A 57,671-nucleotide genomic window follows, 5' to 3' on the forward strand; every position below is an offset into this window, starting at 1 on the left:
AGTTATCCATGGCAAGCACCAATAACCCATGACTCTCTACTTCGTATAGAGAAAGAATTGCAAGCGCTCGAGCTTCGTTAACTTAAGGAAAATCACAATGAACATAAAACGCTGGCTTATCGCCTTTGTACTTATTCTCATCGTCATTACCAGTTTAGGATTTGTTAAATTTACGCAAATCCAAGCTGCTATTGCCTTTGGAGAATCCTTCCCTGAACCCTCGGCATCGGTTAAAAGTACCTATGTCTCTACAACTGAACACCTTAAAACGGTAAAAGTAGTTGGCCAACTTCATGCAAAACAGACCGTAACTGTCAGCAATGAATATGCAGGACTTATTACATACGTTGGCTTTCAACCTGGTGACTTAGTAAAAGCCAATCAAGTATTGCTGCGCCTCGACAGCAGCATTGATGAAGCAAATCTACAAGCAGCTAAAGCGCGAGTAAAACTTGCCAAGTCAACCTATCAACGTGTTGCAAAGTTACTTGAACAAAAACGCATTAGTCCCGATGAAGTAGACAAAGCGGAAGCTGAGGTTGCTATCAATGAAGCTGATGTAAAACGACTCACCACCCTTATCGAAAAAAAGACCATCCGAGCACCGTTTACTGGCTATACCGGTATGGAGCAATATCAAGTTGGTCAGTTGCTTGATGCCAACAATGCCGTGACGTTTTTAGTAGGCACTAACGACAAAATTTGGGTTGATTTCAACATGCCGCAAACGTTACCACAACCAAAGTTGGGTGAAGAGGTAATGGTCGCGGTATCACACTCGCAAGTGCAGCAACCAGCACGAGTGTTAGCGAAAACCCCAAGTGTTGACGTCGCCTCCCGCCAACAACGCTATCGCGCAGAGCTTAATAATTATCACGAAGCACTAAGCCACAACCAAATGGTAATGGTAAACGTGCCAGTAGCAAAAGTAAGCGCAGCGGTAGTACCGACCAATGCTATTACTCGAAACCATTTTGGTGAGTTTGTTTATATCTTAGAAAAAGATGACGCACAAAACTGGCGAGCAAAACCTGTCAAAGTCACACTTGGCGATAAGATCCATGACCAGCAGCTGGTATTAACAGGTTTGAGCGGCGGTGAGTTTATTGCTGCTGAAGGTGCATTTAAACTACAGGAGAACTTACTGGTTTACACCGACCAAGTTGCTGCGATTGATGGCAATAATGGAGAGCAGTAATGAGTGCTTTACATGAAAATAAACCATCCATTATGGATATATTTGTCAATCGCCCCGTGCTTGCGGTTGTATTTTCACTCCTTATTGTTCTGGCAGGATTAAACGCTGCTAGAGATATTTCTGTACAGCAGTACCCCAAAATAGAAAGTGCGTCGTTAGTAATAAATACCGTCTACACTGGTGCCTCAGCTGAGGTAGTTAAAGGTTATGTGACAGAACCGATTGAACGCGTTGCTTCAACGGTTCCTGGTGTGGACTATGTTGATTCAGTAACAATGGCAGGTCTCAGTCGAGTTACGGCATGGTTAGAGTTAAACCATAGCACTCCTGATGCTCTTGCTGAACTCACAACACGGTTAAACCAAATAAAGTTTGAATTGCCAAGTGGTGCGGAAGACCCTGCAATTCATACCGTGCGTGCCGATAGTCCCTATGCTGTATTCTATCTAGATGTAGAGTCTCAAGGACTATCGCGTAACAATGTGAGCGATTATTTGATCAGAAATGTTGTGCCTTCAATGTCAGATATTCCTGGTGTGCAAAAAATCACCCTCGAAGGTGGCCGAAATCCAGCGATGCGTATTTGGCTTGATCCTGAAAAGCTAGCCATTTATGGGCTTAGCGCCAGTGATGTATTTGGTGCACTACGCGCCAATAATACCATTGCAACCATTGGATATAGTGAAAACAACAGACAACGTATTGATGTCATGGCGAATACGTCTTTGCGCTCAATCACGGACTTTAATAACCTCATTGTCAAAGAGGTTGATGGTGCACAATTAAAACTAGGAGATCTGGCCACCGTAGAGCTAGGTGAAGCTGACAGCCTAGTGACTGCACGGCTTGATGATCATGATACGGTCTTTTTAGCCTTATGGGCACTACCTGGCGCCAATGAAATTGACATTGGTGATGCACTTTATAAAAAGATTGATGAGATAAACCCTATCTTACCTGACGGCATGAACCTTAGAATTGGTTACGATGGCACCCTGTACATGCGAGATTCTATCAAAGAAATCTTTACCACACTGGCTGAGACGGTGTTACTTGTTGGTATTGTGGTATTGGCGATGATGGGGTCATTCAGAACCGCGATGGTGCCACTCATCACTATCCCTATCTCTATTTTAGGTGCCATAGCGGTGATCTCTGCAATGGGCTTTTCCCTTAACCTACTTACCATTTTGGCCATTGTACTTTCGGTAGGCCTAGTGGTAGATGATGCCATTGTGGTGGTGGAAAATGTTGCCCGTCATATGCGCGAGGGCAAACCTAGATTTCAAGCCGCGCTTATTAGCTCACGTCAATTACTTGTGCCTGTTATTGCGATGACACTGACCCTAGCAGCAGTATACGCACCCATTGGATTTTTAACGGGATTAACTGGCTTTTTATTTAGAGAATTTGCTTTCACGCTGGCGATTGCTGTGATCATTTCAGGTTTAGTTGCCATCACCTTATCTCCAATTATGGCGGCATACGTAAACCCAGAGGGAGGTAAAGAAGGCAAGTTAACACAAAAGGTCAATAGTTACTTCGATAAGCTCCAAAAGTTCTACTTTAATGCGCTAGACACGCTATTTAAATGGCGTCCACAAATCTTCTTCATCGCTATTATATTTTCTTTGTTGTCGGTACCATTTTATATGTTATCGCAAAAAGAACTTGCGCCTATCGAAGATCAAAGCAGTATCCAGGTTGTGGTGGAAGCCCCACCTGAGTCCTCTCTTGCTTATACCTCAAATAAAATGAACGATACCGCTGCGGTAATGAATGCAACCGAAGGTGCTGAATTTACTTGGCAGGTTATTACCGCTTCTGCTGGTTTTGGTGGTGTGACATTAGCGCCCTTTAGTGAGCGAGAAAACTCAGTTCACAATATGCTCTTTGACTTGTACGGCCGCTTAAGTAGCGTCACAGGGTTAACCCTGTTCCCTATTTTACCTGCGTCTTTACCAACTGCTGGGCAATTTGATGTTGAAGTGGTTTTCCGTTCTAGTGATGACCCTATCACCATGAAAGCGTATGCGGATGAAATTATTCAACGAGCGACTGCGACAGGCAGTTTTATGTTCATGAATACCGATCTAAAAATCGATTTGCCACAAGCAGAACTTGAGATTGATAGGGAGTTAGTCGCAGACCTCGGGCTAAGTTTATCTTCAGTGAATGAGCAACTTAGCGTGTATATGTCTAATAACTTTGCCAACTACTTTAATAAGGATGGTAAAGCTTATCGCGTGATCCCAATTGTGGGTGATAAAGATAGATACAACCCTGAGAATATTTTAAATATGCAAGTAAGCACAGATACAGGTGTTCTAGTTCCCGTTTCTGCATTTGCTACATTGCGCACATTTACCAGCCCTCGAGTACTTGGCTCCTTTAACCAACAAGGCGCGTTTAGGATTTTAGCAGGTACACTACCTCACGTGACTAAAGAACAAGCGCTAACCCTAGTTGAAGAGATTGCGCAAGAAATACTACCAAGCCACTACTCTATTGATTACGCTGGTGAGTCCAGACAGTTAAGAAAAGAAGGTAACACTATGGTTGGCGTCTTGCTATTTGCGATGGTGATTGTGTTCTTCTTATTAACTATTCAGTTCAATAGCTTTAGAGATCCACTTGTTGTGTTACTAGGGTGTGCGCCACTGGCATTGGCAGGCGCCCTTATGCTGCCGTTTTTATCACTGACGACAGTGAATATTTATAGTCAAATTGGGTTGATCACCTTGATTGGTCTAATTGCTAAAAATGGTATCTTAATCGTTGAATTTGCCAACCATTTACAACTTGAAGGTAAGTCTAAGTACGATGCTGTAAAAGGCGCAGCAGCCACAAGACTAAGACCAATCTTAATGACAACGGGCGCGACTGTACTTGGTCACTTCCCTCTTGTATTGGTAACTGGTGCTGGTGCTGAAGCCCGTAACAGTATTGGTATCATTTTGGTTGCTGGCATGCTCATTGGTACTTTCTTTACACTTATCGTACTGCCCTTACTTTATGAGAAACTAGCAAGTGATCATCGTAGTGAGGCACAAGAGACTGAGGCATACCCACAAGAACAAGCGGTAGCTCAAGCTTAGTACAATCAAGAGAGGAACAATAAACGGGCTAATTTAATTTATTGTTCCACTCTGATAAGCCACTATGAGCACATGCTTAGCCTGGCTTTCGGTAAAACACGGTACCTAGTACTTAAATTAAGTTTGCTCGGTGTCGTGTTTTATTTCACCCATAGCATCACGCTCAGTGACAATATATGTTTTCAAGTAACAACTTGTTCTAGAAGGAAAGTAAAGCAAACGGTCTATTGCTACAAAAAAGTTACACAAAAATAATCTTTAACATTCAATTATTTACACAATCAAAGGATAGGCAGTTAAAATGATTGTAGACAACATAGAAAATGTGGATCTCTGTATTGTAGGCGCAGGGCTTGCAGGATTAAATGCACTGTATGCAGCTAAGCAGTACTTACCAAAAAACGCGACTGTGGCACTCGTAGATAAGCGAGAATCTATTGGCGGTATGTGGAATGACACCTACGATTATGTAAGGTTACATCAGCCCTACAAACAATTTACGATAGGTAATATGAAGTGGAGTTTAGATCGACACGAGTCCTATTTAGCTGACAGACATGAGATCTTAGCCCACTTTAAGCGCTGTGTAAGCGAAGTAGAACGGCATTTGACTGTTATTCCCTTAATGCAGCATAGCTACCTTAGTCATGACTCACAAGATGATGGCATCGTACAAGTTCGCTTAGCCTCAAAAGAAACAACACGACAAATCCATACCAAAAAATTAATAAAAAGTGTTGGATTTGGCATTGAGCCAAGCCAAGTATTAGCCTTTTCTAGTGACAAAGTACATTCAATTACGCCTGAACAAATACCACAAAATCAACAGCACATTATAGATAGTAATAAACCAATCTATATTGTTGGTGGTGGTAAGACGGCAATGGATACTGCCCATTATTTATTACAAGCAAACCCACAGTTACCCATTCACCTTATTATCGGTAAAGGAACCTACTTCCTAAATAGAGACATCATGTTTCCGCCGGGTTTGGATAAATATTGGAAAGGGACAACTAGCCTAGATATGATGACGCAGTGTGCAACCCTCTTCAACGGCGATAATGAGGCAGAAGTCACCCAATTTGTAAAATCCAAATATGCTCTCTCACCGCACAAAGATGCCCAGCAATTTCTACTTGGTTTATTGTCTCAAAGTGAGCTAGATATTGTTACTCAAGGCTGTAAAACGATAGTAAGAGACTACTTAGATGACATAAAAGACAATGGTGACGAAACGCAATTGTGTTTTAGAAGTGGCGAAACACAGCCTATTGAATCTGGCGCTTGGATCATTAATTGTACTGGGTATCTCCTCAACTCTGACGTGCAGTCGGAGCAATACCACTCTCAATGCGGCAATGTTATCTCAATTAACAACAGTGATAACCCTCTGCTTTTTAGCTCTGGTTACTTTCTTCCACATGTTTTCTTTCAAGACAAGATTAAAGACACGCCACTATTGAGCATAGATCATGTTGCCTTGAAAAAGGCTAACGCAGAAGCCTTCCCATTTGTTGCCATGACTCAATTGCTCTATAACTTTTATACTCTGATGGACAAACTTCCATTAAAAGTCATTGACCAATTCCATGCAAACTTTGATAAGTGGTACCCTCTACACCGTCAACTATTTGGGTTTACAAAGTTTATGATCAATAAAAAGAAAAACAAAAAGCACTTTGAAAGCAGCCTATTGAGGGTCAAAGAAAAGTATAATCTTTAATCAAATACTTACTAGCACAGTAATTTGATTGGTGAGTTAAAAGAAAAGTATTAGCCAATTTGCACAATGACTGGTGCTATTTAAGGCAACAAAACCTTGTCGATAACAACGCGATTAATCTTGCTATCGACAAGGCCGACATCTCATCACTGTAGATTACCTAGCTCAAAACAATTAAACCGCTTGTCCACACGCCCAGCCACAGCTCCACGCATATTGAAAATTATATCCTCCGAGCCAACCAGTAACATCGGTGACTTCGCCGATAAAGTACAGACCCTTTTGTTTTTTAGCTTCGAAGGTTTTGGAGCTGAGTTCGTCAGTATCGACACCACCAAGTGTGACTTCTGCTGTGCGATAGCCTTCGGTGCCATTTGGTTTGATTTTCCAGCTGGTTAGGGTTCTAGTTAAGGTTTCAATTTCTGTATGGCTGAGTTGGTTTGCATTTTTGTCCACAATGCTGCCATCGCTGATCAGCGCTTCTATAAAGCGCTTCGGTAAGATGGTCGAGAGCAGATTTTTTAAGTGCTTTTGACCTTGTTCACTACGCCACTCATGAAGCAGTGCTTGGACGTCTAAATCAGGAAATAGGTTAATACTCACAAACTCCCCGGCACGCCAAAATGAGCTGATCTGCAAAATTGCTGGGCCAGATAGTCCTCTGTGAGTAAAGAGAATATTCTCTCTAAACTGAACACCGCTTTCACTGGTCACTACGCTATCAATACTGATCCCAGAGAGACCATCAAAACGTGCTTTATCGTGATCGTGAAGTGTAAAAGGTACGAGAGCAGCCATAGTGGGCAACACAGCTAGACCAAATTGTTCCGCTATTTTATAGCCGATAGGAGTTGCACCCAGTTTTGGCATTGTTAAGCCACCTGCTGCGACCACCACCGACTCACAATTAAAGGTTTGTGTTGTGGTTTTGACTACATAGCGGCCGTCGGCTTGATGCTCAACCGCAATGACTTCTTGACGTAAATGGAGTGAAACGCCCGCCCAATCACACTCAGTAAGCAGGATATCAACGATGTCTTGTGCGCTATTATCGCAAAACAACTGCCCAAGTGTTTTATGATGATATGCAAGACCATGACGGTCTACCAACTCAATAAAGTCATGTTGGGTATAGCGACTCAGACATGATTTTACAAAGTGTGGGTTTTTACACAGATAATTGGCTGGAGAGGCATTCTCATTAGTAAAATTACACCGGCCACCGCCACTTATCAAAATCTTGCGGCCTGGCTTCTTACCCATATCAACCACAGCAACTTGTCGCCCTCGATATCCAGCCTGCGCAGCGCACATTAACCCCGCAGCACCAGCACCGATCACAACTACATCTGTTTGTTGCATAACTTCACTCAACCCTATTTTTAAAACCTTGCAGCTTATACCTACTCTTTTAATTAATACCTTTCTAGCAGTCAGTTGTAGCGCCAAAACAACTCCCCTAACTGGAGCAGATATTAAGTCAACATGGTATCACTACTTCCTGCTAACACTTAACGCACAAAGTAAACGTTTAACCAAAAACAAATTATACCGAGATCCACACAACAAGCACAGTATGGATGAGCACCACTTGGTTGCAATTTGTTCAATGTTAATAATGTACCTAAAAAAGTCCATGTCGCAGTGCTGTGATTACGAATAAGAGACTTAATATTGCCAAAAAAACCATACTTTAAAACTAAAAATAATCAATTTCAGTCCCTTCATAAGGCACATTTAGTTAAAACAACCCTTCCGTTTACACTCATTTACAATGTAACTGAAATTTATTCACACTCACATAAAAATGAAAAATAAGCACTAAAAACAACACGCTAAGAATTTTTTATAGCCATTTATCCATCTATATATAACTAAATAATTAGTGCAAATAACAAAACAGCGCTTTCTTTTTTTTAGATAGGCGTTTAATTTCACTGAACATCAGCTTTTTGTTAACAGCTGAACAACAAGTTAGAAACTAGGGAAACATTATGACAATCAATAAAAACTTTAAGCGCGCAACACTTAGCGTTGCTGTCGCTGCGCTATTTAGCGCATCAGCAGCTACCGCAGCACCAGCTATTCAAAACGATACAGCACTTGCAGCTACCGCACAGAAGCTCTCATCTCAGAACACACTTGGCACTCAATTTATTATTAAATATAAAGATGCTAGTTCACAAATGATGGGACTTGCAGCGGAGGATCTGCAACCAACAAAAATGCAACAACGTGCAGAAAGCTTTGTAAAAGGTTTTAAAAGTAACAAAGCGAGTGCCAAAGCTCACTATGTCCGTCCTATGGCATTGAGTAACCACCATGTAATGCGTGCAGACAAAAAGCTATCAGCTAAAGAAGCACAGGTATTTATGAGTGAAGTTATGGCGTCTGGCAACGTTGAATATATTGAAATCGATCAGATGTTGAAACCATTTGCAACACCTAACGACCCTCGTTATAGCGACCAATGGCATTATTTTGAAGCTGCTGCGGGGATCAATGCTCCAGCGGCTTGGGATAAAGCGACAGGACAAGGGGTTGTAGTCGCGGTGCTTGATACAGGTTACCGACCGCACCTTGACTTAGACGCAAATATTTTGCCGGGCTATGACATGATCTCAGACACGTTTGTTGCGAATGATGGCGGTGCTCGTGACAACGATGCTCGCGATCCAGGTGATGCAGTAACACGTGGTGAATGTGGTACCGATTCTACAGGTCAGCCAGTTCCTCGTGCCGATCAAGACTCAAGCTGGCACGGCACGCACGTAGCGGGGACTGTTGCTGCAGTATCAAATAACGGCGAAGGTGTTGCCGGTGTTGCTTACGACGCAAAGGTAGTACCTGTTCGTGTGCTTGGTAAATGTGGTGGTTTAACCTCAGACATCGCTGACGGTATTATTTGGGCTTCTGGCGGTTCAGTGTCTGGAATTCCAGCAAATGCAAACCCAGCTGACGTGATTAACATGAGTCTAGGTGGTGGTGGCGCTTGTAGTGCAACAACACAAAACGCAATCAACCAAGCCCGTAATAATGGTACTGTGATTGTCATTGCAGCAGGTAACGACAACGATAATTCAGCTAACTATAACCCTGGTAACTGTAACGGCGTGGTAAACGTAGCGTCAGTCGGCCGAGATGGTGGTCGTGCTTACTACTCTAACTATGGTACAAACATTGATGTCGCAGCACCTGGTGGTGCGCAAAGTTTTGCCAACGACCCTGAAGGTATCTTATCTACGCATAACTCAGGCTCTGGTGCACCTTCTGCAGACAGCTATCATTACTCACAAGGTACCTCAATGGCTGCGCCGCACGTAGCAGGTGTTGCCGCACTGATCAAACAAGCAAAGCCTTCTGCGACTCCAGATGAAGTAGAAGCAATCTTGAAAAATACCACGCGTAACTTTGCTGGTAGCTGCTCAAACTGTGGAACCGGTGTTGTGGATGCAGCAGCAGCAGTTAACGAAGCACTAGGTGGCGATGTAACACCACCAACAAGCAATGTGCTTGAAGATGGTGTAGCAAAAACAGGATTGAGCGGAAGCGCAAGCAGTAGCCAATACTTCACTTTCGAGGTACCAGCAGACAAAACTAATGTGACTTTCACAATGAGCGGTGGCACAGGTGATGCAGATCTCTATGTGAAGTTAGGAAGTCAGCCAACTACAGCAAGTTATGATTGTCGCCCTTATGAAAGTGGCAATGCAGAAACCTGTAGTTTTGATGCCCCACAGGCTGGAACTTATCATGTAATGATCAACGGCTATCAAGCCTATTCAGGTGTTAGCTTAGTCGCGACTACCTCAGGTTCAAGCACAGGCACTCCGCAAGCCGGTGGTGGTACTATCGAAGATGTATCAGCATCAAGCGGCCAATGGGTACACTACACAATTGAAGTACCAGAAGGCATGAGCGATTTTACTGTAAAAACGTTTGGCGGTTCAGGCGATGCTGACTTGTTTGTTAAGTTTGGCGCTCGCCCAACCACGACAAGCTATGACTGCCGTCCATATGAAAGTGGAAATACTGAAACGTGTGTTATCACCAACCCACAAGCTGGTACGTGGCACTTAAGCATTAATGCTTATCGTACCTTCTCAGGTTTAACACTAGACGCACAGTACAAACCATAAAGAAACATTCAGTAGGCTCAAGATGAGCCTTCTTCCCCCATGCAAAGGCCGTACTCGGCCTTTTTTAATGAGTAACCCGGACTGCGGATAATTAATACCAATTTGCTTAATTAAGTGGTCTATTTTGAGGCGAGAAAATCTTGTCGATAACTAGGCAAAAATTTTGCTATTTAGTTGCTCTAAATGAGAAATTTTTAACGCTGTTAGCGTCAGATTTACTCCTTCAAATTGAGCAAGTATTAAGTCAAATTGGTATAATACCTTTCTAGCAGCCAGTTTTAGCGCTAACTGCGTTGAATTCACTTCCAATCGCCAGTTATTGATACACAGACTTGCCTTGTATCAAGAGATCACTTCTGGCTAGACAAGGTGAAGAATCAAGCTCTGCTTTAACAACAATGAGTTAGCACAATCTACCTGTTACAATCCTAAGGTACTGCGAATTTCCTGCATCTTTTCTTTTAAGCTTTGTTGGATTTGCTGTACTTGCTCATGAGAGCTATTAACTTGGCCTTTCATGTTATCCATAGCCTTACCGAAAGTGTCTAATAAATCAGATTGTTGGTTAGCAAGATCCATCGCATGCGCCGCCACTTGATTGGCACTTTGCGCACTGTGCGCCACACCTTCTGAATTTCGCTTTAATTCTTGAGCATGGTTAGTTTGTTGCTGCGCCTCATCGGCTAGTGCTGAAATTTGGGTAGAAACTTTATTCGAGTTATCGCTAAGGACGTTGAGTTGCTGATGAATATCCGTTAATGAAGCTTGTGTTTGTTGAGCAAGCTTGCGCACTTCATCCGCAACTACCGCAAATCCACGTCCATGCTCTCCTGCACGAGCAGATTCAATAGCAGCATTAAGCGCTAGCAAGTTGGTTTGTTCTGCAATTGAGCTAATCATATCAATGACTTTACTGACATCAGACACGCCAGTTAGCAACTCATTCAAACTCTCTAAGCCTTGTTCAACGCGCTTTTGTGTAGTCGATGACGCACTCAGCATCGATTCAGCATAAGCCACGCTTTGTGTCATCGCCTCAAATGTATTATTTGCGTTATCAGCAACTTGTGCATTAATGTGATTGGCCTCTGCACCTAATTGCCTCACTGAATCGAGTTGCGCTTGGTTTTGCTCCACTTGCTCAAAAGTCCCTCCTGCTTGAGTCGATATTTTCGCCAAGTTGGTATTCATTTCTTCCATAAAAGTATTAATAACGCCAAGCATTGCTGAACGTTCATCAGCCTCTGCTCGCTGTCTATCGATTAATTGGTTGAAGTAGCTCGCTATTTCGCCAATTTCAGTATCTTGATTCTTACTTTTAATATTACTGAGTTCATTACTCTCTATCAGTTGCGCAAAGCCATCTCGTAGTTGCCTTAATGGTGTAAGGACTTGTTTAAATTGAACAAGGTATACAGTACCTGCCAGTATCACGAGTAAACCAATTGCACCACCAAATAGCATAAATACGTTGGCTTTTACCGCAGCCTGATCAGCAATCAGCTGTGCTTCAGCTTGTAAGATATTTTCTGAGATTGATTTAATATCGCCACGTAATGCCAACATACCTGCTTGACGCTCTTTAGATTGCTGTAGCGTGTTGTTAAGATCTCGGCCATAACGTTTTGGCCAACTTACAAGCTCAGCTTTAATTTCAAGTGCTAGGTCTTCGGCTTCGGCCCCCAAAAATAACTCGTCTTCATCTACCTCACTCATCACGCCTAAATTTTCAAGTTGCTCAATTTGCTGTGCAATATCTGTTAGTCGACGTAAACTTGCCATTAAACTCTGCTCTGTTTGCGGCTCATAAGACATCACTAACTGATAGGTATATAGACTGAGATTGGAGACTTCACTAAAGTAATCAGAGGCAAGTTCAAAGTAGGCCGATTTTAGATCGCTTTCTTGCGCTTTAATCGCATATTTTACCAGGCTGGATGCCGAGCCTGACATCTGCCTTAAGGCGTTATCTAATAGTGCTAGCTCGTTGCCGGATAGCTTGCCAAGTGCCCGGTACTTTTCAGAGATGTCTTGCTGTAATTGCTGTAACTTTTGTCTTATCTGCGCACTTAGCGCTTCAGGTAGGTTATTGACATCTTGTTGGAGTGTATTGATTTGCGCATCAGCCTTACTTAAATATTGGCTATCACCCGCACTCAAGTAATCCTCTATCGTCCCTTCAAGCTCAATAATCACGGTGTTTTTAACCTGATTATATGCCGCACCTTGAACATCAAGTTCGGTTAGTACTTTGCTTGCCCACAATAGGCTAGCGCCAAGTAAAATACTCGCAGTCGTCAACAGTATTGCTAGCAACCGAGTAAAAGTAGATACGCGCATATAATCACAACCCCTCTATAAACATGCCCTGCAAGAGTATTAAGGATTTATGACAACTTAATTAAATCTGGAACCATTTTGTATACAAATACGCAAAACCATACTTTTTACGTATATCCATCCAGACACCTACCGATTAAAAAACAAACTATTTTATGATTATTTCATTGCTGCGTTAACATAAACGTCAAAGCGATTTTTTTTAGTCTTAATCTGCATACTTGGTGTTTTATTATCTAAAAAGCCAGCATAATCAGGCCGTTTAACTACAACTCGCTTGCTTGCTAATTGCAACGCAAATGGTAGTAACGCATCAGCATCAAGATCGTTACCGACCAAGTCTTGAAACACTCGCATTTCTTTTTTTACCTGTGCCGACTTGTCACGATGTGGAAACATAGGATCAAGATATACTACATCAGGGCGCCAATCAGCCTGTTCCAATAGCGCATGGCTAGAGCCAAACTCTAACCTCATACTCGCTTGCACCCACTCGCCAATTTCGCCATCCTGATAGGCACGTTGCAATCCATCATATAATAGCGCCGCAACTATGGGGTTTCGTTCATGTAGTACTACCTTACAACCCATTGAAGCCAGTACAAAGGCATCACGCCCAAGCCCCGCTGTTGCGTCTAGTACAGTTGGGACTACACCTTTATTCAACCCTACAGCTTTAGCAATAGCCTGCCCTTTGCCACCACCAAATTTACGCCTATGTGCAACAGCGCCGGTAACAAAATCAACGCGGATAGCACCAAGCTTGGGCTCATCTTTTTTTACCAGCTGTAAGCCTAATTCATCATAATGCAGTTGAAACGTTGACTCATCCAGACCAAGAGTTGGAAGGTCAAATAGCTTTGTAAGCGTATCTAGGTAGGGTCTGTTCTCTTCGAATGGGGTATGAATATACAAGCTTAACTCCCAAGGGTTATCAACCCGAGCAGTATACGCTTTTCCCACAATACTGTCTTTGAATATCCCACAAGCGTTCAAAACAATTCAATATCTACCTGCGATGCAACCTCCCCTTCATCCCAGGGTTTCGCAATTTTATTTAGGCTTTCAATAAGCTGTTGGCGCATTTCAGTAACTTCACCCAACTTATACTTGATAATGGTGAGTTCATCGCTTAGGTAGGTAAAGTGTTTATAAAGCTCTTGTAAGCGCTCGCGTTCCTGTGGCTGTAAAGCGGCGAGCTGTTCGCTTTGAATCAATGATTGAAACTCAGCCACTTTACCACTGTAGTGATTACCCACGCCGCTAAGGTGATCGCTCAACTCGGCAAATACTTGACCAATATGCTCGACTTTCGTGAGCGCATCTTCACTCACCTCCATATCTTTTATTTTGGCATCTGTCGCTTCCAAAATATGAGGAAAGAGATCTTTGTAACGGCCATACACCCCAGCGTCATCGACCGGCATATTTTTGATTAACAGAGAAACTTTTGGATAATTTATAATTGTTCGACGGCCAAAATCGACAAACCGACTGCCATTTTTATGCTTTTCAAACAGCTCTTGTTCTATTGGCTGGATCACTCCTTCGCTGGAGTAAAACGTAGCGCTTTGGCGATACCAAAAAGCGACTGCAACATCCAGTTCCATGGGAATAAAAAACTCTAAGAAATAGCTGCTTAGAGTGCTCAAGTCATGGGCATGATAAGACTGGCCAACATAACGCATAATGCGCCCCATGTCGCCTGAGTCTGTCATGGCAATTTCAGCAGTTGTTTGAGCTCGTTGCACATCCTGCTTTAATTTTGAAGACGTTTTTCTGTAGTCATCAAGGACATTAATACGGGCGAGTAATTCTTCTGCATTAAAAGGCTTGACGATATAGTCCGCAGCCCCTGCATTATAACCACGCATCCGCTCCGATATATCTGTTCTCGAAGATAAAAACATTACTGGAATATCTGCAGTTTCGCTTTGCTTTTTGAGCTGCTCACAGACTTCAAATCCTGACATTCCAGGCATTTCAACGTCTAACAAAATAATGTCCGGGCGGTATTTATTTGCCAGTCGTAAGCCTTCCTCACCATTTTTAGCATGTAAAATTTTGCAGGTACGTGATAATGCTTCATCCACGATGTGGTGGACCAATTTATCATCGTCAATGGCAAGAACCAGTTTAGTCATGTGGCTTTCCCTATTAATTCATATCTTTATAGAATAGTCAGAGATAGTGAATTTGCTAGCCAAATGTCTTACTTTGATTGCAAAAAAACGCCTTCAAATGAAGGCGCCTAGAATGGAAATATTGTTACGCTGCAATACCACTGTGACGCAGCAGTGCATCGACAGTAGGTGCCCGACCTCGAAAACGAGTAAACAACACCATAGGGGATTCAGAACCCCCTTTTTCCAATATGTGCTGCATAAACTCACGGCCAGTGCTGGGGTTAAAAATACCTTCTTCTTCGAATTTAGAAAACGCATCCGCAGAGAGTACTTCAGCCCACTTGTATGAATAGTAACCTGCGCTATAACCACCAGCGAAAATATGGCTAAAGCTATGCTGGAAGCGGTTAAAGTCTGGCGCTTTTACCACTGCCGTTCGCGCACGCACAGCATCAAGAGTAGCTTGGATCTGACATCGCTTGTTTGGCTCGAAGTCTGCGTGAATATGAAAGTCAAACAATGAGAACTCTAATTGACGTAACATCTGCATAGCAGACTGAAAGTTTTTAGCTGCCAATAACTTATCAAGCATCTCTTTTGGTAATGGCTCACCCGTATCATAATGACCTGAAATAAAGTTTAGCGCCTCTTCCTCATAACACCAGTTTTCTAAAAACTGACTAGGTAACTCAACCGCATCCCATGCCACACCATTAATACCTGCTACTGGTGCCGTATCTATCTGGGTTAGCATGTGGTGAATACCATGACCAAACTCATGGAATAAAGTCGTGACTTCGTTGTGGGTAAATAGTGCAGGTTTATCACCCACCGCTTTATTAAAGTTACATACCAAATAAGCAACAGGGATCTGTAATTCACCGTTTGCACGTCGCTTACGACCCATGCAGTCATCCATCCACGCTCCACCACGCTTATGCTCTCTGGCATAGAGATCTAGGTAAAACTGACCACGTAGTTGATCTTGGGCATCGTATATTTCAAAAAAACGTACGTCCGGATGATAAACATCAACGCCTTCAACTTCCGTTACGTGAATACCAAACAGTCGGTTAACCGTCTCGAATAGCCCTGAAAGCACTTTTGCTTCAGGGAAGTACGGTCGTAATGCTTCATCAGAAATGGCGTACTTCGCTTGTTTTAACTTTTCGCTATAGTACGCATAATCCCATGGCTGTAATTCACTAATGCCATACTCTTGGTGAACGAAATGGCGTAATTCGGCAACATCTTGCTCTGCCTGAGGTTTTGATTTGACGGCCAAGTCATTCAAAAATTCAAATACTTGAGCTGGACTATCTGCCATTTTTGTCGCCAGTGACTTTTCTGCAAAGTTAGCAAAGCCAAGCAATTGAGCAAGTTCATGTCGAAGCGTTAACGCCTCGTGCATAATCGCTGAGTTATCAAACTCGCCAGCATTTGGCCCTTGATCCGAGGCGCGTGTTACAAACGCACGATAAGCTTCTTCACGAAGCGCTTGGTTATCTGCATATGTCATTATTGGCAAATAAGAAGGAATATCTAAGGTGAATACCCAACCTTCCAATCCTTTTGCTTCGCCAGTATGTGCTGCAAGCGCAAGTGCGGACTCAGGCAAACCAGTTAGCAGCGCCTTGTCTGTCACTTGCTTATGCCATGCTTGCGTTGCATCCATGACATTATTTCCAAATTTTGAAGCCAACTCTGACAACCGCGCAACAATTTCACCATAACGTTTTTGTTGTTGTGATCCCAATGCAATACCTGATAACTGGAAATCGCGCAGGGCATTATCTATGGTTGTCTTCTGCGCTGTAGTCAGGCGCTCAAACTCCTCAGACTCTTTTAATGCCGCATAAGCTTTATATAGCCCTTGGTGCTGTCCTGCATAGGTTGAATATTCAGAAATTAAAGGCAAGCATTCATCATAGGCTTTACGTAACGCTTCTGAATTAACCACCGAGTGCATATGTGAAATTGGCGACCACACGCGATTGAGTTTATCGTCAGCCTCTTCTAAAGGTACAACAAAGTTATCCCAAGTGATGTTTTGCTGCGTTAAAATAACATCAATGGTCTCACGGCAATGCGCAATTGCAGCCTTTAATGCTTCAACAATGTGCTCAGGCTTAATTTTCGAAAAAGGGGGCAATCCTTCTAGCCCGATTAATGGGTTACTCATGGGCACGCTCTTTATCTTCTAATCTAATATTAAGGTTGAAATAAGGGTGTTAGGCCGCATTTACAAGTATCTGAACAGATTTTTGCTTAATATCGGTCTACAGTTGTGCACTTTTTCTATTTACTTAATATAAAGTAGTAGGATTTAAGCAAAATAAATAATTGGCGAGGAATTTTTATGGCTCAACATTTTGACTATATCGCAATCGGCGGTGGTAGCGGCGGAATAGCATCTGCAAACAGAGCAGCGATGCGAGGTGCTAAAGTTGCACTAATAGAGGCAAAACATTTAGGCGGCACTTGCGTAAACGTGGGCTGTGTACCAAAAAAAGCGATGTGGCATGGTGCTCAAGTTGCAGAAGCAATTAAGTTATACGCTCCAGATTATGGTTTTGATGTTGAACTAAAGAATTTTGATTGGGCAAAACTTGTCGAAAGCCGAGAAGCCTACATTGGTCGGATCCACCAAGGTTATAACAACTACCTTGCCAAAAATGGCGTTACCGTGATCAATGGCTTTGCTAAATTCGTCGATAACCGCACTATTGAAGTCAACGGCGAGCAATATACTGCTGACCATATCAATATCACCGTAGGCGGCCGCCCAACCATTCCAAATATTCCAGGTGCTGAGCATGGCATCGATTCTAATGGTTTTTTTGAGCTTAAAGAGCAGCCTCGTCGCGTTGCGGTTGTTGGCGCAGGTTATATTGCAGTAGAGCTTGCAGGTGTATTACATAGCTTAGGCACTGAAACACACTTATTTGTTCGTAAGCACGCTCCACTGCGTAACTTTGATCCCATCTTAGTTGAAACATTAACTGAGGTAATGGAAAAAGAAGGGCCTACACTACATACCCACGCAACACCAAAATCTGTCACCAAAGAAGAAGATGGCTCAGTCACCTTACACCTTGAAAATGGTGAATCATATACCGTAGACACACTGATCTGGGCGATTGGTCGTGAGCCCATGACTGATCTTATCAATCTTGCCGCAACAGATGTAGAAACAACACCTAGTGGCCATATTAAAGTTGATGAGTGGCAAAACACCACAGCTAAAGGTATTTATGCCTTAGGCGATATTATGGATGGTGGAATAGAGCTGACTCCTGTTGCCGTAAAAGCGGGAAGAATGCTCGCTGAGCGCCTATTTAATCCTGAATTGCCAAATGCCAAAATGGACTACGACTTAGTCCCTACCGTCGTCTTTAGCCACCCGCCAATTGGTACCATTGGTCTAACCGAGCCAGAAGCCGAAGAGAAATACGGCAAAGACAATATCAAGGTTTATACCTCTACCTTTGCTGCGATGTACACGGCGGTTACTCAGCATCGCCAGCCATGTCGTATGAAACTTGTGTGTGCGGGTAAAGAAGAGAAAATTGTTGGCCTACATGGTATCGGTTTTGCGGTAGATGAAATGATCCAAGGCTTCGCCGTTGCCATGAAAATGGGCGCAACCAAAGCAGACTTTGACTCGGTAGTCGCGATACACCCAACCGGCTCCGAGGAGTTTGTTACTATGAGGTAACCGCATAATTTAATCATTAAGGCTAAATAATCAACGCGAGTTAACCAGTAACTCGCGTTTTTTGTTTAAGCTAGGTCTCTTATTTATTTACCCATTTAGATAGATACACTTAGCATGTCGGTATTCAAGACAGCGAATGCAAACACATAAACAGATTAAGGTTTAAACTCTAGAATATCGCCCGGTTGGCAGTCCAAATAATTGCAAATTTGGGCCAGTGTTTCAAACCTAACGCCTTTGACTTTACCGCGCTTTAACAGCGATAAGTTCGCTTCTGTGATGCCGATTTCTTTTGCTAGCTCTTTGGATGAGACCTTTCTCATGGCCATGACCACATCTAAGTTCACAACAATTTCCATCGCTAAATAAACTCCTTGTTTTCATCACTGATCTCTTGCGCTGCGCGCAGCAGATAAGCAACCGTCGCTAAAATACTAAGCGTAACCAACTCACCAAATTGTAATGACAGGACAAGGGTTGTGTGCTCAAAGTAAGCATCATGCCAGTATGCAAAGATAACGCTCAGTGCACTGACGAAAAATATCGACAACACTTCAGTAATGATGAAATAGATAAAGCAAGACAAACACTCTCGAGTAAAAAAGTGTCCTTGCTCAAAATACTTTAGCAATCGAGTAATGAAATGGACCCCCGCCAATGCAAGGAACAATATTGGAGTCGTAGCTAGAAACAGAGCAACATTATTAACCTTATCAGACTGCCATAACTCATCAAACAGAGCATTGTCATAGTAACTGACACGATGATTGAATACCAACTCGTAGGCCAGAAATATCAGTACTATCGCTGTAGTAGATAGTACTCCCACGCGGATAAATTTACTTCTTCTTTGAATCATATCCAAAGTGATAGACATGTCAGCTCCTCATTTCTCATGCTCAGGGCGTACTATACCACACAGAAAAAAAACATCAAAAAACAACAATGAATTATTGTTTTACAATAATTAAAAATCATGTAATGATAATTTTAGAAAAAATGGAGTAGCCAATATGAAATACAATTTAATAAGAGTAAAAACGACAATTATCAGCTCACTTGTCCTTGCAGGGCTATCCCTAAGTGGTTGTCAAGTTGGTTCATTTACACAAAAAACCATACATACCGTTGCTCAAACGCAAACTCAGTTAATCGCGTTAAAAGATCTATTTAGTGAGCAAACAATGGAAAGTGTATCGCTATCACCTGATGGTGAATGGATTGCATTTCTTCAACCGCACAATGGTGCGAATAATATTCATCTAGTACGCAAAGGGGGGGATCTCTCTGATGCTAAACCAATCACCAACCTAACAGATTCTGTAGATAATTTCGTATGGTCTCACCATACGAATGAGATCATATTTAGCAAAGATCACGAGGGCAATGAAAACAAACAAATCTTCACGCTTCAGTTCAATCCTAATAATCTTAAAAATAGTATAATAATTACAAACCTAACGAACAAAGAAGATGTAAATTACATTCTTGCAAAACAGCTCCACGATAATTCAAACAAGCTGGCTGTATTTGCAAACCTGCTACAAAGTGATACATACAGCCTGTACCAGCTAGACACAAAAACCCACACTATGACGCTGATCGATCCCAATGAGCTGAAGTTTAGCAAGGCGATATTAAATCGCGCCGGAGAAATTATGGTGGGTGTCGTTTTAAACAATGATAGTTCTATGACTTTATACAAAAAAGAAGAGCAATCATGGCAACAGGTTTTGCGCACACAACCTGGTGAACAAGTTGAAGTTATTGGCTATAACGAACCAAAGCATACCGCAGTACTGTCAGGCAGCATCCAAGGGCGAGATAAGCAAGAACTTATTGAGCTTGATCTCGGTACAAATATATTACACACGCTACATCGTGATCCGCTCAATAACTCAGATTTATACCATGTTATTTTACAAGATGATGGGCAACCTCTTATCGCGGCATATTATGATTCGAGGCTAAGAAACTACCCGCTCACTGAAAGTGCAGCATCTATACTATCTCGTATTACTTCACATTTCGGAGCAGACGCAGACATACACGTTGAACAAATAGAAGGTAAAACTGGACATTGGCATATCACCGCAAAGTATGCCAATAAGCCAGACGAACAATTTGTATTTAACCCAAATACTGATCAGCTTATTGGCCTGCTAAATCCAGAACCTTCGTTTGACCCTGAGCAGCTAGGTACAAGACAGTCAATAAACTATACCGCAACAGATGGCACAAAAATCCAAGCATATCTAACATTGCCTAAATATGCTAACACCACACTTCCCACAATTGTATTGCCACATGGCGGCCCTTGGGTTAGAGATAAATGGGAATTTAGCAGTGGTTACTTTGTTCCTATTGCACATTACTTTGCCAACAGAGGTTATGCCGTTCTACAGCCTAATTTCAGGGGCTCAACAGGGTTTGGTAAACATTTTACTAGCGCAGGTAACAAACAGTGGGGCATAGGTTCAATGCAGCAAGATATTACTGATGGCGTGCATTATCTTATTGCTCAAGGCATCACAGATAAAAATCGTGTTGGTATTATGGGAGGGTCGTATGGTGGCTTTGCTGCATTAGCGGGAGCGACGTTTACACCAGATTTATATAAAGCCGTTATTTCATATGTAGGGCCTTCTGATCTTAATGTATTTATGGCGTCATTCCCTGAGGCATATAGACCATATTTAGGCAACTTCTACGCTGCGATTGGTGATCCGGCAATTGAGGCTGATAGAAAGGACATGGCTGCACGCTCTCCCATCAACTTTATCGACAACATTAAAGCGCCAATTATGTTAATTCAAGGAGCAAATGATCCAAGAGTGCCACAGGAACAGTCTGAATTAATTGCTAAAGCATTATTCAACGCTCAATTGCCTGTTGAATACATCTTAGCGAAAAATGAAGGGCATGGTTTTATTCAACACAACAATAAACTGGCTTCTATCATCGCCATGGAACGCTTTTTCGCAAAACATTTAGGTGGAACAAAGTCTGACAGCGATGATCCTGATTTAGTCAACCATCTAGCCACATTGACGGTAGATGTTAGCACCCTCTAAATACCGTGAACTCGGGATAATAACTTGTTTTCTTGCAGTTGTTATCCCTTACTACTGCCTTAAATTTTTTTGTAATAGACCAGCTATTGACGCACAAGTTGCCTGATATTAAAAAACAACTTCTGGCTAGCGTGATATTACACCTGTTGAGCTTATTAGGTAATTTGGTTGATTAACTCACTTATGACCCCGAGTTCAAGTTACATAAGATTAGTGTCTCTTGAAGTAACGCACGGATAACTATATAAAAGCTTACAATCTAAACTGGGGGCTATAATGAACCAGCCCTTTTTATATTATAAGCAATCAAAAATGACACTATTTAATCGTCAGCACCATTTCGTACGCACTCAACTAAAAAAGCCCAAATAAGGATATTTGGGCTTGGGGGGAAGTGACGATGAACGTCAACTAGTATGGATTAGCGCTGGGCGCTATGTCAGATGTTATCGGTTAGACAGCTCGATCAGTGCTTGCGTAATAAGCTCAGGGTGAGTGAGCGGGATCAAGTGCTCTGTAGAGGTTATTGGCAAATATTGCCCTCCGCTTATTTCCGCGACTTCTTGAGACCATTTTCGACCTTCGGCTTCCCACTTAATCAAACCCGCTCTGGCTTCTTCTGTTTCTGCTTTTTCAATATCTAACTGTTCAAACTCACTATCGATCACGGTAATTGGAATACTGCTATCTGGTTGCCAGTTTCTCACTAACTCCAGATCGTCATGATAGTTCATCATTTCATTTACTCGGATAAGTTGAGCCTCAATACTATAACGTGTTTGCATGATTTGATTGAAGTAATCCCAATCCATATGCTGGGCAAACTCACTTTCTTCTAGCAAAGACTCTACATGCGCCTGCTCCTCAGCTATTTTGCCATTCATTTTTTCCTGCCACTTTCCTGCACTCACGTGGTCTATCAAATGCTGACCCCACTCGCGATAAATATCAACAGGGTAACCCTGATACTGTGCAATTGAGTGCGGTAATAAAATGTCCGGATCCATCCACAACATACTGGCAATCTTTTGTTTGAAGTCTTCCGACTGTTGCATAGCAATAAGCGGTACAGAGTTGCTATTAGCAAAACTCACCAAATGCACATTGCTCAAATCAAGCTTCTCAAATAGCACTGGAAGATCCGTTGCAAACTTTTGCATTGACGGTGCGCTGGTGTTACTACTAAGCCCTTGCCCAAGCCTATCAATCACATACACATTAAACTGTGTTGATAAGTAAGGTTGTAGCAGTGCAAACCATGCGCTATCACTATGAAAGTGTAAATTGGCTCCTGACAGCATCACCACGGTTGGCTTGTCTGTTTGCGGTGTTACATTCCGCACATGGTAGTAGTCTTCATTAATAGCAATAAGATCAGAACCTTGTGGAAGCGGATGCTTACTAGCTTTTTCAAAAAACTCCATGATTGATTGAGTTGTGTTTATTGGCGAAAGGTTCCAGCTGTGACCAGCTCCATCAACACTGATAAGCTCCGTTTGAATAGCACGGTTTGGATAATAAGTTAACGTGACGCCTTGCTCTACTTTTTTATCTGTAGAAAGTGCTGAGTCATAGTTCAAGTTACCTATGATCTTGATCGCTTGTGGTGATGAGAGTAGACCAAAATTAGCATGACTTCTGCCGGTGTATGGCAACACTGTATCCGCCTTGCCATGCATAATACGATAATGTGTAGGTGTATCAAAACTACAGCTATCACCTAGCTGATATGACATGGGTGCTCCAACGGTCACGATTGCATTAAAGACCTCAGAGCGATTACATAATAAGTTTTGTACAAAGAGCCCGCCTTGAGAAAAACCAGTGGCATAAATTTCGCCATCAATTAGCTGATATTTGGCTTTAAGTTCAGCAATCATGTCATCTACAAAACCAAGATCATCCACACCTAAGCGATCTGCTTTATTACAACGGCAGCCTTCATTCCACTCTTCATTTTTTGATTTTGGATAAACCACTAAGTAGTCATCACTTTGTTCATGCAGCTTGGTCATCGCAGCCATACCTTGACTGTTCCCTCCAGAGCCGTGAAAAGCAAATAGTAACTTATACGCTTTATTGGTGTTTTCTACTGGCTTCATATAGTAGAAGCGCTCATTTACTTCATGTTGTTCAAAACCACCAACCATCTTTGAATCATTACCATTACTCACTGGCGCTTCATCATTAATGTGATTGCTACCGCCACATCCAACAAGTAATGCAGCTAGCGTAAGGCTTAACACCCGTGGTAAAAAAAGGTTACTTGTCATGTTGGTCATTCCTATTTTATCGTTTTCCTGTACTCTAACTACCACGGGATAAAGCGCGACGATTTAATATGAAATCGTCATGACGAATTCATTACCATAAAATATAAATAATAAAATCAAGGGGATAAAAAGAGATGCGCTATGAGTTTGCAGCAATTCAGTTTGATACTGTTAATCGTACGCTGACAAATAGCACGAATACTATCAGGCTTGAGCCTAAACCTTATTCATTACTACTCACCTTAATTGAAGGCGGTGGTGATGTTGTCTCCCGCGATACATTAATAGAAAAAGTATGGCTGGGGCGTATTGTTACAGAAAGCGCCGTAAATAAAGCGGTCTCTACATTACGTCAACATATCAATAAGTTAGATGGACAAAATGAATATATTGAAACCATTCCAACACTTGGATATCGGCTCGTACCTGCGGTTACGCAGTTACACAAAGATGTAACTCCTACGGTTTCGAGCCGCAAAAATATTACGTTAATAGCGGCTACATTCATATTTAGTATTTGTATAGCGCTATTCGTAGCTTACTTTTTTCAAGCACAACCAAACGTCTCGCCTCTCGTTCCACACAAGTTGACTAGTCAAAATGGTATTGAATTACAATTAAGTGGCGCACCATTATCAAAGAGCTTTAGCTATCTGCATCCAATTTCTCCACCATACTCGGAGCTTTGGCTCAACCGCAATGGCACAAACATTCAGTTATTGAGTGGTAATTTGAGAGCGCAAACACTGAGCCAAGATGCAAAATACATTGCCTATATTGATGATGAACAAAACTGTTCAGTTAAACAACTAGATATAACAGCACAAAAAACACAGACACTATTCCCCTGCCAAGTAATAGAAAATATAAAACTCAGTTGGGGTAGAAACCATCAAGAGCTTATCTATCGTAAGCGCACTAACATACACAGTGGCTATGGACTTTACCGCTTTGACCTCAACACTCGTAGGCATACCCAGCTTACACTCCCTCCAGCAACAGGAAACCTGAAAGGCGACCACCTTTTTAGTTTGTCTCAAGCAAAGGACAAACTTAGTGTTGCAACGTACCTTGGTGAAGATAAACACCGATTAACGATTTATCGCTATCCAGAGATGACTGTTGAGCAAACTATTGCGCTCCCTCACCATTTGTCATCGATAACATGGTCAGCTGATGGCAAATTAGTGTACTTTACTGATGCAAATAGTATCTACAGTGCTAATGTTGGTAATAAAGCGGTGACATTGGTACACAAACTCACAGCCCCTATAGAGAGTATTACTCTGTTAAATAGCAATAATACTCTGCTGTTTAATCAATATAAGCTCACGAGTGCAGTTAAACTCTTTGATATATCAGAAAACACCATAACGCCTGTCGTTAATAACCAAGCACTTAACCGCCTGCCCCGTGCAAACCACTCACAACAAGTATGGTACATCTCTGATCATGGTGCTGATTCAGCTTTATGGTCTGTCGATACAAGCACACAAACCAATGTCGCTACGCCACTGCCACATGCTTTTAATTTTCAACGCTTTACACTTAATCATGATGCTTCAAAAGTTCTCTTTGAGTATCGAGATGCAATTTATCAATTTGATACCAAATCACAGCATGTAACTGAAGTTATCAGTGACGAATTAAAAGCTTACGTCGCTAACTATGGCAAACATGATGATGAGATAATCTACAGCAGTGAACGCTCAGGTAGTTGGCAATTATGGTCAGTCAACTTAAATACAGACAAACACCAACAGCTCACCACAAAGGGAGGATACAGTGGCTATGCACATGGTGATGCTATTTATTTCACCAAGTTTAGCCAACCAGGTATTTGGCAGCTACAGGAAGGCCTAGAGTCTCTTATTGTTCCTGATGTGGCGATTAGAAATTGGTTAAACTGGCGGCCAAGAGGCAATGCATTATACTATGAAAAAGATAACCATATTTGGCAGTTTGATCTCAACACTCAACAAGAAAAACAATACCTAGCGCTGCCCTCAAGCTTCATTGGTCAATTTGATGTGTTAGCAAATGGGGATATTGTTTTTGCACAGCTAAACCAGCCCAGCGGCGAGCTTTGGCGGCTATCACTAAACAACTAAACAACTAAACAACTAAACAACTAAACAACTAAACAACTAAACAAAGGATTGTTTGGCTGAAAACAAAAAACCCAGCCGAGGCTGGGTTTTTATTGATTCTTGAAACGAATTACTTGATTTTCGCTTCTTTGAAGATCACGTGTTTACGAACCTTAGGGTCGAACTTTTTGATCTCCATTTTTTCAGGCATGTTACGCTTGTTCTTGTCGGTAGTGTAGAAATAACCAGTACCAGCTGTAGAAACTAAACGGATCTTATCACGCATGATTTAAGCTCCTTAAATTTTTTCGCCGCGAGCACGGATATCTGCTAGTACCGCGTCGATGCCTTTTTTATCGATAATACGCATACCTTTAGTAGTAGTGCGTAGAGAAACGAAACGCTTTTCGCTTTCAACCCAAAAACGGTGTGTTTGTAGGTTAGGTAGGAAGCGACGCTTAGTAGCGTTGCGCGCGTGCGAACGGTGGTTACCAACCACTGGGCGCTTACCTGTAACTTGACAGACTTTAGACATGTCTATGTATCTCCAATAACTTCGCTCGAGCTTAATTTTCCCTTAAAGGCCTTTTAACTGCGTGCCCTAGGTAAAATCAAAGGGCGCTCTTTATACAGTATCTACAGGCAGAGATCAAGGATCTGATCCTACTGAAATCAGCTCATGGGTAAATTTGATAGCGGCCAATTATAATGATCCGAAGCCCTTGAGGAAAGTAAAAACTGCATTTAAATTGAACTAATTTATAAAATTTATACAAATATGCTGATTTAACGAGCAAAATTCTTATTTTCCTCATTTCTAGCTATTTATTTTTGTTGTTTGATTTTCACTCTTAGCCATCCACTTTGTACTTATTTCTACAACACCTGCGTTAAAGTTGAGGAGCAAAGTCCAAACAACACTAAAACCCCTGAAATTTTATGCCCGCAACAACAAAGTCATATCATTGCCTATACAAGCCCTCGTTCAGCAAAAGAAATACAATGATTGCCTGCAACAATTAAGTGATCCAGCACATTGATATCAACTAGCCCCAGACCTTTTTGCAGCTTGTTGGTAATAAGTTTGTCGGCCTCGCTTGGTTCAGCCACTCCTGATGGGTGGTTATGGGCAAAAATAACCGATGCGGCATGGTGCTTAAGCGCAGCTTTAACAACCTCCCTTGGATACACCGATGCGCTATTTATTGTGCCATGAAATAACACTTCATCTTTTATTAAACGATTCTGATTATCTAGATAAAGCACCATAAAGACTTCATGCCCAAGTCCTCGCAGCTGAGCAGTTAAGTATTCGCGCACCGCGCTGGGATTGTGAAACACCGTATCTCGTTGACATTCTTCTCTCAAATAGCGACGACTCAACTCTAACACGGCTTGTAACTGGGTATATTTTGCAACACCTAACCCTTTTAACGCAGAAAACTCTTCCAACGATGCGTTAAATAGACATTGAAGTGTTTGCTGTTGTTCTAATAAGGACTCAGCCAACTCAATAGCGTTCAACCCTTGAATACCGGTGCGCAAGAAGATAGCCAACAGCTCAGCATCACTGAGCGCTTGTGCGCCATATTTAATCAGTTTTTCTCTCGGTCTAGCCGACTTTGGTAAAGCGGATATTTGCATGATATGTCCCTTATCTAGTAGATTTCCGAGCAATTTACTCAATTAACCTAAACTGCGGCTAATTAATTGCAACCTCCCTTGCAGCCTCTTTGAACTTGTTTGTATTCGATTACTTCTCCTCCAATTGAACAAGTATAAAGCTAATTTGTGTAAACTAAGCTTAGCTGCCGTGCTCGATTATTCAAAAGCAAATACAGACTGTGTTATCTTAACGTTATGAACCCCATCAATGTATAAAACTCACATGCAAAGAAATAAACGTCTCTTACTTGGGATCAGTGGCGGTATCGCTGCTTATAAATGCGCAGAACTTGTGCGACGCTTAAAAGAGCAGCACGTGGATGTCAAAGTAGTGATGACTGAATCAGCAAAACATTTTATTACTCCATTGACCATGCAAGCGGTATCTGGAGAAATAGTGTCTGACTCTTTGCTTGATCCACAAGCTGAAGCATCGATGGGTCACATTGAATTTGCCAAGTGGGCAGATCTTGTTTTAGTCGCACCAGCAACTGCTAACATGATAGCGAAAATGGCTGGCGGAATAGCGGATGACTTACTGACGACCTTGTTACTAGCCACCCCTGCACCAGTTGCTGTTGCACCTGCTATGAATCAACAAATGTATGCTCACCTCTCCACGCAAGCAAACCTAAGCACGCTCGCATCACGCAATGTACACGTGTGGGGGCCTGGGAAAGGCGAGCAAGCGTGTGGAGATGTTGGTGCTGGTCGTATGCTTGAACCACACGAATTAGTCCAGCTTTGCCTTAATGCACTTACTCCTTTACCACAAGTTTTAGCAGGAAAAACAGTAACGATAACTGCAGGTCCAACACGTGAAGCACTAGATCCTGTACGCTTCATCACCAATCATAGCTCTGGAAAAATGGGCTTTAGCCTTGCCGAGGCTGCACATGCACTGGGTGCCAAAGTCAACCTAATAGCAGGGCCAGTTTCACTACCCACTCCTGGCGGTTGTAAACGCATTAACGTTGAAAGTGCAGCGCAAATGCACCAATCTGCACTAGAGTATGCTCCACAATCTGACATTTTTATCGGCTGTGCCGCGGTGGCAGACTACCGCGCCGCATCCGTTGCAAGTCAGAAAATCAAAAAGCAAGGTGATGAAATCACGCTTACCCTCACCAAAAACCCAGACATTATTGCCAGCGTTGCAGCCTTATCCACATCGCGCCCTTATACCGTCGGCTTTGCTGCGGAAACACAAAATGTTGCACAATATGCACAAGGCAAATTAATCAATAAGGGGTTAGATATGATTTGTGCCAATGATGTATCGAATAGTAATGTTGGCTTCAATTCTGATAACAATGCGCTGACCCTTTATTGGAAAAAAGAACGAATAGAGCTTCCCCAATCTAGCAAAAAAGAGTTAGCACTCACTGTCATGCAAGCCATTGCTGAAAAGATAAAATAACCTTCATGTAAAAAACTGGAAAGAAACTGAATAAAACATTAACATGATACCTCGATAGCGTGTAAACGAGTCGGGGTTTACATGGCTGTGCATTACTCTCTGTGCTTAATAAACCCGACAAAAAACATAACAATTAGAAAAATAAGGGAAATTTCATGCCAGCGACAAAACGCAGTAATCGCAAAGAGCAAATACTTCAATCTCTCGCACAGATGCTGGAAACCAGTCCGGGGCAACGTATCACCACCGCTAAGCTGGCCACCGAGGTCGGTGTATCTGAAGCTGCACTATATCGCCACTTTCCGAGTAAAGCGCGAATGTTTGAAGGCTTAATTGAATTTATCGAAGATACTTTACTATCGCGTATCAATTTAATTTTAGAAAATGAAAAAGAAACGCGTAGCCGCATTTACAATATTCTGACGTTACTACTTACTTTCGCCGAAAAGAACCCAGGGATTACGCGGATCCTAACAGGTGACGCTTTGCAAGGTGAACAAGAGCGTTTGCGTGAGCGCGTGCAAAGCTTATTTGAAAAGTTAGAAACACAATTCAAACAAGTATTAAGAGAGCGCAAGCTTCGTGAAGGCAAGGCGTTTACAAGTGAGGAAAGTGTCCTTGCGAACTTCTTTTTGGCATTTGTTGAAGGCAAAATGAACCAATTTGTGCGCAGTGACTTTAAAGCAAAGCCAACAGCACAGTTTGATAAACAATGGGTTGAACTAGAGAAAATTTGGCTGTGATTTAGTCGCTTAATAGCCACCTCACACCGCAGAGCATTTTAGTTTCACAGATAAAAGTGATAAAAATACAATAAATAATTAACTAAAATGCTCATCTTATGACTTTAAAACTATCCTTGCTAAGCGCTGCACTCATCAGTGCTAGCAGTTTTGCAGCAAAGCCCAGTCTTGAATTTAAAGACGTTTTTGATTTTCGTTACCCTCATGGCACCGTCATGTCCGAGCAAGGAAATTACCTTGGCTTGAGCGCTAAGCCCTACCGTGGCGATAGCGAAGGGCAAGTGTACGCATTAAAAAATCATACCTTAATCGCTACGGTGCCACGCGGCACAAACCCTGTCATTAATAAAAATGCACAATGGGTTGGCTTTACTCAGGTTCCCACTTTACTCGCTAAAGAAACTGCCAGTAAAAAAGAAAAAAAAGCGCTAAAAAATAACTTAGTGTTAGTCAATACACACACTAAAGCGCAGCACACCTTTGCTGATGTGAAGGATTACCAACTATCAGATGATGGGTTATGGCTGGTATATCGGGAAGATAAAAAGAGTACTAAGCAAGCAGAGTCAGCAGCCAAAGACGAAAAAGCCTCAAGCGATCTGAAAATCACAGCAGATAAGAAAGACCAAGCACTTACCTTAGTTGTCACCAACCTCACAACCAACAAGAGTACTCGTTACGACAACATAGCAGCTTATGATTTAGCACCAGACAGCCGCGGTATCCTTGTCAGCCAACATAGCGAAGATGGCGGAAAAAACCGCGTCGCATTTGTTGATTTACAAAACCTTCAACTTACCAGCTTGATAGATGAGCCCGGTGTAACCTTAGGTGATATTGCTTGGCAGCCAAATGCCGAGCGAGTTGCATTTTATTTAGGTAACTATGTTAACGATGATAAGCGCCGCCGCGACTACCAGCTAAAACTATGGTCTCCTGTAGACAATAAGCTGACTGACATCACTAACCCCAGCGGCTGGTTTTCAGGTAAGACTGCAAAATTAGAATGGTCAGAAGATAGTACTCGTCTCTTTTTTGAAAACCGCCCGGTTTTGGAGGCAAAAGTACCAGCAGCTAAATACGAAGATGAGCGCTCACTTTATGATTACGACACAATCCGTGAGCAAAAAGGTTTGAAAGTTTGGCATAACGCTGATCTTGAGATAAAGCCCAGAGAAATAAAAACATGGAATGAAAGTCGCCGCGATCAACACTACCAAGCGGTGTTTCATATTAATGGCCAGCGCATAGTCCAACTTGAAAACCAACAGGTGCCAAGCATTACATTACGTAGCAATGCAAACTTTGTATTAGGTAGTAATGATGAGCCTTATCTAAAACAAATCATGTATAAAGGCTTTTATCAAGATTATTACGCTGTAAACGTCAATTCTGGACATGCCCAGCTCATCGTAAAAGAAAGTGCCAATCGTCCAAGCCTTTCACCAACGGGTAAACATGCTGCATATTTTGACGGCGAGCAACTGTGGTTAACAGCACTCTCCACTCAAAAGCGCACAGCCATTAGCCAAGCGGTAAAAGAGGCGATATTTGTTGATGACAAGCACGATTACCCCGGACCAAACTCTGGCTATGGTTTTGCTGGTTGGCAGCTTGATGGCTCCGTACTTTACGCTTACAGTAAATATGACATTTGGGCATTTGATACCAGCACATTTAATGCGACACGCTTAACTGATGGTTACAAAACAAAAACCCAATACCGCATTGAATATAAACCTAAAGATAGCCTTGGCTTTAAGGCTGATGACACCATGGTTTTGCGGGCACATAACCTCGAAAATAAGCAAACACATATCGCCACACTTGCACTAAAAGGCGGCCAGTTGCAGCATGTGTTAGCAGGTGAATCAAAACATCGTGTAGTCAAGAAATCCAAAGACGCAGACACTTACTTAGTAACTAGGCAGTCCTATCATGAATTTCCTGATTACTGGGTCACAAATGGCCAGTTCGCTCAGCCTACCAAGCTCACTAACTTGAATCCACAACAGCAAACTTTTGCTTGGGGTCAAAAGCCTGAGCTTGTGCAATACAAGGGCTATAACGGCGAAGCACTACAAGGTGTACTAATCAAACCTGCCAACTATAAAGCTGGTGATAAAGTGCCTGTGGTCATTTATTTCTATCGTTATATGAGTCAGCGTATGTATGACTTCCCAAAAATGGAGCTAAATCACAGGCCAAACTTCCCGATGTTCACTTCAAATGGCTATGCGATATTCTTACCGGATATTCGTTTTGAGGTGGGTCATCCAGGTCCGTCATCTACACAAACCATGATCAATGCAGCTCAAGCGCTGATAGATATGGGTGTTGCGGATCCTGAAAAAATTGGCTTGCAAGGTCACTCTTGGGCGGGCTACCAAAGTGCATTTATGATCACCCAAACGGATATGTTTAAAGCGGCTGTCTCTGGTGCACCGGTTTCAAACATGACCTCTGCATACAGTGGTATTCGCTTGAAGTCAGGCCTTGCGAGACAATTTCAGTATGAATCAGGGCAAAGCCGTATTGGTAAAACACTGACGGAAGCACCCGATTTATATATCGAAAACTCTCCGGTGTTTTTTGCAGATAAAGTAAATACGCCTATTCTCATCATGTTTGGCGATAAAGATGGCGCAGTACCTTGGCAAGAAGGTATTCAATACTATTTAGCATTAAGAAGACATGATAAAGACGCTATTTTCTTACAATACGAAGGTGAACCGCACCACCTAAAACAGTTCCCTAACCAAGTCGATTTTTCAATTCGTATGAAAGAATATTTTGACTACCACCTAAAGGGGATGCCACCAGCCAAGTGGATAACCTCAGGTGAGGCATTTATCACTGAAGAGTAATCGGCACTTCTGGTATTAACCATCAAGGACACCATTTCGGTGTCCTTTTTTTTGGCAACACCGACCTACCTCTTTATACAGTTTTTGTTTAAAAATGCTTTATTTCAACTTGCCTTCATCTGATTTCATATACAAAAGCCCATATCATCATTACATTTGACGGTTTTATAAACGAATCATTGAACTTTACATAGATGCAATGTAAGTTCTATGTTGCAGGTACATTTTCCTACTCTGCTAAAAAATAAATAAAGAAATAAAGAAATAAGGAAATAAGGAAATAAGATGAAACTTTCTAACTTATCAGCAACAATCAGGCTGTCTTTGCTTGCTTGTTCAACGCTGACTGCTGGTATATCAGGTACTGCGCACGCTGAAGAAGCAGACGTCGACGCTACTGATAGTGTAGAACGCATAGAGGTTACTGGTACTCGTATCAAGCGAGCAGCTATGACTGGTGCAAGCCCTGTCACAAGTGTTACAGCCGAAGACATTAAAGTTGCAGGTATTACGAGGGTAGAAGATCTACTCAACGATATGCCCGCAATCTTTGCTGACCAAACTTCAGGGCAAGCAAATGGAGCTACAGGTACCGCCACAGTGAATCTACGTAACTTAGGCACAGAACGTACATTGGTACTAGTTAATGGACGTCGTTTGCCTTCTGGCTCTCCTGTCGCAGGAGGTATCGGTGCTGATCTTAACCAGATCCCAGCAGCATTGGTAGAACGTGTTGATGTTCTTACTGGTGGTTCGTCAGCAACATACGGTTCTGATGCTGTTGCTGGTGTTGTAAACTTTATCATGAGAGATGACTTTGAAGGCTTCCAAGTTGAATATCAAGGTAGTGTTTATCAACATGATAACGACCACAAAGACATGCAACGAGCGCTGAATGAAAGAGGCTTCCCAGTACCTGATGGTAGTCAATGGGACGGTGATACTCATGATATCTCTTTAACTTTTGGTGCTAACTCTGCAGATGGTCGTGCAAACATCACAGGTTATGCAACTTGGCGTGATATCGAAGAAGTAACGCAAGACAATCGTGATTACAGTGCTTGTGCTATGAACATAAACGCCACAGGTACTCGAATTTGCGGGGGGTCAGGAACAATTCCAGAAGGCCGTATTACCGATTTTGACACTTACGACTACAAAGTATCTGGCACTGACTTCGTTCCTACTGATGGCACGGTTTATAACTTTGGCCCTCTTAACTACTTCCAACGTCCAGACAAACGTAAAACATTTGGCTTGCTAGGTCATTATGACTTTAATGACAGCCATACCTTTTATGCTGAATTTAACTACATGGATAACCGCACTGTAGCACAAATTGCTCCTTCAGGTTCATTCCTGAATGAAGTTGATATTAGCTGTGATAACCCGCTACTTTCAGCTTCACAAAGAAACACACTTTGTGGGCCTGATGGTGTCGCAACAAATGGTATTGTTGAGGGTGCCTTTATCGGTAAACGAAATGTTGAAGGTGGACCTCGTCAAGACGATATTCGCCATACCTCAACTCGTTTTGTACTAGGTATTCGCGGTGAAATCGATGACAATTGGATTTATGATGCATATATGAATTTCGGTAACGTGTCATATAGTCAAACTTACCAAAACGACATGTCGACTACCCGAATCATTCGTTCATTGCAAGCTACAACTGATGACGATGGTAATGTGGTATGTAAGTCAGTTGTAGATGGTAGCGATCCAACTTGTATTCCATGGAACATATTTGATCCATCGAAAATCACGCAAGAGCAAATAGATTACCTAACGATACCTTTATTTGCTCGCGGTGACACCAGAACAAAACAAATTAGCGGCTATGTTACCGGTGATCTTACAGATTATGGTGTTGTAGTACCAGGTACTTCTACTGGTGTGGGCGTAGTATTTGGTCTTGAGCACAGAAAAGAATCGCTAGATTTTAATCCAGATCAAGGCTTCGAATCAGGTGATGGTGCGGGTCAAGGTGGTCCTGTTCTTGGCGTAAGTGGTGAGTTTGACGTCAATGAATTCTTTACGGAGCTCAACGTGCCATTAGTTGAAGACTCTGAATTCGCTGATTATATTACACTAGAGTTAGCTTATCGCTACTCTGATTATTCAACGGACAAAACGACTAATACCTATAAAGGTGCGTTTGATATTCGTGTTAATGATCAACTTGGTTTGAGAACAAGCTTTCAGCGTGCTGTACGTGCAGGCAACGTGCGTGACCTATTCAGATCTGCTGGCTTAGGTTTGTTTAACTGGGAAGATCCATGTGGTGGTGACAACCCAACTTTAACGGTTGAGCAATGTGCAAGAACAGGTCTTGACCCATCTAAATATGGTTCAAACGCACTTATCAGCCCTGCAGGTCAATACAACAGTATCACTGGTGGTAACCCAGATCTAGAACCAGAAAAGTCAGACACTGTTTCATTCGGTATTCTACTATCCCCTGACGCTATTGAAGGCTTAGACATTGCTATTGACTACTTCGACATTACTGTTGAAAATGCAATTCAAGAAATCCCTGAAGCAACAATCTTCAACCAGTGTGCGATTAATGGTAACGATCAGTTCTGTGCACTTATCAACCGTGGTCCGACTGGCTCTTTATGGTTAAGCCAGGACTCGATCACAGCGATTGATACCAACATTGGTAGTGTAGAAACAAGCGGTATTGATTTCGATGCTTCTTATCGTTATAGCCTACCTGATGACATGGGTCTTTTACGCTTTAAGCTAATCGGTACATGGCTAGATAAATTTGCAACACAAAACTTACCGGGTGGTGATATTGACGACTGTGCTGGTCGCTGGGATAGAGCGGTATGTGAGTACCCTGTTCCTGACTTTAAAACAAACTTCTCAACAACTTGGGTCACTCCTTGGGACGCAAACATAACAGCAACCTATCGTTATGTAAGTGAAGTGAAGGAGTTTGCACGAAATGACGAGGGTCAAGTAATCGATGGACCAGTACCATTGACTGCACGTGACTACCTTGATATTGCAGTGACTTGGAATGCATCTGACAACCTGCAATTCCGAGGTGGTGTGAATAATGTCTTTGATAATACTGCTCCACTAGTACCAAATGGTCCTTCAGGTCCAGCAAATGGTAACATTTACCCTGGTTTCTATGATTCTTTGGGCCGCTATATCTTCGCAGGTTTCACATTTAGACTATAGTCTAGAATTCGAAAGATTTAGCATAACTCCCCCCACAAGTTAATAACTTGTGGGGGCTTTTGACTTTAAGATCACTCTCATCACTTTTTAATTATACTCCCTTGTGAACAAATATTTGTTAAATCTCCACCTTTCATCTTGCCCTTTTCTGCTAGCTACGCTTCTGCCTGCTACTATCGCCAAAGTTTTGGGTTGTTCTAAGATAATTTTTATCGTAGCTAGCATCGGGTTTAATCCTTCATATTAACTAACCGGAACCCGAAATAAAAGTTAGTTAGTCAACTAAAATATCCATGTTCAAAAGTGTAATGTCGATCTATCCAAATGTTATTTCTAAATAAAAGGAAAACTTGTATGTCAATAGCTGCTCTGTTGCAAACGAATTTAACGCTGTAGTAAGGAGTAACAGCTGTTAAAACACAAGATACTGAACACACAGCAATACCCAGTATCATTAACGTTCAGGTATGGTAAGCACAATTAAATAAAGGAAGTAAGTTGGAGTAAAGTGATGACGACTCCTGGAGCAATATCTCTTGCATAAATTTGCCTACCCAAACTAAGTAAAGCAAACGCGTAATTAAAATTGGAGAGACAGGGAAATAGTTCCCCTATCAGAGAAGCTTTCTGTACAGTGAGCAACGGCTCACTCAACTAGAACAATTGCTCACCTAAAAAACAAAAATTATTGTTTGCCAACAGTATTTTGCTGTCGGTTAAGCATGTCTTTTGCAGCACGTTGTTCAGATTCAAGCTGATCTTTTGTACGGCATCTTCGCTTTGTAAATTTACTACCAGTGATGATATCTTGCTTACAGTATAGATCTTCTTGATTCTTAGCTATCTTGCCCTCATTATTATTTTTTGCCGACTCGGTTGTCGAGCTACAACCCGACAGAAGTCCCAATAGAACCACACAAATTCCTGCGATTTTCATAGCAAATCCTTTATTATTAATTATATAAAGTACCTAAGTACACTTCAGAACGAAGTGTTCAAACTTTAGTCTAATCAACATTACAAAGAAAAGCAATTGCACCGATTTTAACAACATAATTGACTAATTTGACTTTAAGAACTCCAGTAATTTCTTTTCTGGCATCGGTTTCGCAAGCAAGAACCCTTGTACTTCATCACATCCAAGCTTTTGTAGCACCGCCATTTGATCCTCAGTTTCAACTCCCTCTGCAATCGTCTTCAGCCCTAACATTTGGCTCAGTGAGATCACAAGATCAGCAATCGCACCGCTGTCATCATGCGGTATATCCTTCACAAAAGCGCGGTCTATTTTTAATCTGGCAAGCGGCAGTCTTTGTAAATAACTTAAAGAAGAAAAGCCTGTACCAAAGTCATCAATGGCGACTTCAACACCAAACTCCTGCAACTCTTGTAGTGTATTAATCACCGCGTTAACTTCGTCCATAACGACACTTTCTGTGACTTCTAGCTCAATATGCTTGGGATCGACATTGAAAGCACGGATGGTATCTTTAACTTGCTGTGCATAATGAGGAACTTTAAATTGGGGTACTGATACGTTCACCGCAACACTTAAATTACCATACCCTTGCTGCTGTAAAGTCGCTTGAAGTTGACAAGCTTGCTCTAGCACCCACTGACCTATCTCGACGATTAAGCCTGCATTCTCTGCCAAAGGCACAAAAATCCCTGGTGAAATGTAGTTACCATTACCAGAAGGCCACCGTAGTAACGCTTCACAGCCAATCACTTTTCGATCTGCAATAGAAAATTGTGGTTGATACCACACTTCTAGCTTATTCATCTCAAAGTCTTGGCGAAGCTGCCTGATCAAGCCGAGCTTCCACGCCATTTTTTCTTCAAGGTCAGGCGTATACCAATCAAGTGGAATACTAGATTGTTTAGCTTGGTTCAAGGCAATATATGCCAGCTTTAGGGTTTCTATACCTTGCGCCTGAAAGTCTTCTTGGCGGCATACGCCGATATGAAAGTGCATTGTCAATACATGTTCACCAACTTGATATGGTACGCATAAGTTGTCTATAAATGATGCTTCGTCAAATTGTGCCTCTGCTAATAACAAACCAAAGACATCAGCACCTATCCTTGATATCAGCTGGGCTTCAGGAAATTCCATAGCAATACGCTCTGCAACCCCTTGCAGTAACAAGTTACCAACCTCCTGTCCCAAACCATTATTAATGTCTGAAAATTGGGCAATATCGATGAGGATAAATACAAGCGACTGCTGTTGGTTAAAGTAGCCCTCAATCTTCTCAATGAAATTAGTGCGGTTTGGAAGTTTAGTGAGATTGTCCTTGTACGCTACCTCACGTAATTCGTGAAATAATTTAATATTGTCCAAGCCGACACCAACATTAGTTAAAAATATTTCCGCAAACTTCAGTTGTGCCGCGGATGGCTCAGCCTCCAGCTCTAAGAATATCGCAGCTTTTTTGTTTTTACTCTCCAGTAAAAATGTAACATCGTGCTCGGTAGATTGATGTGTTTCTGTATCAATACAGTTTTGCACCTGCATGATAACGCGGCCATTATCGAGCTGCTCAATACCATGACCAAAAAATGCTCGATATTCCTCACTACCACCAAACACCCGCAGGTGCACCTCATCCTCAGGGGAACCTATCACCACCCCTTCACCAGGCGCCCTTAGTATATTAGCCAATTGTGCGACCACTGCGGCGGCAAAGGAACTCATATCGGTGTGACCAAGTATGGCTCGAGAAGCAGTTAATATGTGCTCAAGCGCATGGCTTTGGGCTTCAAGTTCACAGATCTGTTGATAAGATCGAATTGCGGTAAGTAGGGAGGTAACAAGCTTGCTACGTGTAAGCTCCGTCTTCATTTTATAGTCATTAATATCAAACTCTCTAATGACTTTTTCTTCAGGCGCATAACCTGGCTGACCAGTACGCATGATAATTCGCACTGCCATATTTTTAATTTCTTCACGAACCCTACGCACCACATTAAGACCAGCGTCATCAGTTTCCATAACAACATCGAGCAGCATAATGCTAATGTCATTTTGCTGTTTTAGTATTTCGATTGCCTCAGCGCCTGAATAGGCATGTAAAAACCTGAGTCTTTTACCCCAAAATTCTAGGTTTGACAGAGCAAGTTTAGTAACAGAATGAATTTCTGGGTCATCATCAACAACTAATACATCCCAAAAAGCACTTGTTATTTCTTCTTCTTGAGTAACTTCATCGTGCTCTGCAAACAAATAATCATCTTGCTCAGGTGCCATGCTTTACCCTTTAAATCCGTACTACTCTTTCATTATAGGCACTGATCCAACGCAGTGTTTATCATCAAATAAAATATGGTACATTTTTACTATTACAGTTCAGTTTGATTAAAAAACGTGAAATATTATAGTCGAGCATAGAACAAAATAGATGATTTAGCATACTTTTTACTAAAGAGGATTTTGTATCAAACGACTATCGACTCCCATGAGAACGCTGATGCTTCTAGCACTGCTGATTATCATTTCAGGATTAGCGATGCCGCACGACTATAAAGTAGTGAAGCAAAGCAGAGCTGAAGTAACGAACACTGCGCTAACTCCCCTTGTGTTAACTCACTGGCCAACACTATTTAATTGGCAATCAACACAGAGTGTTTATTTTCGAATACTCCCAAAGAAGCAACACGTAGGTAGTTCAGCGGTTTTAGTCCATCCATGGGGCGAAGCTGAGTTAACCGTGACCAAAAGTACGGCTCAACATCTTGGGTTATCTTTATATATTGATGATGAACACTTTGCCAACATAACCCTTAACTTATTGACTGCACAAGCCGATACACAATTAATGGTCTCCATCGAAGGCAGAGTGAATACTCCATTTTTAGGAAGCTTTATTGCCCTATTTATGCAGCAATATTTGCAGCAAATCACAGACTCTGCCGTTAACCATATGAACACACATTATAAATTAAGAGCATGATATGGCAGTCAAAAATGCACAGGTAAAGTCAGCACTGGCACTTTCTATTGAAGAGCAGCTTGGCTACCCAATGGTCAAAAGGATCACTCCTCTCGTGACACAGAATGACCATTACCAGTCTGATAAGAACAAAGATAATCAATATACCGTCAGCACCCCGCACAGCACGCTGAAGCGCGCGCTAAAGCGTCAGCAATTGATAAAAATCCAACAGCAGCAAAATTTAGAAACTATTATGGGCATGTCACTCACAATCTGCCCTGAGGTAACTTCAAGAGGTCGACCAGATCCAGATTGGCTAGCGCACTTTAATACGATGGCTGAAGACATTGCCAATCACTCAATGCAAAAGTTATGGGCAAAGATTTTAGTCGGCGAAAGTATCAACCCTGGTACATTTTCAATTAAAAGTTTGCAAACATTGAAAATGATGACACAACGCGAAGCAACGGCACTGCAAAAGTGTGCACCGCTTTGCGGTTACTTGGAAAAAGAAGATAGCTATTTGATACTTCACGGTTACTATAAAAAGCCATCTATTTTTGATTTGTTGAGAAAAGGCAGTACTGAATCTGTAAACCTTAGCCAAGCGGGGTTAAGCTTTCCGAACGTACTGACACTCATGGATATCAATATCCTGTATCGACAAGAGATAGAGTCTGCTTCTTTGCAAAAAGGGCAATCTATGCAGCTGGTTTATCAGCGTAAAAAGCTCACACTGACAGCCAAGTCTAATGACCTCGTATTAAGTTACTACAAACTAACGCAGACAGGAGATGAGCTGAAAAAGCTACTACAAAATCCAATCAACAAAAACTATAAGCAACTACTAGAAAAAGCACTAGAGAATGAGTTTTTACTAGAGTGGGAAAGTAGATAACTAACCAGAGGTTTGGATAAAGAATGTTCCAACTCATTGTTGCTAAAACACAACTTAGTTTTCCCCTTGTCTAGCCAGAGCTTTAGGGAAAAATCCGCTCCCGTGTCCTGCTCTCGCTAAAGTACCTACATTCTGTAGGCAAGGCGAGTTCACTCCCAATAGTTGGCAATTGGGAGTGAATTCAACGCAGTTAGCGCTAAAACTGGCAGCTAGAAAGGCATTAATGCTCTAAAGCTCAGGTTATTTATCATTTTATAGCTGTTTTTAAGTTAGAAATGTAACTGGATCCCAGCAAAAGGTCCCGATACATCTAAATCAGTATAAATATCATCAATATCATCTAACTCAAGTACCATTGAGCGATAACCTACTTTAACGGCAACATCAACAGCCATATTATCGATGAACTCGTAAGCAAGACCTACTTGATAATCTTGAATTTTACTATCGTCAATCGCCAACATACTGCCCTCAGCAAAAATGCTCAGCCCAGTTAATGGTAATCCAACTTCACCACGTAAGTAACCTAAAGGTACAAAGCCCGAAAACTCAACTTCTTCCGTTCTAGTTTGGCCATTCGCAGTACCTGTAACCATAATTGAGCCGTCAAATTGTTTGAAGTTCAAACCAAAGTCAAACGTCAACAAGTCGCTGTCTAGTACTTCGTAGTACAGCGTATAATCAATATGGTTTAGATCAGCACTCGTCGTTGCATTGGTACCCACCGTGTACACTTGGCCGCCAAAGTCAAAAGACTCGGTCAGCGTCGTTTGACCAGCTAATTCGAGTTCGGTGTAGCGCAACTTGATATTTGGCACTAAAGGTACTGGGTGCTCCAATGCCGCATAAAAGCTAGTAAACGTCTCGTCGTCAAAATTAAAGGTTTGCATATTGCCTTTTTCAGCAAAGCTTCCTTCGGTTTCGGTATCCCACCCTTCTGCACCGACATAAAGTCCAAGTACCGTATCTGCATGCGCAGCCGGCGCTAGGCAAGCGAGAGATAATGCCGCTGCTAAAAAGTGTTTTTTCATGATGTTATCCTTGCGCTAAAAGTTCACTAAGTTCGATAAGAGCCGCATTGGCTCGCGAAATATAATTTGCCATAACCAACGAATGGTTCGCCACTAAGCCAAACCCACTACCGTTTAAAACCATAGGGCTCCACACTGTTTCCTGTGTTGCTTCTAATTCTCTAATGATCTGTTGGAGGCTCACCAACGCATTTTTCTTTTCGAGTACCGGCCTAAAATCATGTTCAACTGCTTTTAGGTAATGCAGCAACGCCCAGGTAGCGCCTCTTGCTTCGTAAAATACATCGTCAATTTTCCACCAAGAGGTTTTCACCACATTATGACTAGGAGCCGATGTTGCCTGATCAGCAGCCGAGTCGCCAGCTAAATCTGTGTTCAGCCTATCTTGACCAACACTGGCGCTGAGTCTTTGGCTTAAACTACCCATACGTTTTTCAGCTTCTTTTAGCCAAGCTCTCAGGTTGTCAGCGCGCGCATAAAATTGACTATCACGATTACTGTTATCAGAAATTTGCGTCAAATACTGGCGCAACAAATCATTGCCTTTTTGGTATTCACCTTCAGCACTTGGCCACATCCACGCCGTTGAGCTGATATTAAACTGTGGTTGAGCTAATTTTAAACTTGGGTGTTCTGTCGATTGAGATTGTGAACGACTGAAGTCTTTGCGCATCGAAAGCGTAAGATCTCGTGTCATTTCAAGCGCGCCATACTCCCAAGCAGGCATATTATCCATTATTACACTTGGTGGCATCATATCATTAGATAAATAGCCTCCAGGCTTATTCAGCAAGGTATCCGTCACTTTTATCAAGGTATGTGTTGTCACATATCCAGTAACTAATGTATTACCATTTTTCTGCGCATCTGCCTTTGCAGCTGCGACAACGTCAAACTGATCCGGCTCGACACTCCAGTAAACAGCAATAACATACCCAAGCAGTATGACAGCGATAATACCAGAGATGATTTTTCCCGTATGATTTCCCATTTAATACCCCACAGAGTTAATGATGAGTGTGATGTGGTGTGTCTGACTTTGCTTTACCACCAAACATATCTGCAAGTGCCACGATATCTGCCATCGTGTAGACTCGATCACCATCAGCAAAATATAGCGTAAGCTTGTGCTTATCACCGACTTTTAGTGTCTTAAGTGGCTCAAAAACCATTAAGTGATACCCGCCAGGTTGAAATACCACTGACTTTCCTGCTGGGATCGTCAACTCATCAACACGCTGCATAGTCATCATGTCTTCTTTGTGAATATGTTCATGAATTTCAACGCGTTTCACCCCCTCAAGCGATGCCTTCACTAGTATTTTGTCGTGTTGGGTTGGGTTGTCGATAACAAGATAACCCGCTGTTGAGGGCGCTGCCGGTAAAAACGCACGTACCGTCGCGCTGTGTACCATAAGCTGCTCAGAACTATGATGATAGTGAGCTTGCTCATCGTTTTGATGAGAAAAAGCGTTAAAGCCGATAAAAGTTGATAAAGCAAAAAATAAGGTTTTGATTACACTTGATTTCATATTGGCTTTCCTTGGAATTATACTGCAAATAACTATATCACAGATCCCAATTTAGCGTGTTTTTATCTCCTACATCAATATAAGTCAAAGGCTCAAGCTTGCGCCTGAGCAGACTTATCAACCACTAGCCACACTATCGCAATAATACAGATGAGTGGAAATAGGACAATCAGCGAATTAAATAGCAGTGTCATTACTAGCCCAATGAACACGATAAGGAGTAGACCTAAAATACCCGCACTAAGGAGTGCCACTATTACCACCAAGGCCACGATTGCCAAAAGCAACGCCAATATCTCAAAACCGACCCAACCTAGGTCAACACCCATTTCCAATTGCAAGTCGCTGATGTCCAGCCACATTAGTGGTAGCGACACCCACGAAAGCGCCAATAAACATACCAACGCAAAAAATATACCGGCAACAACTTTCATAGTGCCTACCTCGCCACCTTGTCTTAGTTATCGTATTTGGCTTTTGGCATCGCAAACCACGCCACACCGTAAGCCAACATTACAAACATTGGGAACTTAAAAAACAGTAGTACTGTAAGTAAACGCGTTAGCCAAATTGGCATATCAAAGCGTTGTGCTAATTGCGCACAAACGCCGCCGATTTTCTTTGAACTATTCATTTGAGACAGTGTTGATTGATATCTATTTTTCATCTTAATCCCCTTTTGCTTTAGTTGTTCAGCCGTCATTTAAAGCGAGCTTAGCTCGCTATTTTTTGCTTCAATTGTGCCAGCTCATCGTCAATTTGCTGTTGCTTTTGCTCATCTTCAAAGCGTTGCCACACATCAGGCTGCCCCAAATCGTAAGACTCAACTTCAGCCTCTATCCGCGCCACTTTACGCTCCAACTCATCAAATTTGCGTGTCGCTGAGCGCATTTCATCACTACTTAGTGTTTGCTTAATATTTAGCCTTGCTTGCCCTGCCTCCAGACGGCGTAGCATTCCTTTCTCTTTTGCTTTCAACTGTTGAATTTTGCTTTGCAACTTATCAGCATCTGCACTGAGTTTTTCTAGTGCAGGGGCTAGGTCATCAACCTTTTGCTGTGCTTCTTGCGCTTTTTCTATTTCTCGCTGCTTTTGCTCAAGGGCAGAGCGAGCGAGATCTTCACGACCTTTTTCAAGTGCATGTTCAGCTTTGCTTTGCCACGTTGCAGAAGCGTTATTTGCTTGCTCGATTTGGCGCTGTGCAATTTTTTGCTGACAAATAAACTCCGCAGCGGTTGCACGACAGTCAGCTAGCGCTTCTTCTAAGTCACGAATCAACTGAGATGTCAGTTTTTGTGGATCTTCAGCTTTGTCTAGTAACGCGTTAAATTCTGCTTTGATAAGATCTTCAATTCTGTTGATGATGGTCATTGTTCGGCTCCTTTTATAATATAGTTAAACTATTCCAAGAGCCGTGCCAAAAATAAAAACAAAATTAAATCATGAGGTTATATATTTTTTAGAAGGTAGCCAGATTAATTGAAAAGCATTAAATAGTGAAAAAGACGATAAAATCGTCTTTTTCACACTGAAGGTGGGAGCAATATATTTTACACTTCAGGCACAAAAGACAATGCCTTTTCCATCACCTCAATACCAGCCTCTTTTTTGTGGCCATTTTCTGATAAGTGACGGCGAAAGCCTCGCGCACCAGGTTGGTTTTGAAAAATACCCAACATATGACGCGCGATATGCCAAAAGTTTGCGCCATTCGACATCTCACTTTCAAAGTAGTCATACATGCTTCTTACCACCTGATGGCGAGTTTGCGTAAACGCAGCTTCGCCATACAGTAGCTCATCAACTTGCGACAACATAAACGGGTTACTGTAGGCTTCGCGGCCAACCATTACACCGTCAAGATGAGCCAAATGGTGCTGACACTCCTCAAGGATTTTAACACCACCATTAATACTTATGTGCAGATCAGGGTAGTCTTTCTTTAATTGATAAACACGGGGGTAATCAAGCGGTGGGATCTCGCGATTTTCTTTCGGGCTTAACCCTTGCAACCACGCTTTTCGAGCATGGATAATAAAATCATCACAGCCAACGGCCTTTGAAGCTTCAATCAACGCCGTGAGAAACTCATAAGAGTCTTGTTCATCAATACCGATGCGTGTCTTTACTGTAACCGGAATACTCACTTGCGCCTTCATTGCGGCCACACAGTCGGCAACGAGCTGAGGTTCAGCCATTAAACACGCCCCAAAGCGACCATTTTGCACACGATCTGACGGGCAACCTACATTCAGGTTTACTTCACTGTAGCCATATTCTTCTGCGCGTTTAGCGCATTCTGCTAATGCTTTAGGATCAGAGCCACCCAACTGTAGCGCTACCGGCAATTCATGCGCACCAAATGCCAAATAATCCCCTTTACCAAAAATAATCGCACCTGTGGTGATCATCTCAGTATAAAGTACCGCATGTTTTGTCAGTTTACGGTGAAAGGTTCTGCAATGTCGATCCGTCCAATCCAGCATGGGTGCAACGCTAAAGCGGCGAAAGGCGTCAACGCAGTGGTTCGGTGTTTGTGGTGCTAAGGGTGGAGTTGGTTGTTGGCTCATGGTATGGCTTTCTCAATCAGATTTGCTATCAACGAGCAGTACTAATTATCTATAGCAGTACATAGCTCAAAGAGATGATTGCGTATTATACCGCAGCTTCTGATAGTTCTTAAGTATAATTGCCAATAACAAATACAAAAAAGCCGCATGCTCTTGAACTTGCGGCTCTTAACCTGCCAGGCTTGTGGCCTTTTGATGACTTATAGATAACGCTCTACTTCCGCCATTTTATTTTTTGCAAACTGGCTATTTGGGCTGATGGTAAGTAGTTGCTGGTAGTGCGCAAATGCTTGCGCATATTGCTTATTTAACTCATACGCTTGTGCGATACTGCTGTGGTAATAAGGCTGCTCGTTATTTTGCGTCAGCACAAATTTAAAGATTTCAATGCCATTATTAACTTGGCCATTTTCAACAAGATTGTTGCCCCACTCCACCAAAATCTCTAAATCATACATTACGCCAGTATCTTGTTGCGCTGTTGCAAACGTCGCGGCAAAGTTGCTAAAGCCTCGCTCATCTGTGAGCTGCGATAAGTATGCCATCGGCTGATAGGCCTTTTGCTTACTTGGCTCATTAAATTCTGGAATATAATACGCGGCAATATCATCGACAAAACTAATGGGTAACCCACCCAGTAGATTAGTAAGCACGATTACTGACACCTTGTCTTCAGGATAGGTGATCACTGTCACCGCGTCGCCACCGCTAGCACTGATAGCTGGGTGATATTTACGCTGCGTTACCTGCCAGCCCATTGCATAGCCGTTTTCTTTGTTGTTAAAGGCTTCAGTACGACCATTATTCAGCTTAACTGGTGTCCATAGCATATCCAGCTCTTTAACTAGCTTACCTTGTTGTAACGATACAAGATAATTAGCCAATTCTGTTGCTGTTGAGCTCATTCCTGCTGCGGTTCTTAGTATGTAAGGGAATTCACCGTAAAAGTTTTTATAATTCCCCTCGCCCAAATGAATATATTGACGAGCTTGATGAGGCACCATGCGTTCAAGATAATCAAATCCAGCTTGCGCCGTTTGCGGCATATTAGCGCGTGCTAACTGCATCTTGGTAATAAAAGCAGGAAACCCTTCTGGTACATATTTATCAATGATTTTACCCAAAATCACATAGCCAGTTTGGTTATAACTAAAACGCGAATTAGGTGTAAATTGAAAAGGCTGCTTTTGTATAGCTTGCCATGAGGCCTCTGCATCGTTTGGTACAATGGTTTCTAAGCCAGCACTTAATTCGAGGATAGGCGGTAACCCAGTTGTATGACCCATTAACTGATTAATTTTGAGTGGCTGCCAAGCCTCTGGTAACTCCGGTAAGTGCTTACCAATTTCATCATCAATATTTAAATAGCCTTGCTCAGCGAGCTGCACAATTGCAACACCGGTAAACGCCTTTGTCATCGAGTTAATCGGAAATAATGTCTGCTCCGTCACTGGTACTTGATGCTGTAAATCTGCAAAACCATAACTTCCTTGCTTAACAACTTTTTCGTCCTTAATAACGGCCAACTGTAAGCCCGGGATGTGTCTTTCTTTCATGAGGGTTTTGATCAGCTTATCGACCGACTCAGCTTTGACCAAAGATGAAAATAATGCTGACCATAACAGCGTGCCAAGCCATAGTACAGTTGATAATAATACTTTGTTGTTCTTATACATGTTCGTTCCATTGCTCATTTCGTTTGAGAGATAGTGCTATCTTTCCAAGTACTATACCAACATTAAAATTCATTTATAATCAAAAGGTTAAATTAAATCTAGAGCTATTTGTTGTAAAAGAATTAATAAAAAGTGGTGAGATGGACAAACAAGTGGTGTATTTAACAAGAAGTAGTAAAGTGGAAGTCTCAAGCGTAAACATCTCATGTTGGGATGTTTACGCTTGAGGTGTGAGTCAGCCTATAAGCCGGGTTCTGTTCTCTCCCGAGGGAGATCGATAATCATTCGTCTAGGCCTAGGATCGCTCCTAGGCTCAAGCAACCTACCCGGTTCCGATGCGGGCCACACCATAAGGAACCCTATTTGGTCTTGCTCCGGGTGGAGTTTACCTTGCAACCAACTGTTACCAGTGGCCCGGTGCGCTCTTACCGCACCCTTTCACCCTTACCGGTCCCGAAGGACTTAGGCGGTCTTCTCTCTGCTGCACTTGTCGTAGGCTCACGCCCCCCAGCCGTTAGCTGGCACCCTGCCCATTGGAGCCCGGACTTTCCTCCCCCTGATCATTTTCGTCACAGGCAGCGATTATCCGGCTGACTCAGGCGGTGGATTATACGCAGTATTGTGCCAAATAGATATAGCCCATTATTGATAAATTGTTTCTGCAATAGTTTGCTTTTGGCATTTCATTAGGTGCAGTTGAACGATTACTAACACCAGTATTTGCAGACCGGCTCCGAATCCAAGTATATACTCGACTTGAAGTGGTTCTATCGAAAATTGACTTTGCAACCAAGGACTCAGCAATAACGATAACAATCCTCCCAAAAGTACCCCAAGCATGCAAACAAGAGTAAACTCTCCGGCAACGGCAATGCTTTGTTTACGATGACTGATCCCAAGCGCACGTAATATTCCCATGGTTTTTTGTCTCGCCACAAAGTTAAACTTTACGACCCCCCAGACAGTTGCAAAAACCACCAACATAAATGCCCCCATCACAGCAGATAGCATAGCGCTCAATGCAAAATCTTTTCTCAATCCAGCAGCGCGATAGCTTGGTAATACGCCGCTTTTTGCTATTACTCGCTTTAGCGCTTGCTGTTGCAGCGCATTCTCCAGCATACTTTGTGCTATCGCAGTGTCTGTATCTGGCGCAAATTTCACTAACATCGATGTCCACTTGCCCAGCTTCACTTGAGGTAGCACGACCACAAATTGGCCTCGTGTAGATTTAAAGTTTGCGCCCACCAGCGGATCAATCACTCCTACTATGGTATAGCTACTATCACCTGCGGTGATAACTTTGCCAACAACAGAATATTCACCAAATAACTTGAGTGCGAGCGCCTTGTTGATTAAGGCCACACTGGCATCTTCATCACTACTGACCACATCATTCGAAGTAAAGTTTCTACCTGCAATGATGTCCACCGCTAGGGTTGGGACAAACTGCTCATCGGCATAAAACACACTACTGGTTAATTCATCATTGCTATTGGGTTGCTGTAACTTCAGCTCAGGGCCGCCGCCTCCAAATGGCACGGGGGTCGCAAAACTGACAGTCTCCACTTCAGCCATCGCTAGTAGTATTGCTTCATCCTTTTTCGCTTGCATATCATAGTCAACATCCTGTTCAAGGTACTTGAGCCATACCGAGAATGTTGTTTCACCAAAATAAGGCGTATGCTTTATCTCTCCTTGTGCTTTATTCAGTACCGCTGCGGCATTCACCATCACCAATAAGGCTAAGGCAATAATAACGGCCATCAACAAATAAGGGAGTTTTCGATACGCTAAAAATTGAAGTGTTGTTTTTATTATCATTTCTTACCTCTGCACCGTTAGCCCATCAGCATTACAGTACTTACCTATTGGCAATGCACAGGCCAAGAATACACCAATAAAGCATGTTGCCACTGCCAACATCACCGGCACTACATTCATATTGGCGACCTGTGCATAACTGCTGCCATACAGAAGCTCCATGTAAGACAGCCCTATTGCTATAAATATCACGCCTAGCAAACATCCAAGTGCTGTTAAAACACTTAACTCCGCTAACAACAGTTTTATGAGATATTGCTTTGATGCGCCTATGGCTCGGTATACGTTCAAGGCATGTTGTCTTGAGGCATAACTTGCAAAGAGCAACCCTGCAACACAGAGCAAGCAAATTAATAAAAATACAATCGCCAAAAAGAGTAGAAATTGACTATCACTATTAACTACTTCGTTTTCACGCAACCATTGAGATGGGGTCAGTAGTCTAAATTTATCTTGACCGCGTAACATTCGGCCAGATTGGTGTAGCGCGTTTGCATACCCAGCCACACGCTGCTCATAGGCTTGCATTTGTGCGCCACTGTCAAAACTAACCCACAGCTGTAGCCAGATCATGGTGGTATTAAACACGTCCTGAAAACCACTCAGCGGCTCATTGCGCCACCCTAATAAGCGCCCGTGTGGCAAGACACTGTTTTTAACTGCGGTAGAAAATGGAATGAACACGCCCTCAATATCTGAGTATGGTGCTACATGTAAATCGTATATCTTAGGTGTCATGCTAAATTCAAACAGCACACCGACAACCGTATAGGGACGATTATCTAGCATTAGCGTTTTACCAACGCTATTTATACCGTTAAATAATTGCGCGTTTGCTTGTTGAGACAAAACTACCACCTCAGTTTCATCATGCTCATCTTGCATAGACCAAGCATTTCCATATCGAAATGGTATCGCAAATATGGAAAAAAAGTCGGGGGTGGTAGCTCTGGCTGTGAATTCATAGATATAAGGCGAATCAGGTACTTGTGACACCAGCTTTGAGTCGTAAGTTAAAGCACTTTTACCCATTTCGTTCAGTGCTGCGAGCTGCTTTGCATCTTGATAGCTCAGAAGCGGCGGAGAAAAGTCAAACTCTTTGTCTGGACTCCAATCATCTAACAACACATATCTTGTGGTGTGCTCAGCATATGACATTGGATTGCTAGACATGACGTGATACACAGAATAGGTAGTGCCAAATGCCCCAAGACCGGTGGCGATAAGTAATATAACTAATGCACTAATCAAACTCTGTGACTTAAGATTATTAACTAACGAGCCTAACCGCATGAAGCTAACTCCTGCTGCTGAGACTCTATGATATTACCGTCCGACAACATAATTTGCCTCGTTGCCAACTGTGATAAATGCTCATCATGCGTCACCATCAAAATGGTGGTGCCTTCTGCATTAATTTCTTTCAACAGTTTCATAATTTCCATTGCCATTTGCGAATTCAAATTCCCTGTTGGTTCATCGGCGAGGATAACTTTAGGCTCTGAAATCAATGCACGCGCAATCGCAACCCGTTGTTGCTGACCTCCAGAGAGCAAGAAATGCTTATGATCAATTCGCCCTTTTAGTCCCATCCTTTCCAGCTGATATACCGCTTTTTCTTTTGCTATGGCAGAGGAGACACCCGCTATTTCTAGCGGCAACATCACGTTATCTAGCACCGTCATCTCAGGTAATAAATTAAAATTTTGAAAAATAAACCCAATATATTGATTTCTCAGCTGCGAAAGCTGTTGGTCTTTCATTGTTGCAACGTCTGCTCCCGCTACTTGTAAGCGCCCAGACTGAAACTTCTCCAACAACCCGATTGTGTTTAGTAACGTTGTTTTTCCTGCACCAGATGGCCCAACGATAGAAACAAACTCTCCTTCCTCAACTGCAAATGACAGCGAGTTAAAAACCTGCGTCTTAATATTACCGACTTGATAATACTTTCCGAGTTCACTGGCTTTGATAATGGCTTTTGACATCTTACTTCCTCTTATTATTAACCACCCAAAGACTGATATTTAGGTCTTCCTACCGTCCATAGCAGTTTACTGAATAAAATAAATACCAAGAGCCATAGTAGTTGTAACTCAATTGCACTGAGCCCTGTGACACTTTGGCTTGGTAAAACTTGTGAAATTGGTGCGTGAAAAAGTGCAGCAAATGGAGAATAAAGGGCTATTTCTCCTAGCCATTGAGGCAAAATACTCAAAGGTAATAACTGACCTGAGAGCAGCATCATAAAGCTAAATAAAATATCTCTTAGCCCAAATACCTTTTCCAGCCACAATGACAGTAGACCAATCACCTTTTGAATTTCAATTAATAGTAATAAGGACAACCATACTGAAAACGTGAACATCACCCAACTAAAGACGCTACTTTGCTGAGGGGCGAGCCACACTGCAATGACCAGTACAGGCAAGGCGAACAGCGCATCAATCCCAGGTCTGGACAGGTTTTTTATTGAGATTAGCGTTAAATAATTGAAAGGCCGACAAAGGAATTTATCCAGTCCTCCTTCATTGATATCACTCCATACTTGATAGTTCACAGTATATGCTGATGATAAAAATGAATTAATAAAATGCACTAAAAAATAATACATGACGATATGTTGCAAGCTGTAACCCGCAACTGAGTCAGTAAAGTGAAATATCCCTTGCCATAGCATGTAAATAATCAACAACTGCAATGGATGCGATAACACCCAAGCGTACAAGTTTGTTCGAAAGTGGGTTGCTTCTTTTAACTCTAACCGGAGTAATTGTAATACGCTCATCTTACCCCCCTAACGAGTCGTAACGGCGCAAAGCGCAGCGCCAAAGCCAGACAAAGCCACATAGCCAGAAGAGTAAAATAACTCCCTGAATAATCAGCATCGAGGCTGGCTCGTCATACATTCCAACAAGAAACATGACCGGTATAGATGACACTAAACCAATGGGCAAAACATAAATAAGAAAGTGCTGTAATAATTTAGGAAATAAAGTGATGGGATAGCGCTGAAAATCGCCAAAACTATTGATTAAATAAAATAACCTGTCCACATTACCAAACCAAAATGCGCTCAGTGCAATACAACCCTCCATCAGTACCAGCGTTAAACTGCCCACCAAAATAGAGATTGAAAAGTACACAAAAGATAGCGTAGTAAACTGGTAGTCATACACTTGGTCCATAAAGAAGAACAAAATGCTACAAGTTAATAATGAATGGCCCGCAGCCCAAATCTTGGTATCTTCGGCTAGTAACGCTAACAAAGGGGAAACTGGACGACAAAGGTATTTATCAAGTTCACCGTTGATCACCTTGCTACTCATGGTAGTGAATCCGAAAAATAGCATTCTGATTGAAGAAAATATTAAGCCAACCAAAATAAGTAGTGCCAAGCTCCCTTTGTCCCACTCACCCAGTGGTGAGTCCAGTTGTCGTAGTAACGCATCCCAAAATAAAATAAAGATCCCCTGATAGATAAGGATGTGTATGATGCTAATAATAAAATCACTACGAAATACCGATAAATCTTTGAGTGACAACTGCAAGAAGCGAATAAAAACCATGCTATTCATAACGTATTTCTCGCTGCAGTCATAAAGTGATGAATGGCATGATCTAAGCTCGGTGGAGAGAGGTTGACGTCTTTCACGTTAGGGTGAAAAGCCAGCCGTGACAGCGCTTCTTTCGCAAGTTCAGTTGAGGTCTTTATACGATAGTGATTATCTTCTATCAATTCGTATTCGAACTCAGACAACAACTGGCTATCAAGCGCTGAGCAGGTTTTAATTTCTAATACCTTAACGTGCTCCAATGACAAGATATCCGAGGTTTTACCATCAAATAGCACTGCGCCTTGCTCCATTATCACACTGCGCTGACAATAGTGATGAACATCTGCCATATTATGAGATGTCAGCACGATACTCGTGCCTTCATCTCGATTAAGCTGCAACAAGAAGTTCATCAAATTAAGCCGCGAAACCGGATCCATGGCAATGGTTGGCTCATCCAGAAAAATAAGCTGTGGCTGATGTAGCAACGAAGCGACAACTTCAGCTTTCATGCGCTGACCCAAAGAAAGTTTTTTCGGTGGCGACGACAACAAATCTCTGAGTCCAAGTAACTCGCTGAGTTGCTCAATGCGACGTTCACTATCTTGGCGGCTGAGTTTGTAGATAGAAGCATAAAGCCGAAACGACTCAATGATAGCCACATTCCACCACAGTAAGCTCTTTTGCCCAAACACGGCACCAATTTTCTTGGTGTACGCTTTGCGCTCTTTAGATGGGTGATGCCCAAGTACCGTAAGCGAACCAGCATCAGGCTGCAAAATCCCTGTGAGTAATTTCAACAATGTTGACTTGCCTGAACCATTCGCCCCCAACAGCCCCACAAACTCACCTTGCTGAACGGATAAGGAGACGTTATCAATAACATTGATATTCTCTTTTGGTGGTGCAACAAATTGTTTTATCGCCGCAATCACCCCAGTTTGGGTCGACGCCAAAGGTCTTGAAAACGTCTTACACACGGCATTTGCTTTTATCACTTCCATATTTTACACCTCAAAACATTTCCACTGGAGGTTCAGGTAACTTTGCACATAAATAGTCAGGCGCATAAAGTCGGCCATTAATCAATTGAGCGCGGTAATAGCAACGTTGACGCACATTGCATTGCTGAAAATGATCACAGTCAAAACATGGCGTCCCCTCATACTCTTCTCGTGGCGGATCTAGCAAGTATTCCAATGCTTCACCATTCCAGATATCACGAATAGAAGATTCTTTCACGTTGCCAATTCGAGCCTGTTGATAAGGCATAGTGCGATCGCATGTCGCACACTCTCCATCAGAGCCGATGACCAGTGCCGTCTTACCACCCGCGCAAGAGCCAAAGCCAGGGATCGATACAGACACTTCTCTTTCACTCTTCACGGAGATGTTGCCTATTTCAATATCAGGGTATTGTGCTGATATTTCGTTAACAGCATTAACTAGCCACTCTCGTTGCTGCTGATTAATTAGCAGATCATCATCATGTTTATGTTCAGAACGTAAATAGCTCGACATGCCAACATCTGTAATACCCTTTTCTTCAATGAGGTATCTCAGCAAGTCTGGGATCCCATCAATATTCATGGCCGTCACAACAATATTAGCGCGAACATTCAAATCATATTTCTGACATAGCTCAATAGTTTGGTTAATTTTTGGCAGCCAGTTTTTTACTTTCACAATGGCATCAGCAATTTTTGGTATTTTGCTATCTATACTGACCTGAAGCGTATCTAACCCCGCCTTTGCTAGGCGCTCGATTAAGCTCTCCCGTAGTGGCATTTTGGTTGACACATCTACGAATACATCATGCTCAAGCAGGTACTCAATGATCTCTATCATGTCTTTACGTAAGAAAGGATCGCCACCATGCAAATTGACATACTTCACCCCAAGTGCAACACACTCAGACAAAAACTTAAATGCCTGCTCTGTTGTGAGTTCATTTGGCGCAATTTCATTGGCTTTTAATGTCGGGATAACACAATAAACACAATCAGCAGGACAACGATTTGTTGTCATCCACACCACAGTATTGGGCACCTCTAGTTTATTTTGCCAGGGTGTTGGCTCGGCTTGATATATAAAGTCCTCGGCATCATAACGTGCATTAAGCTCAGTAAAAGCATGGTCTTGCACATCGATAAAGTCAGCCGTTTGAACAAGCAAATCACTGATGAGCTGCTGCGCTTCACTTTGCTCAAAGTCAAAAATCTCCATCAATCCATCTCGGATATCCGTGGTACTGTTTTCACCAGTACTCAGTGCAAGCACCAACGCGTGCACCACAGATAAAGAGGCAAACTTCTCTCCCTTGTCGACAGTAAATAAGATGACGCGGTTGGACTCTTTGACTAGTCGTGATTTATCTTTTAGCTTTAAGAATTGATTAACAAACACTTTTCACCCCCACCATATATTTGCATGCCCCTTCCTGCGGGCCATATAATGTTCCCGTTGACATGTAAGCACCGTAGTAGCAACGCCCGCGAATATTACAGGTGTCAAAACTGTCACAGGTAAAGCAAGGAGTGCCTTTATACTTATCTCTTGGTGGGTCTAACGATTCTAATAAGGCCGTGCTATTCCATGCTTCAAAAACACTTTGATTCAACACGCTGCCAACTATCATGTCTCCACCAGGTAGCTTCTTATCGCACTTGGAAATGTCCCCATTAGGATAAAACAATAATTGTGTACGGCCGTTATGACAGACAAAGCCGTCAATATCATAATCGATGTCTTTTTCTATCTGTTCAGAGCGATAATACACTTTCAACTTTGGCTGGGTGGCTAAAAAAGTGTCAACCGCATCGCGGACTTCGTGCATTTGTGCCACTGAGGCGTGTAAATCATCATCATGACGCTGTAGGTTATCAGAGTAGGTATCAATCGTGATGGAGTGAGCCCCAAGTCGCTCTAAAGTTTCTAACGTTTCAGTGTAGGCATGAGCATTAAGCGAAGTTAACAGTGACTTCGCGTGCACACGTATTCCCTCTGTAACCATATTCTCAACGGTTTGGCCGATTTTCTTGGCAAACCCACCAATTCCTGTGAGTGATTTCGCGGCCTCTTTTTCTAGGCTATCAATGCTGAAAAACGCATCTTTCAACCCAGCAGCTGCAAGCTTTTTAGCGTTCTCTACACTCACAAATTGTTTACTGATGAAGTCAGGAGTTAAACCGTGTTGTAACGCATATACCATGACTTCATAAATATCTTCACGTAGTAACGGCTCACCGCCTGTCAGTAGTACTTCTTTGCCACCAAGCTGCGCGGTTTCTCTAATCAATCTTTTTATGACATCAATATCAACAGAGGAATCTTCCGTTTTACTACTTAGCGGTGCACCTTGATAACAATACACGCATTTACGGTTACAAAAGTCTGTAACAAGCCACTGTAATGTCATCGGAAATGGCGAGCGATTACCTTTAAATACGGTTGTTCGAGTGGTCAGTGGTGTATGCTGACTTAGCGCTCGTACTTGTGTTCGGACGGCCTCTTCATCAATAGTAACACCTGAAGGCTCATGCTGCTGTGAAGTAAAGTGACGTTCAAAAACGACATCAACATCATCTGTAATTTCTTGTGCATGTTCTGGCGCAATATCAAAATGACGCGGTAAATCTTCCACTATTTTTTCAACTGTCCACTGCTTATCTAACAAAGACAAGATATAGACAACCAAAGGGTGTAACTCAATACTCGGCGTTTCTTGCTGTCCCGCGATGGGAAAGTAGTCAAGCGAGTAGCTATCTGCGTGTTGGTGAATGACACCAAGTTTTCCAAATCTTCTCATCGCCATCACTCCTACGCATTAATTACGTGTACATCGATCTCATTACTTTTATGAAATTCACCGATGGGACAATAAAGATCAGGCGCATGAATAGTGCCGAACTTCCCTTTAGCTGTAACGGTGCAACGACCACGGACGTAGTTGCAGTTTCGAAACAGATCGCATTTATAACACGATGTGCCTTTGAAAAATTTACGACTTGGAATGACTATCTCTTTCATTTTTTCAGAGATCCAAATATCCAGCAAACCACTTTCGTTTAAATCACCAAAGGTATTATGAGGTCCAGGTGGTATATGTTCACACTTAACACACAGTCCATTTGGCTGAACGGTGATCCCTTTTAAGCCTTCCATGCACCCTTTGGTTTCGGTCGCTTCTCGTAAATCGAAGTTAAATCCGAACTTTGCCTGCGTATACCTCTCTTTTAGGCTTTTTACTGTGACTTTTAGTTGTGCTTCTTGTTCGTCACTCAGCATAAAACTAGGCTCATGGCGACCACAGGTTTTCCCATATACATCAATCACAAACTCTCTGACTCCCATGGCATAGGTCTGAGAAATCAGCTGCTCAAGATTGTCTACATTAATCGCCGTCATGACTGGTCTTAGTACGACTTTAATACCATTTTCACAGCAAGCGTTGATGGTCACTAGCATGTCATCTAAAGCACCTTCAACACCAACTAGCTTCTCGACCTCCGCTTCGACTACTGAATCTAGACTGACATGAAGCTCTTCTAGGCCGGCTTTTACTAACCGTGCCATCATGTCACCTTCTACTCGCATTTTTGTGATGACTATTGGAATAATATTTTGATCTATCGTATGCCCTATGACTTCTGGCAAGTCTTGGCGCAGTAAGGGCTCTCCTCCGGTGAAGATCAAGCGATTGACACCTATCATTGCGGCTTCATCAATTATTTGAGTAACGCGCTCGAAAGGAAAAGCAATATCACGAGCAAACCCATCAGCTACAAACTTGGCATCTTTATAGCAGTACTTACACTTACGGTTACAATCTTCCGTGACAACCCATACGATAGCTCCCGGTGCATCCTCGCGACGGTTAACGATGAGTGTATCGTCTCCTTCGAACAAAAAAGCCTCTGGGTTATGAGAAAGCAATGATGTGTCGGATAAAGGCGTGTCGGTAAAAAATAACG

44 protein-coding genes and 1 other RNA gene (2 of these 45 only partly in view) are annotated in these 57,671 nt (G+C 42.3%); 14 read left to right on the forward strand and 31 right to left on the reverse strand.

The features are described from left to right. The 4 genes from J8Z24_RS15050 to J8Z24_RS15065 all read left to right on the forward strand — a co-directional run. Positions 1–81 carry the 3' end of a TetR/AcrR family transcriptional regulator gene (locus J8Z24_RS15050; RefSeq protein WP_252094928.1) on the forward strand. It extends 645 nt beyond the left edge of the window, so 81 of the gene's 726 nt are visible here — the last part of the coding sequence; its start codon lies off the left edge, out of view; the stop codon is at positions 79–81. A gap of 16 nt (positions 82–97) precedes the next feature. Then, positions 98–1,198 (forward strand): efflux RND transporter periplasmic adaptor subunit, encoded by a 1,101-nt coding sequence (locus tag J8Z24_RS15055; RefSeq protein ID WP_128730712.1) that lies wholly within the window; start codon positions 98–100, stop codon positions 1,196–1,198. Next, on the forward strand, positions 1,198–4,296 hold the full coding sequence (locus tag J8Z24_RS15060; protein WP_252094929.1) for an efflux RND transporter permease subunit: 3,099 nt from the start codon (positions 1,198–1,200) through the stop codon (positions 4,294–4,296). The genes J8Z24_RS15055 and J8Z24_RS15060 overlap by 1 nt, the downstream gene beginning before the upstream one ends. Positions 4,297–4,597: 301 nt before the next feature. Then, positions 4,598–6,022 (forward strand): FAD-dependent oxidoreductase, encoded by a 1,425-nt coding sequence (locus J8Z24_RS15065; protein ID WP_252094930.1) that lies wholly within the window; start codon positions 4,598–4,600, stop codon positions 6,020–6,022. A 174-nt stretch (positions 6,023–6,196) separates the two neighbouring features. On the opposite strand, the gene J8Z24_RS15070 is transcribed toward J8Z24_RS15065, so the two are convergent. After that, positions 6,197–7,384, reverse strand: coding sequence for a BaiN/RdsA family NAD(P)/FAD-dependent oxidoreductase (locus J8Z24_RS15070; protein WP_252094931.1), 1,188 nt, complete (start codon positions 7,382–7,384; stop codon positions 6,197–6,199). 632 nt (positions 7,385–8,016) lie between these two features. On the opposite strand from J8Z24_RS15070, the gene J8Z24_RS15075 reads away from it, so the two are divergent. After that, positions 8,017–10,161 (forward strand): S8 family peptidase, encoded by a 2,145-nt coding sequence (locus J8Z24_RS15075; protein ID WP_128730708.1) that lies wholly within the window; start codon positions 8,017–8,019, stop codon positions 10,159–10,161. A gap of 420 nt (positions 10,162–10,581) precedes the next feature. Here J8Z24_RS15075 and J8Z24_RS15080 read toward each other — a convergent pair whose 3' ends face one another. The 4 genes from J8Z24_RS15080 to prlC all read right to left on the reverse strand — a co-directional run bounded on the left by J8Z24_RS15080 (position 10,582) and on the right by prlC (position 16,809). Next, positions 10,582–12,501 carry a methyl-accepting chemotaxis protein gene (locus J8Z24_RS15080; protein ID WP_252094932.1) on the reverse strand — a complete coding sequence of 640 codons (1,920 nt, stop codon included), beginning with the start codon at positions 12,499–12,501 and terminating at the stop codon, positions 10,582–10,584. Between the two features lie 159 nt (positions 12,502–12,660). After that, positions 12,661–13,416, reverse strand: a complete 756-nt coding sequence (locus tag J8Z24_RS15085; RefSeq protein WP_252095642.1) for a class I SAM-dependent methyltransferase — start codon at positions 13,414–13,416, stop codon at positions 12,661–12,663. A gap of 77 nt (positions 13,417–13,493) precedes the next feature. Next, positions 13,494–14,645 carry a response regulator gene (locus J8Z24_RS15090; protein ID WP_252094933.1) on the reverse strand — a complete coding sequence of 384 codons (1,152 nt, stop codon included), beginning with the start codon at positions 14,643–14,645 and terminating at the stop codon, positions 13,494–13,496. 124 nt (positions 14,646–14,769) lie between these two features. Further along, on the reverse strand, positions 14,770–16,809 hold the full coding sequence (prlC, locus tag J8Z24_RS15095) for an oligopeptidase A (RefSeq protein WP_252094934.1): 2,040 nt from the start codon (positions 16,807–16,809) through the stop codon (positions 14,770–14,772). Between the two features lie 177 nt (positions 16,810–16,986). Between prlC and gorA the strand changes: the two genes are divergently transcribed. Next, positions 16,987–18,345 carry a glutathione-disulfide reductase gene (gene gorA / locus J8Z24_RS15100; protein ID WP_147389053.1) on the forward strand — a complete coding sequence of 453 codons (1,359 nt, stop codon included), beginning with the start codon at positions 16,987–16,989 and terminating at the stop codon, positions 18,343–18,345. Between the two features lie 155 nt (positions 18,346–18,500). On the opposite strand, the gene J8Z24_RS15105 is transcribed toward gorA, so the two are convergent. Further along, on the reverse strand, positions 18,501–18,704 hold the full coding sequence (locus J8Z24_RS15105; protein ID WP_128726032.1) for a helix-turn-helix domain-containing protein: 204 nt from the start codon (positions 18,702–18,704) through the stop codon (positions 18,501–18,503). A 2-nt stretch (positions 18,705–18,706) separates the two neighbouring features. After that, entirely contained in the window at positions 18,707–19,222 is a 516-nt protein-coding gene (locus tag J8Z24_RS15110) for a hypothetical protein (protein WP_128731572.1), read from the reverse strand. A 136-nt stretch (positions 19,223–19,358) separates the two neighbouring features. Between J8Z24_RS15110 and J8Z24_RS15115 the strand changes: the two genes are divergently transcribed. Then, positions 19,359–21,419: a S9 family peptidase gene (locus tag J8Z24_RS15115; RefSeq protein WP_176033158.1), complete on the forward strand. Its 2,061-nt coding sequence runs from the start codon at positions 19,359–19,361 to the stop codon at positions 21,417–21,419. A 446-nt stretch (positions 21,420–21,865) separates the two neighbouring features. Here the strand turns inward: J8Z24_RS15115 and J8Z24_RS15120 are convergent, their stop codons facing one another. Beyond that, positions 21,866–23,692: an alpha/beta hydrolase gene (locus tag J8Z24_RS15120; protein WP_147389057.1), complete on the reverse strand. Its 1,827-nt coding sequence runs from the start codon at positions 23,690–23,692 to the stop codon at positions 21,866–21,868. A 134-nt stretch (positions 23,693–23,826) separates the two neighbouring features. Between J8Z24_RS15120 and J8Z24_RS15125 the strand changes: the two genes are divergently transcribed. Continuing rightward, positions 23,827–25,803, forward strand: coding sequence for a winged helix-turn-helix domain-containing protein (locus tag J8Z24_RS15125; protein WP_252094935.1), 1,977 nt, complete (start codon positions 23,827–23,829; stop codon positions 25,801–25,803). A 109-nt stretch (positions 25,804–25,912) separates the two neighbouring features. On the opposite strand, the gene rpmG is transcribed toward J8Z24_RS15125, so the two are convergent. The 3 genes from rpmG to radC all read right to left on the reverse strand — a co-directional run bounded on the left by rpmG (position 25,913) and on the right by radC (position 27,426). After that, positions 25,913–26,068, reverse strand: coding sequence for a 50S ribosomal protein L33 (gene rpmG, locus J8Z24_RS15130; RefSeq protein ID WP_010364212.1), 156 nt, complete (start codon positions 26,066–26,068; stop codon positions 25,913–25,915). Between the two features lie 12 nt (positions 26,069–26,080). Beyond that, on the reverse strand, positions 26,081–26,317 hold the full coding sequence (gene rpmB / locus J8Z24_RS15135) for a 50S ribosomal protein L28 (RefSeq protein ID WP_099643122.1): 237 nt from the start codon (positions 26,315–26,317) through the stop codon (positions 26,081–26,083). A 434-nt stretch (positions 26,318–26,751) separates the two neighbouring features. Next, positions 26,752–27,426 carry a RadC family protein gene (gene radC / locus J8Z24_RS15140; RefSeq protein ID WP_125251127.1) on the reverse strand — a complete coding sequence of 225 codons (675 nt, stop codon included), beginning with the start codon at positions 27,424–27,426 and terminating at the stop codon, positions 26,752–26,754. 244 nt (positions 27,427–27,670) lie between these two features. Here radC and coaBC point away from each other — a divergent pair, with 244 nt between their 5' ends. The 4 genes from coaBC to J8Z24_RS15160 all read left to right on the forward strand — a co-directional run bounded on the left by coaBC (position 27,671) and on the right by J8Z24_RS15160 (position 35,675). Continuing rightward, positions 27,671–28,867: a bifunctional phosphopantothenoylcysteine decarboxylase/phosphopantothenate--cysteine ligase CoaBC gene (coaBC, locus tag J8Z24_RS15145; protein ID WP_176033167.1), complete on the forward strand. Its 1,197-nt coding sequence runs from the start codon at positions 27,671–27,673 to the stop codon at positions 28,865–28,867. A gap of 155 nt (positions 28,868–29,022) precedes the next feature. Continuing rightward, positions 29,023–29,610 carry a nucleoid occlusion factor SlmA gene (gene slmA / locus J8Z24_RS15150; protein ID WP_125251128.1) on the forward strand — a complete coding sequence of 196 codons (588 nt, stop codon included), beginning with the start codon at positions 29,023–29,025 and terminating at the stop codon, positions 29,608–29,610. A gap of 98 nt (positions 29,611–29,708) precedes the next feature. Next, entirely contained in the window at positions 29,709–32,477 is a 2,769-nt protein-coding gene (locus tag J8Z24_RS15155; protein WP_252094936.1) for a S9 family peptidase, read from the forward strand. A gap of 285 nt (positions 32,478–32,762) precedes the next feature. Further along, on the forward strand, positions 32,763–35,675 hold the full coding sequence (locus J8Z24_RS15160; RefSeq protein ID WP_128731577.1) for a TonB-dependent receptor plug domain-containing protein: 2,913 nt from the start codon (positions 32,763–32,765) through the stop codon (positions 35,673–35,675). Between the two features lie 685 nt (positions 35,676–36,360). Here J8Z24_RS15160 and J8Z24_RS15165 read toward each other — a convergent pair. Continuing rightward, positions 36,361–36,612 (reverse strand): hypothetical protein, encoded by a 252-nt coding sequence (locus J8Z24_RS15165; protein ID WP_176033153.1) that lies wholly within the window; start codon positions 36,610–36,612, stop codon positions 36,361–36,363. A gap of 123 nt (positions 36,613–36,735) precedes the next feature. Beyond that, complete coding sequence (locus J8Z24_RS15170; RefSeq protein WP_128731579.1) at positions 36,736–38,925, reverse strand: bifunctional diguanylate cyclase/phosphodiesterase; 2,190 nt, start codon at positions 38,923–38,925, stop codon at positions 36,736–36,738. A 220-nt stretch (positions 38,926–39,145) separates the two neighbouring features. On the opposite strand from J8Z24_RS15170, the gene J8Z24_RS15175 reads away from it, so the two are divergent. Both J8Z24_RS15175 and J8Z24_RS15180 read left to right on the forward strand, forming a co-directional pair. Then, the gene (locus tag J8Z24_RS15175; protein WP_125251133.1) at positions 39,146–39,628 is read left to right on the forward strand and encodes a hypothetical protein; all 483 of its coding nucleotides are present in this window, start codon (positions 39,146–39,148) and stop codon (positions 39,626–39,628) included. 1 nt (position 39,629) lies between these two features. Beyond that, a complete protein-coding gene (locus tag J8Z24_RS15180; protein ID WP_125251134.1) occupies positions 39,630–40,508 on the forward strand; it encodes a TIGR03899 family protein in 879 nt (292 codons plus the stop codon). Positions 40,509–40,777: 269 nt separating this feature from the next. Here J8Z24_RS15180 and J8Z24_RS15185 read toward each other — a convergent pair whose 3' ends face one another. The 18 genes from J8Z24_RS15185 to J8Z24_RS15270 form a co-directional block, all read right to left on the reverse strand. Beyond that, positions 40,778–41,539, reverse strand: a complete 762-nt coding sequence (locus J8Z24_RS15185) for a TIGR04219 family outer membrane beta-barrel protein (protein WP_128731580.1) — start codon at positions 41,537–41,539, stop codon at positions 40,778–40,780. A gap of 4 nt (positions 41,540–41,543) precedes the next feature. Then, the gene (locus J8Z24_RS15190; protein WP_125251136.1) at positions 41,544–42,530 is read right to left on the reverse strand and encodes a DUF2333 family protein; all 987 of its coding nucleotides are present in this window, start codon (positions 42,528–42,530) and stop codon (positions 41,544–41,546) included. A 16-nt stretch (positions 42,531–42,546) separates the two neighbouring features. After that, positions 42,547–43,071: a copper chaperone PCu(A)C gene (locus tag J8Z24_RS15195; RefSeq protein ID WP_252094937.1), complete on the reverse strand. Its 525-nt coding sequence runs from the start codon at positions 43,069–43,071 to the stop codon at positions 42,547–42,549. Positions 43,072–43,163: 92 nt separating this feature from the next. Then, positions 43,164–43,505 carry a hypothetical protein gene (locus J8Z24_RS15200; RefSeq protein WP_125251138.1) on the reverse strand — a complete coding sequence of 114 codons (342 nt, stop codon included), beginning with the start codon at positions 43,503–43,505 and terminating at the stop codon, positions 43,164–43,166. Positions 43,506–43,528: 23 nt separating this feature from the next. Beyond that, a complete protein-coding gene (locus tag J8Z24_RS15205; protein WP_125251139.1) occupies positions 43,529–43,738 on the reverse strand; it encodes a PspC domain-containing protein in 210 nt (69 codons plus the stop codon). A gap of 47 nt (positions 43,739–43,785) precedes the next feature. Next, positions 43,786–44,442, reverse strand: coding sequence for a PspA/IM30 family protein (locus J8Z24_RS15210; RefSeq protein WP_252094938.1), 657 nt, complete (start codon positions 44,440–44,442; stop codon positions 43,786–43,788). 179 nt (positions 44,443–44,621) lie between these two features. Next, on the reverse strand, positions 44,622–45,641 hold the full coding sequence (gene dusA, locus J8Z24_RS15215) for a tRNA dihydrouridine(20/20a) synthase DusA (RefSeq protein WP_252094939.1): 1,020 nt from the start codon (positions 45,639–45,641) through the stop codon (positions 44,622–44,624). Positions 45,642–45,841: 200 nt separating this feature from the next. Further along, positions 45,842–47,317 carry a serine hydrolase domain-containing protein gene (locus J8Z24_RS15220; protein WP_252094940.1) on the reverse strand — a complete coding sequence of 492 codons (1,476 nt, stop codon included), beginning with the start codon at positions 47,315–47,317 and terminating at the stop codon, positions 45,842–45,844. A gap of 227 nt (positions 47,318–47,544) precedes the next feature. Further along, an RNA gene (gene rnpB / locus J8Z24_RS15225) (RNase P RNA component class A) lies at positions 47,545–47,915 on the reverse strand. Positions 47,916–47,959: 44 nt separating this feature from the next. Continuing rightward, positions 47,960–49,141, reverse strand: a complete 1,182-nt coding sequence (locus J8Z24_RS15230; protein WP_176033148.1) for an ABC transporter permease — start codon at positions 49,139–49,141, stop codon at positions 47,960–47,962. A gap of 3 nt (positions 49,142–49,144) precedes the next feature. Further along, positions 49,145–50,434: an ABC transporter permease gene (locus J8Z24_RS15235; protein WP_252094941.1), complete on the reverse strand. Its 1,290-nt coding sequence runs from the start codon at positions 50,432–50,434 to the stop codon at positions 49,145–49,147. Beyond that, complete coding sequence (locus J8Z24_RS15240; RefSeq protein ID WP_252094942.1) at positions 50,425–51,129, reverse strand: ABC transporter ATP-binding protein; 705 nt, start codon at positions 51,127–51,129, stop codon at positions 50,425–50,427. Before J8Z24_RS15240 ends, J8Z24_RS15235 begins: the two co-directional genes overlap by 10 nt. Positions 51,130–51,146: 17 nt before the next feature. After that, positions 51,147–51,929, reverse strand: coding sequence for an ABC transporter permease (locus J8Z24_RS15245; protein ID WP_147389084.1), 783 nt, complete (start codon positions 51,927–51,929; stop codon positions 51,147–51,149). Position 51,930: 1 nt separating this feature from the next. Then, positions 51,931–52,719, reverse strand: coding sequence for an ABC-2 family transporter protein (locus J8Z24_RS15250; protein WP_125251147.1), 789 nt, complete (start codon positions 52,717–52,719; stop codon positions 51,931–51,933). Next, positions 52,716–53,702, reverse strand: a complete 987-nt coding sequence (locus tag J8Z24_RS15255; RefSeq protein WP_176033146.1) for an ABC transporter ATP-binding protein — start codon at positions 53,700–53,702, stop codon at positions 52,716–52,718. The genes J8Z24_RS15250 and J8Z24_RS15255 overlap by 4 nt, the downstream gene beginning before the upstream one ends. A 10-nt stretch (positions 53,703–53,712) precedes the next feature. Further along, the gene (locus J8Z24_RS15260; RefSeq protein WP_128731590.1) at positions 53,713–55,104 is read right to left on the reverse strand and encodes a radical SAM/SPASM domain-containing protein; all 1,392 of its coding nucleotides are present in this window, start codon (positions 55,102–55,104) and stop codon (positions 53,713–53,715) included. Continuing rightward, positions 55,094–56,506: a radical SAM/SPASM domain-containing protein gene (locus tag J8Z24_RS15265; RefSeq protein ID WP_167508217.1), complete on the reverse strand. Its 1,413-nt coding sequence runs from the start codon at positions 56,504–56,506 to the stop codon at positions 55,094–55,096. The genes J8Z24_RS15260 and J8Z24_RS15265 overlap by 11 nt, the downstream gene beginning before the upstream one ends. 11 nt (positions 56,507–56,517) lie before the next feature. Further along, on the reverse strand, positions 56,518–57,671 hold the 3' portion of the coding sequence (locus J8Z24_RS15270; protein WP_147389088.1) for a radical SAM/SPASM domain-containing protein. The gene runs 247 nt beyond the window's last position; 1,154 of the gene's 1,401 nt are visible here — the last part of the coding sequence; the start codon falls outside the window, past its right edge; it ends in the stop codon at positions 56,518–56,520.

It is taken from the genome of Pseudoalteromonas sp. SCSIO 43201 (genome assembly GCF_023716725.1).
Classification (GTDB): domain Bacteria; phylum Pseudomonadota; class Gammaproteobacteria; order Enterobacterales; family Alteromonadaceae; genus Pseudoalteromonas; species Pseudoalteromonas peptidolytica.

Coding starts and splice junctions, on each gene's coding strand:
- J8Z24_RS15165 (WP_176033153.1), bottom strand. CDS start 36,612: ATGAAAATCGCAGGAATTTGTGTGGTTCTATTGGGACTTCTGTCGGGT.
- J8Z24_RS15120 (WP_147389057.1), bottom strand. CDS start 23,692: ATGACAAGTAACCTTTTTTTACCACGGGTGTTAAGCCTTACGCTAGCT.
- J8Z24_RS15265 (WP_167508217.1), bottom strand. CDS start 56,506: ATGAGAAGATTTGGAAAACTTGGTGTCATTCACCAACACGCAGATAGC.
- J8Z24_RS15180 (WP_125251134.1), top strand. CDS start 39,630: ATGGCAGTCAAAAATGCACAGGTAAAGTCAGCACTGGCACTTTCTATT.
- J8Z24_RS15170 (WP_128731579.1), bottom strand. CDS start 38,925: ATGGCACCTGAGCAAGATGATTATTTGTTTGCAGAGCACGATGAAGTT.
- J8Z24_RS15175 (WP_125251133.1), top strand. CDS start 39,146: ATGCTTCTAGCACTGCTGATTATCATTTCAGGATTAGCGATGCCGCAC.
- J8Z24_RS15075 (WP_128730708.1), top strand. CDS start 8,017: ATGACAATCAATAAAAACTTTAAGCGCGCAACACTTAGCGTTGCTGTC.
- J8Z24_RS15185 (WP_128731580.1), bottom strand. CDS start 41,539: ATGAAAAAACACTTTTTAGCAGCGGCATTATCTCTCGCTTGCCTAGCG.
- J8Z24_RS15245 (WP_147389084.1), bottom strand. CDS start 51,929: ATGAGCGTATTACAATTACTCCGGTTAGAGTTAAAAGAAGCAACCCAC.
- J8Z24_RS15210 (WP_252094938.1), bottom strand. CDS start 44,442: ATGACCATCATCAACAGAATTGAAGATCTTATCAAAGCAGAATTTAAC.
- coaBC (WP_176033167.1), top strand. CDS start 27,671: ATGCAAAGAAATAAACGTCTCTTACTTGGGATCAGTGGCGGTATCGCT.
- J8Z24_RS15080 (WP_252094932.1), bottom strand. CDS start 12,501: ATGCGCGTATCTACTTTTACTCGGTTGCTAGCAATACTGTTGACGACT.
- J8Z24_RS15060 (WP_252094929.1), top strand. CDS start 1,198: ATGAGTGCTTTACATGAAAATAAACCATCCATTATGGATATATTTGTC.
- radC (WP_125251127.1), bottom strand. CDS start 27,426: ATGCAAATATCCGCTTTACCAAAGTCGGCTAGACCGAGAGAAAAACTG.
- J8Z24_RS15160 (WP_128731577.1), top strand. CDS start 32,763: ATGAAACTTTCTAACTTATCAGCAACAATCAGGCTGTCTTTGCTTGCT.
- J8Z24_RS15155 (WP_252094936.1), top strand. CDS start 29,709: ATGACTTTAAAACTATCCTTGCTAAGCGCTGCACTCATCAGTGCTAGC.
- J8Z24_RS15230 (WP_176033148.1), bottom strand. CDS start 49,141: ATGATAATAAAAACAACACTTCAATTTTTAGCGTATCGAAAACTCCCT.
- rpmG (WP_010364212.1), bottom strand. CDS start 26,068: ATGCGTGATAAGATCCGTTTAGTTTCTACAGCTGGTACTGGTTATTTC.
- J8Z24_RS15200 (WP_125251138.1), bottom strand. CDS start 43,505: ATGAAAGTTGTTGCCGGTATATTTTTTGCGTTGGTATGTTTATTGGCG.
- J8Z24_RS15090 (WP_252094933.1), bottom strand. CDS start 14,645: ATGACTAAACTGGTTCTTGCCATTGACGATGATAAATTGGTCCACCAC.
- dusA (WP_252094939.1), bottom strand. CDS start 45,641: ATGAGCCAACAACCAACTCCACCCTTAGCACCACAAACACCGAACCAC.
- J8Z24_RS15220 (WP_252094940.1), bottom strand. CDS start 47,317: ATGTATAAGAACAACAAAGTATTATTATCAACTGTACTATGGCTTGGC.
- J8Z24_RS15190 (WP_125251136.1), bottom strand. CDS start 42,530: ATGGGAAATCATACGGGAAAAATCATCTCTGGTATTATCGCTGTCATA.
- J8Z24_RS15240 (WP_252094942.1), bottom strand. CDS start 51,129: ATGTCAAAAGCCATTATCAAAGCCAGTGAACTCGGAAAGTATTATCAA.
- J8Z24_RS15250 (WP_125251147.1), bottom strand. CDS start 52,719: ATGAATAGCATGGTTTTTATTCGCTTCTTGCAGTTGTCACTCAAAGAT.
- J8Z24_RS15195 (WP_252094937.1), bottom strand. CDS start 43,071: ATGAAATCAAGTGTAATCAAAACCTTATTTTTTGCTTTATCAACTTTT.
- J8Z24_RS15205 (WP_125251139.1), bottom strand. CDS start 43,738: ATGAAAAATAGATATCAATCAACACTGTCTCAAATGAATAGTTCAAAG.
- J8Z24_RS15115 (WP_176033158.1), top strand. CDS start 19,359: ATGAAATACAATTTAATAAGAGTAAAAACGACAATTATCAGCTCACTT.
- J8Z24_RS15105 (WP_128726032.1), bottom strand. CDS start 18,704: ATGGAAATTGTTGTGAACTTAGATGTGGTCATGGCCATGAGAAAGGTC.
- J8Z24_RS15055 (WP_128730712.1), top strand. CDS start 98: ATGAACATAAAACGCTGGCTTATCGCCTTTGTACTTATTCTCATCGTC.
- rpmB (WP_099643122.1), bottom strand. CDS start 26,317: ATGTCTAAAGTCTGTCAAGTTACAGGTAAGCGCCCAGTGGTTGGTAAC.
- prlC (WP_252094934.1), bottom strand. CDS start 16,809: ATGAGTAACCCATTAATCGGGCTAGAAGGATTGCCCCCTTTTTCGAAA.
- J8Z24_RS15125 (WP_252094935.1), top strand. CDS start 23,827: ATGCGCTATGAGTTTGCAGCAATTCAGTTTGATACTGTTAATCGTACG.
- slmA (WP_125251128.1), top strand. CDS start 29,023: ATGCCAGCGACAAAACGCAGTAATCGCAAAGAGCAAATACTTCAATCT.
- J8Z24_RS15235 (WP_252094941.1), bottom strand. CDS start 50,434: ATGCGGTTAGGCTCGTTAGTTAATAATCTTAAGTCACAGAGTTTGATT.
- J8Z24_RS15065 (WP_252094930.1), top strand. CDS start 4,598: ATGATTGTAGACAACATAGAAAATGTGGATCTCTGTATTGTAGGCGCA.
- J8Z24_RS15110 (WP_128731572.1), bottom strand. CDS start 19,222: ATGTCTATCACTTTGGATATGATTCAAAGAAGAAGTAAATTTATCCGC.
- J8Z24_RS15255 (WP_176033146.1), bottom strand. CDS start 53,702: ATGGAAGTGATAAAAGCAAATGCCGTGTGTAAGACGTTTTCAAGACCT.
- gorA (WP_147389053.1), top strand. CDS start 16,987: ATGGCTCAACATTTTGACTATATCGCAATCGGCGGTGGTAGCGGCGGA.
- J8Z24_RS15070 (WP_252094931.1), bottom strand. CDS start 7,384: ATGCAACAAACAGATGTAGTTGTGATCGGTGCTGGTGCTGCGGGGTTA.